This is a genomic window from Bradyrhizobium sp. 45 (assembly GCF_023073155.1).
In the GTDB taxonomy this organism is placed as follows: domain Bacteria; phylum Pseudomonadota; class Alphaproteobacteria; order Rhizobiales; family Xanthobacteraceae; genus Bradyrhizobium; species Bradyrhizobium canariense_D.
Map to the genome: position 1 here is coordinate 1 of NZ_JADPIX010000094.1, position 57,671 is coordinate 57,671.

The 57,671-nt window shown below is 64.3% G+C and carries 47 protein-coding genes, 1 tRNA gene and 1 pseudogene (1 of these 49 running past the window's edge); 28 read left to right on the forward strand and 21 right to left on the reverse strand.

What is annotated here, in order from left to right:
- The first annotated feature begins 205 nt into the window (after positions 1–205).
- The 9 genes from IVB42_RS14095 to IVB42_RS14135 all read left to right on the forward strand — a co-directional run bounded on the left by IVB42_RS14095 (position 206) and on the right by IVB42_RS14135 (position 10,338).
- Entirely contained in the window at positions 206–1,201 is a 996-nt protein-coding gene (locus IVB42_RS14095; protein WP_085350245.1) for a tripartite tricarboxylate transporter substrate-binding protein, read from the forward strand.
- A gap of 313 nt (positions 1,202–1,514) precedes the next feature.
- Positions 1,515–3,167, forward strand: coding sequence for an NAD-dependent malic enzyme (locus IVB42_RS14100; RefSeq protein ID WP_083926483.1), 1,653 nt, complete (start codon positions 1,515–1,517; stop codon positions 3,165–3,167).
- 261 nt (positions 3,168–3,428) lie between these two features.
- Complete coding sequence (locus IVB42_RS14105; RefSeq protein WP_018457458.1) at positions 3,429–3,821, forward strand: BlaI/MecI/CopY family transcriptional regulator; 393 nt, start codon at positions 3,429–3,431, stop codon at positions 3,819–3,821.
- Positions 3,818–6,334, forward strand: coding sequence for a M56 family metallopeptidase (locus tag IVB42_RS14110; RefSeq protein WP_018457459.1), 2,517 nt, complete (start codon positions 3,818–3,820; stop codon positions 6,332–6,334). Before IVB42_RS14105 ends, IVB42_RS14110 begins: the two co-directional genes overlap by 4 nt.
- Positions 6,335–6,505: 171 nt before the next feature.
- The gene (locus IVB42_RS14115; RefSeq protein WP_018457460.1) at positions 6,506–7,957 is read left to right on the forward strand and encodes a DUF1800 family protein; all 1,452 of its coding nucleotides are present in this window, start codon (positions 6,506–6,508) and stop codon (positions 7,955–7,957) included.
- A gap of 2 nt (positions 7,958–7,959) precedes the next feature.
- Positions 7,960–9,210, forward strand: a complete 1,251-nt coding sequence (locus IVB42_RS14120) for a DUF1501 domain-containing protein (RefSeq protein WP_018457461.1) — start codon at positions 7,960–7,962, stop codon at positions 9,208–9,210.
- A 30-nt stretch (positions 9,211–9,240) separates the two neighbouring features.
- Entirely contained in the window at positions 9,241–9,462 is a 222-nt protein-coding gene (locus IVB42_RS14125; protein WP_026233375.1) for a hypothetical protein, read from the forward strand.
- A 93-nt stretch (positions 9,463–9,555) separates the two neighbouring features.
- Positions 9,556–10,071, forward strand: coding sequence for a septal ring lytic transglycosylase RlpA family protein (locus tag IVB42_RS14130; protein ID WP_018457463.1), 516 nt, complete (start codon positions 9,556–9,558; stop codon positions 10,069–10,071).
- Positions 10,072–10,182: 111 nt separating this feature from the next.
- A complete protein-coding gene (locus IVB42_RS14135; RefSeq protein ID WP_018457464.1) occupies positions 10,183–10,338 on the forward strand; it encodes a hypothetical protein in 156 nt (51 codons plus the stop codon).
- A gap of 19 nt (positions 10,339–10,357) precedes the next feature.
- Here IVB42_RS14135 and IVB42_RS14140 read toward each other — a convergent pair whose 3' ends face one another.
- From IVB42_RS14140 to IVB42_RS14150, 3 genes and pseudogenes are all read right to left on the reverse strand, one after another.
- Positions 10,358–10,663 (reverse strand): hypothetical protein, encoded by a 306-nt coding sequence (locus IVB42_RS14140; RefSeq protein ID WP_018457465.1) that lies wholly within the window; start codon positions 10,661–10,663, stop codon positions 10,358–10,360.
- Between the two features lie 88 nt (positions 10,664–10,751).
- The gene (locus IVB42_RS14145) at positions 10,752–11,024 is read right to left on the reverse strand and encodes a hypothetical protein (RefSeq protein WP_018457466.1); all 273 of its coding nucleotides are present in this window, start codon (positions 11,022–11,024) and stop codon (positions 10,752–10,754) included.
- Positions 11,025–11,152: 128 nt separating this feature from the next.
- Positions 11,153–13,843 (reverse strand): annotated as a pseudogene (locus IVB42_RS14150) (alpha/beta hydrolase fold domain-containing protein).
- A 191-nt stretch (positions 13,844–14,034) separates the two neighbouring features.
- On the opposite strand from IVB42_RS14150, the gene IVB42_RS14155 reads away from it, so the two are divergent.
- Together IVB42_RS14155 and IVB42_RS14160 are read left to right on the forward strand one after the other, a co-directional pair.
- Positions 14,035–14,280 carry a hypothetical protein gene (locus IVB42_RS14155; RefSeq protein ID WP_018457468.1) on the forward strand — a complete coding sequence of 82 codons (246 nt, stop codon included), beginning with the start codon at positions 14,035–14,037 and terminating at the stop codon, positions 14,278–14,280.
- An 81-nt stretch (positions 14,281–14,361) separates the two neighbouring features.
- A complete protein-coding gene (locus IVB42_RS14160; RefSeq protein WP_018457469.1) occupies positions 14,362–15,822 on the forward strand; it encodes a carboxylesterase family protein in 1,461 nt (486 codons plus the stop codon).
- A gap of 15 nt (positions 15,823–15,837) precedes the next feature.
- Here IVB42_RS14160 and IVB42_RS14165 read toward each other — a convergent pair whose 3' ends face one another.
- Positions 15,838–16,017 carry a hypothetical protein gene (locus IVB42_RS14165; protein ID WP_007601069.1) on the reverse strand — a complete coding sequence of 60 codons (180 nt, stop codon included), beginning with the start codon at positions 16,015–16,017 and terminating at the stop codon, positions 15,838–15,840.
- A 158-nt stretch (positions 16,018–16,175) separates the two neighbouring features.
- On the opposite strand from IVB42_RS14165, the gene IVB42_RS14170 reads away from it, so the two are divergent.
- Positions 16,176–16,973, forward strand: a complete 798-nt coding sequence (locus IVB42_RS14170) for a class III extradiol ring-cleavage dioxygenase (RefSeq protein ID WP_247294809.1) — start codon at positions 16,176–16,178, stop codon at positions 16,971–16,973.
- Between the two features lie 44 nt (positions 16,974–17,017).
- Here the strand turns inward: IVB42_RS14170 and IVB42_RS14175 are convergent, their stop codons facing one another.
- From IVB42_RS14175 to glgC, 3 genes are read right to left on the reverse strand one after another with little or no spacing between them, the layout of a single operon-like run.
- Positions 17,018–17,278 (reverse strand): SemiSWEET transporter, encoded by a 261-nt coding sequence (locus IVB42_RS14175; RefSeq protein ID WP_018457471.1) that lies wholly within the window; start codon positions 17,276–17,278, stop codon positions 17,018–17,020.
- A 37-nt stretch (positions 17,279–17,315) separates the two neighbouring features.
- On the reverse strand, positions 17,316–18,770 hold the full coding sequence (gene glgA, locus IVB42_RS14180) for a glycogen synthase GlgA (RefSeq protein WP_018457472.1): 1,455 nt from the start codon (positions 18,768–18,770) through the stop codon (positions 17,316–17,318).
- Positions 18,767–20,029 carry a glucose-1-phosphate adenylyltransferase gene (glgC, locus tag IVB42_RS14185; RefSeq protein WP_007613273.1) on the reverse strand — a complete coding sequence of 421 codons (1,263 nt, stop codon included), beginning with the start codon at positions 20,027–20,029 and terminating at the stop codon, positions 18,767–18,769. Before glgC ends, glgA begins: the two co-directional genes overlap by 4 nt.
- 335 nt (positions 20,030–20,364) lie before the next feature.
- Here glgC and IVB42_RS14190 point away from each other — a divergent pair, with 335 nt between their 5' ends.
- Positions 20,365–20,796 (forward strand): hypothetical protein, encoded by a 432-nt coding sequence (locus tag IVB42_RS14190; protein WP_018457473.1) that lies wholly within the window; start codon positions 20,365–20,367, stop codon positions 20,794–20,796.
- A 204-nt stretch (positions 20,797–21,000) separates the two neighbouring features.
- Here IVB42_RS14190 and IVB42_RS14195 read toward each other — a convergent pair whose 3' ends face one another.
- Complete coding sequence (locus tag IVB42_RS14195; protein WP_018457475.1) at positions 21,001–21,180, reverse strand: hypothetical protein; 180 nt, start codon at positions 21,178–21,180, stop codon at positions 21,001–21,003.
- A 202-nt stretch (positions 21,181–21,382) separates the two neighbouring features.
- On the opposite strand from IVB42_RS14195, the gene IVB42_RS14200 reads away from it, so the two are divergent.
- Positions 21,383–24,454: an AAA family ATPase gene (locus IVB42_RS14200; protein ID WP_247294805.1), complete on the forward strand. Its 3,072-nt coding sequence runs from the start codon at positions 21,383–21,385 to the stop codon at positions 24,452–24,454.
- A 5-nt stretch (positions 24,455–24,459) separates the two neighbouring features.
- Here IVB42_RS14200 and IVB42_RS14205 read toward each other — a convergent pair whose 3' ends face one another.
- Entirely contained in the window at positions 24,460–25,554 is a 1,095-nt protein-coding gene (locus IVB42_RS14205) for a catalase family protein (protein ID WP_026233377.1), read from the reverse strand.
- A 381-nt stretch (positions 25,555–25,935) separates the two neighbouring features.
- Positions 25,936–26,916, reverse strand: coding sequence for an ABC transporter substrate-binding protein (locus tag IVB42_RS14210; RefSeq protein ID WP_247393580.1), 981 nt, complete (start codon positions 26,914–26,916; stop codon positions 25,936–25,938).
- A gap of 475 nt (positions 26,917–27,391) precedes the next feature.
- On the opposite strand from IVB42_RS14210, the gene IVB42_RS14215 reads away from it, so the two are divergent.
- From IVB42_RS14215 to IVB42_RS14250, 8 genes are all read left to right on the forward strand, one after another.
- Entirely contained in the window at positions 27,392–28,495 is a 1,104-nt protein-coding gene (locus tag IVB42_RS14215; protein ID WP_085360713.1) for an ABC transporter substrate-binding protein, read from the forward strand.
- Complete coding sequence (locus IVB42_RS14220) at positions 28,473–29,495, forward strand: ABC transporter permease subunit (protein WP_247294801.1); 1,023 nt, start codon at positions 28,473–28,475, stop codon at positions 29,493–29,495. The genes IVB42_RS14215 and IVB42_RS14220 overlap by 23 nt, the downstream gene beginning before the upstream one ends.
- Positions 29,489–30,289, forward strand: coding sequence for an ABC transporter ATP-binding protein (locus IVB42_RS14225; protein WP_018457482.1), 801 nt, complete (start codon positions 29,489–29,491; stop codon positions 30,287–30,289). Before IVB42_RS14220 ends, IVB42_RS14225 begins: the two co-directional genes overlap by 7 nt.
- Complete coding sequence (locus IVB42_RS14230; protein WP_018457483.1) at positions 30,283–31,455, forward strand: acyl-CoA dehydrogenase family protein; 1,173 nt, start codon at positions 30,283–30,285, stop codon at positions 31,453–31,455. Before IVB42_RS14225 ends, IVB42_RS14230 begins: the two co-directional genes overlap by 7 nt.
- Before the next feature lie 29 nt (positions 31,456–31,484).
- Entirely contained in the window at positions 31,485–32,585 is a 1,101-nt protein-coding gene (locus IVB42_RS14235; RefSeq protein ID WP_018457484.1) for an LLM class flavin-dependent oxidoreductase, read from the forward strand.
- 405 nt (positions 32,586–32,990) lie between these two features.
- Complete coding sequence (locus IVB42_RS14240; protein WP_247294798.1) at positions 32,991–33,836, forward strand: CmcJ/NvfI family oxidoreductase; 846 nt, start codon at positions 32,991–32,993, stop codon at positions 33,834–33,836.
- A 103-nt stretch (positions 33,837–33,939) separates the two neighbouring features.
- Complete coding sequence (locus IVB42_RS14245) at positions 33,940–34,251, forward strand: septal ring lytic transglycosylase RlpA family protein (protein ID WP_026233379.1); 312 nt, start codon at positions 33,940–33,942, stop codon at positions 34,249–34,251.
- Positions 34,252–34,293: 42 nt separating this feature from the next.
- Positions 34,294–35,463, forward strand: coding sequence for a Gfo/Idh/MocA family oxidoreductase (locus IVB42_RS14250; protein WP_247294797.1), 1,170 nt, complete (start codon positions 34,294–34,296; stop codon positions 35,461–35,463).
- 270 nt (positions 35,464–35,733) lie between these two features.
- Here the strand turns inward: IVB42_RS14250 and IVB42_RS14255 are convergent, their stop codons facing one another.
- The 10 genes from IVB42_RS14255 to IVB42_RS14300 form a co-directional block, all read right to left on the reverse strand.
- Complete coding sequence (locus tag IVB42_RS14255) at positions 35,734–37,044, reverse strand: ABC transporter substrate-binding protein (protein WP_018457488.1); 1,311 nt, start codon at positions 37,042–37,044, stop codon at positions 35,734–35,736.
- Positions 37,045–37,197: 153 nt separating this feature from the next.
- Complete coding sequence (gene uvrA / locus IVB42_RS14260; protein ID WP_026233381.1) at positions 37,198–39,711, reverse strand: excinuclease ABC subunit UvrA; 2,514 nt, start codon at positions 39,709–39,711, stop codon at positions 37,198–37,200.
- 175 nt (positions 39,712–39,886) lie between these two features.
- Positions 39,887–41,128 (reverse strand): ABC transporter substrate-binding protein, encoded by a 1,242-nt coding sequence (locus IVB42_RS14265; RefSeq protein ID WP_026233382.1) that lies wholly within the window; start codon positions 41,126–41,128, stop codon positions 39,887–39,889.
- Positions 41,129–41,169: 41 nt separating this feature from the next.
- The gene (locus IVB42_RS14270; protein ID WP_026233383.1) at positions 41,170–42,651 is read right to left on the reverse strand and encodes an ATP-binding cassette domain-containing protein; all 1,482 of its coding nucleotides are present in this window, start codon (positions 42,649–42,651) and stop codon (positions 41,170–41,172) included.
- Positions 42,651–43,577, reverse strand: coding sequence for a branched-chain amino acid ABC transporter permease (locus IVB42_RS14275; RefSeq protein ID WP_018457492.1), 927 nt, complete (start codon positions 43,575–43,577; stop codon positions 42,651–42,653). The genes IVB42_RS14270 and IVB42_RS14275 overlap by 1 nt, the downstream gene beginning before the upstream one ends.
- A gap of 1 nt (position 43,578) precedes the next feature.
- The gene (locus IVB42_RS14280) at positions 43,579–44,454 is read right to left on the reverse strand and encodes a branched-chain amino acid ABC transporter permease (protein WP_018457493.1); all 876 of its coding nucleotides are present in this window, start codon (positions 44,452–44,454) and stop codon (positions 43,579–43,581) included.
- A gap of 104 nt (positions 44,455–44,558) precedes the next feature.
- The gene (locus IVB42_RS14285; protein WP_026233384.1) at positions 44,559–45,800 is read right to left on the reverse strand and encodes an ABC transporter substrate-binding protein; all 1,242 of its coding nucleotides are present in this window, start codon (positions 45,798–45,800) and stop codon (positions 44,559–44,561) included.
- A 250-nt stretch (positions 45,801–46,050) separates the two neighbouring features.
- Positions 46,051–47,154: an FAD-dependent oxidoreductase gene (locus tag IVB42_RS14290; protein WP_018457495.1), complete on the reverse strand. Its 1,104-nt coding sequence runs from the start codon at positions 47,152–47,154 to the stop codon at positions 46,051–46,053.
- Positions 47,155–47,164: 10 nt separating this feature from the next.
- The gene (locus IVB42_RS14295) at positions 47,165–48,349 is read right to left on the reverse strand and encodes a hypothetical protein (protein ID WP_247294795.1); all 1,185 of its coding nucleotides are present in this window, start codon (positions 48,347–48,349) and stop codon (positions 47,165–47,167) included.
- Positions 48,350–48,547: 198 nt separating this feature from the next.
- Positions 48,548–49,768 carry an SMP-30/gluconolactonase/LRE family protein gene (locus tag IVB42_RS14300; RefSeq protein WP_018457497.1) on the reverse strand — a complete coding sequence of 407 codons (1,221 nt, stop codon included), beginning with the start codon at positions 49,766–49,768 and terminating at the stop codon, positions 48,548–48,550.
- A 276-nt stretch (positions 49,769–50,044) separates the two neighbouring features.
- Here IVB42_RS14300 and IVB42_RS14305 point away from each other — a divergent pair, with 276 nt between their 5' ends.
- The 5 genes from IVB42_RS14305 to IVB42_RS14325 all read left to right on the forward strand — a co-directional run bounded on the left by IVB42_RS14305 (position 50,045) and on the right by IVB42_RS14325 (position 54,568).
- Positions 50,045–50,308, forward strand: a complete 264-nt coding sequence (locus IVB42_RS14305) for a hypothetical protein (RefSeq protein ID WP_018457498.1) — start codon at positions 50,045–50,047, stop codon at positions 50,306–50,308.
- 429 nt (positions 50,309–50,737) lie between these two features.
- On the forward strand, positions 50,738–52,300 hold the full coding sequence (locus IVB42_RS14310; protein ID WP_018457500.1) for a 2-isopropylmalate synthase: 1,563 nt from the start codon (positions 50,738–50,740) through the stop codon (positions 52,298–52,300).
- 170 nt (positions 52,301–52,470) lie between these two features.
- Positions 52,471–53,475 carry a TRAP transporter substrate-binding protein gene (locus IVB42_RS14315; protein ID WP_018457501.1) on the forward strand — a complete coding sequence of 335 codons (1,005 nt, stop codon included), beginning with the start codon at positions 52,471–52,473 and terminating at the stop codon, positions 53,473–53,475.
- Between the two features lie 193 nt (positions 53,476–53,668).
- Positions 53,669–54,292 carry a Spy/CpxP family protein refolding chaperone gene (locus tag IVB42_RS14320; protein WP_018457502.1) on the forward strand — a complete coding sequence of 208 codons (624 nt, stop codon included), beginning with the start codon at positions 53,669–53,671 and terminating at the stop codon, positions 54,290–54,292.
- A gap of 200 nt (positions 54,293–54,492) precedes the next feature.
- A tRNA-Lys gene (locus IVB42_RS14325) sits at positions 54,493–54,568 on the forward strand.
- 61 nt (positions 54,569–54,629) lie between these two features.
- Here IVB42_RS14325 and IVB42_RS14330 read toward each other — a convergent pair.
- Positions 54,630–55,652: a tyrosine-type recombinase/integrase gene (locus IVB42_RS14330; protein ID WP_247294793.1), complete on the reverse strand. Its 1,023-nt coding sequence runs from the start codon at positions 55,650–55,652 to the stop codon at positions 54,630–54,632.
- A gap of 706 nt (positions 55,653–56,358) precedes the next feature.
- Between IVB42_RS14330 and IVB42_RS14335 the strand changes: the two genes are divergently transcribed.
- On the forward strand, positions 56,359–57,671 hold the 5' portion of the coding sequence (locus IVB42_RS14335; protein ID WP_247294791.1) for an adenylate/guanylate cyclase domain-containing protein. 2,038 nt of this gene lie beyond the right edge of the window; 1,313 of the gene's 3,351 nt are visible here — the first part of the coding sequence; its start codon is at positions 56,359–56,361; the stop codon falls past the right edge of the window.

Genomic DNA, 57,671 nt, shown 5'->3' on the forward strand with positions numbered 1-57,671 from the left:
GTCAGCCCTCCAAGAGCCGACCACCCATGAATCATTGAAAAATTGATTCGGGAATCCTATAAATCGCGGCAAAATCAACAATCTGCCAAAGTAGTGCTAAGCTGTCCGACATCATTTTCAGCTTGCCTCGGCCCGCGCCGCAGCGTTCACTCCGGCTCCAGCCTGCTGACAACATGCGGGCGACAAAAAGCGTGGGGGGAGACTGATGCGGGGGCTGTGGGCCGGATTGCATAATCATGCGATCGTCATTGCTGGGCTGATCGCCTATGGGTTGATCGCGCCGCTAAGCGCCCAGCCGTTTCCGTCGCGGCCGATCACCCTCGTGGTGCCGTTCGCGGCGGGCGGTCCGACCGATACGCTGGCGCGCATCCTGTCCGAACGCATCGCCGCTGAATTGCACACGTCGATCGTGGTGGAGAACATCGCCGGCGCCTCCGGCAGCATCGCCGGCGCCCGCGTCGCGCGCGCAACGCCTGATGGCACCACGATCACGATCGGCCATTGGGGCACGCATGTGCTCAACGGCGCGATCTTCAAGCTGCCATACGACGTGATCGCCGATTTCGAGCCGGTCGCGACGATCGCGATGGGCACGCAGCTCATCGTCGGCCGGAAGACGCTCGAAGCCAACACTCTGAAAGAGATGATCGCGTGGCTGAAGGCCAACCCCGGCAAGGTGACTGCCGGCACGGCCGGCGCCGGCACGGGGGCCCACGTCGCCGGTGTCTTCTTCAAGGAGAGGACCGGCACCGACTTCCAGTTCGTGCCGTATCGCGGCGCGGGGCCCGCCATGATCGACCTCGTGGCCGGGCAGATCGACATCATGTTCGATCAGGCCTCGAACTCGCTGCCGCACTACAAGAACGGTGCGATCAAGGCGTTCGCGGTGACGTCGCCGACGCGGCTCGCCTCCGCGCCCGATATCCCGACGGTCGACGAGGCGGGGTTGCCCGGTCTCTACATCTCCTACTGGCACGGCATCTGGGCACCGAAGAACACGCCGAAGGAGATCGTCACAAAGCTCAACGCAGCCATTGTCACCGTGCTTGCCGATCCCACCGTCAAGCAGCGGTTTGGCGAATTGGGGCAGGAGATTCCTCCGCCCGATCAGCAGACGCCCGCAGCGCTCGGAGCCTTCCAGAAGGCCGAGACCGAGAAATGGTGGCCGATCGTGAAGGCCGCCGACATCAAGGCGGAATAATACCACTGCCTCATCCTGAGGAGCCCGCGGAGCGGGTGTCTCGAAGGATGCGCCGCAAGCGAGAGCAGGGCCTGCGTGGTTCGCCCGGCGATGCAAAGCATCGTCCGGAGACGCGCGTTCCGCGCTCCTCACCATGAGGAGAACGACAGCCTCGCGGCGTTAACCTTTTCGTGCGCACGACGACCGGTCTGTCACCAAAACCTCGCTGCGGTGCGGGATCACAATGCTTGCCGCAGTTTTCTGCGTCCTTGATCTCAGGTGAGTGCTGGCCGACAATGCTCGCCCTTCAATAAGAAACTCCCTGGGGGAATTCGTGAATAGACCTGCTCGGGTCAGCGCCCATTCGACATCGTCCGATTCCGTGCACGGCATGGCGCTGCTGCGCGATCCCCTGCTCAACAAGGGCACCGCCTTCTCCGCGCAGGAGCGCGACGATCTCGGCCTGCGCGGCCTGCTGCCGCCTTGCGTGCTGACGATGGAGACCCAGGTCGAGCGCGTGCTGGTCAATCTGCGCACGCTGCCGACCGATCTCGAGAAATATGTCGCGCTGAATGCCTTGCACGACCGCAACGAGGCGCTGTTCTTCCGCGTCGTCGTCGACAATATCGACGAGATTCAACCGATCATCTACACGCCGACGGTCGGGCTCGCCTGCCAGAAATACGGCCTGATTTTCCAGCGGCCACGCGGCATGTTCATCTCCTCGCGCGATCGCGGCCAGATCGCCGAGATCCTGAAGAACTGGCCCTATCCGGCCAAGCTGATCGTCGTCACCGATGGCGAGCGCATCCTCGGCCTCGGCGATCTCGGCGCCAACGGAATGGGCATTCCGGTCGGAAAGCTCTCGCTCTATTCGGCCTGCGCCGGCGTGCATCCCGAAACGTGCCTGCCGATCGTGCTCGACGTCGGCACCAACAACGAAGAGCTCCTGAAGGACCCGTATTATCTCGGCCTGCGCGAGCGGCGGCTCACGGGCGAGGCCTATGACAGCTTCGTCGACGAGTTCATGGTCGCCGCGCGAAAGACCTTTCCGGGTGTGCTGATCCAGTTCGAGGATTTCGCCAACCACTCGGCGTTCAAGCTGCTGCACAAATACCGCGATGAGGCCTGCGTCTTCAACGACGACATCCAGGGCACGGCTGCGGTGGCGCTCGCCGGCCTGTTTTCGGCGCTGCGCGTCAACGGCGGCAAGCTGAAGGACCAGCGCATCCTGTTCCTCGGCGCCGGCGAGGCCGCGACCGGCATCGCCGATCTCGTGACGTCCGCGATGATGGCGGAAGGTGCCTCTGAAGCCGAGGCGCTGCGGCGCAACTGGCTGGTGGATTCCCGCGGCCTCGTCGTTGGCGCCCGCCAAGGCCTGTCCGGTCACAAGCTCCGTTATGCCCATGCCGGTCAGGCGCCGATCGCCGATTTCCTCACCGCGATCAGGACGCTGAAGCCGACCGCCATCATCGGTGTTGCCGCGGTCGGTGGCGCCTTCACGCCCGACGTGCTCAAGGCGATGGCCGAGCTCAACGAGCAGCCGATCGTGTTCGCGCTCTCCAATCCGACTTCGAAGGCCGAATGTTCGGCGGAGGACGCCTACCGCTACACCGGAGGCCGCGCGCTGTTTGCCTGCGGCAGTCCGTATGACCCCGTCAAGCTCAACGGCCGAACCTTCGTGCCGCGCCAGGGCAACAACTCCTACATCTTCCCGGGCGTCGGCCTCGGCGTCATCGCCAGCCGCTCGCGGCTGGTCACGGACGAGATGTTCATGGCGGCCGCCCATACGCTCGCCGATTGCGTCGGCAAGGACGATCTCGCGCAAGGCAGCCTCTACCCGGCGCTGCCACGCATCCGCGAAGTCTCGGTGCGTATCGCCGCCGCCGTCGCCGATGTCGCCTTTCAGCGCGGGCTCGCGGACGGACCCGCGCCGAACGACGTGAAGGGACTGGTTCAGTCCCAGATGTACGAGCCGCAGTACTGAGGCCTCCGCCTCGTCATGGCCGGGCATAGCCGTCCGAAGGACGGCGTCGCTTCCGCTCGCCTATGTCCCGGCCATCCACGCCTCGCCGGATGGTACGAAGAACGTGGATGCCCCGGACAAGCCCGGGCCCGACGACCGCTTGAAGCAAGCCACGTTAGGTCAGCACAGCGATACCATTTCAGGTAGAAACCCGGTTGCGCGGCGCGGCCGTATATGCGACGCTCTGTAGCGTTACAAGAAATTCAATCAAGGTAAGCCGCCATGGACGATCGTTTGCCCGAACTGGGCGACCTCGAGCACGAGGTCATGCAACTGGTTTGGGCCCATGGTCCTGTGACGGCCGAAATTGTGCGCGAGAAGCTGTCGCGTCGGCTGAAGGAATCGACAGTCCGCACGGTGCTGCGCCGGCTGGAAGAAAAGGGCTATGCTCGGCACACGGTGGACGGACGCACCTATGTCTACCACGCAGCCGAAGAGCGCGCGCGGGTTGCGGCCAAGGCGGTGCAGCGCATCGTCGACTGGTTCTGCAACGGCTCGATGGAGGAGGTCCTCGTCGGCATGGTCGACAATGCGATGCTCGATCAGCAGCAGTTGCGCACACTGGCCGACCAGGTGGCCAAGGCGAAGAAGGCGAGGGGAGTGAAGAAAGAATGATCGCAACTCTGGCGGAGGCGGCGCTGCGCTCCCTTGTGCTGGGAGGCGTCGTCTGGTTCGGCCTCAACCTGTTTCGCGTGCGCAATCCGCACGTCCACATGACGGCGTGGGTCGTCGTGCTGCTGGCGTCGCTGGCGATGCCGTTCGTGATGCATTGGCCGACGGTCACGATCACCCGGCTGCCATCGCCGGTATCGGTGCCGGCTGATGTCATGCCAGTTGATATCTCGACGTTCGAGATGCCGCAGCCCATGCAGCCGATGACGCCCGGCGCGGCGATTCCGCCGTCGAAGAACGGCGTCTCAATCAATTGGTGGCTGATCGCTACCGTCATCCATGCCGGCGTCGCCAGCCTGTTGCTGCTGCGGCTGGCCATCGGCCTCTGTCTGACCTGGCGCCTCGCGCGCGCGGCAAGGCCGATCAACGGTCCGCGCATGGTCGACGCCGATGTGCGCGTCAGCCGCGACGTCGGCGGTCCCGTCACGTTTGGCTCGACCATTCTGGTGCCGCCGCAATTTTCCGGCTGGGACGCCAAGAAGCGCCTCGCGGTGCTCGCGCATGAGGGCGCGCATGTCGCCAACCGCGATTTCTATATACTCCTGCTCGCCTCCCTCAATCGCGCGGTGTTCTGGTTCAGCCCGTTCTCGTGGTGGCAGCTCGCGCGTCTGGCCGAACTTGCCGAGATCATCAGCGACGCCGAGGCCATCGAGGTGATCGACGACCGGCTGTCCTATGCGGAAATCCTGCTTGATTTTGCAAGCACGGTAAACCCGCGGCCGGTCGAGCTCGCGATGGCGCGGGCCTCGACCGTGCGCGCCCGCGTCGAGCGCATCATCGCGGCCGCCGCGATGCCCGTCGCGGTCGGCTGGCGCAAGCGGGCGTGGATCGCGGCTGCGATCGTCCCGGCCGTGATCGTGTCCGCCGGCATGATCGCCTATCGCACGCCGGAGCCTGCGCCGCTCGCCGCGGATAGTGGAGAGGTGCCGGCCCAGCATTACCGCCCCTTCGTCAATTTCTACGCCATGGGTCCGACCTCGGTGTTCGCGATCTTCCGCGACGGCGACGAGGTCTACGGCCAGCTCACCGGGCAGCGCAAATTGCGCCTGACGGTCGGCACTGACGGCATCGCATCCTACCCCGCCTCGTCCGGTGAGATCACGTTCCCGCTCGATGCGGAGCGCCGCTCCGCCGAGCTGATGCTGCGCATGAATGGACGCGACATCCGCGCACTTCTCGTTGCCGAGATGCCGACGGCGGCCACCGATTCCGGATCACTCGATCAATATGTGGGCTGGTACAGGATCGCACCGAACCGCGTGCTCACGGTGGACCGCGACGGGGATCGGCTCCAGGTGCAGGAAACCGTACAGGGCCGGGCTGCGCTCCTCGCTGAGGGGGCCGACGCCTTCTCGATCCGTGGCGACAATCTGCTGGTTTTCCTGCGCGACGAGCAGGCCAGGGTCTCGCGCGTGCTGGTCCAGAACGCGGTGTTCGGCGCCCGCCTCGCACCGCGGATCGATGCGGCCGCGGCGCAGGCGATCGAGGCCGACTTCGCGCGTCGCGTTGCGGAAGTCCCCGATCGTTTCCGCGAGCAGGTCCCGGTCGCCGGCGGCAAGGAGATGATCCTGCGCGGGATCGAGGATCTGCGCAGCGGCACGCCGAACTACGACCGGATGAGCGCACCGCTCGCCGCCAAGGTCCACCGCCAGGTCGACGAGTTGCACGCGACCTTCGTCGCCCTCGGTCCGGTGGAGTCGCTGTTCTTCCGCGGCGTCGGACCGGGCGGCTACGACATCTATGGTGCGAAATTCGAGAACGGCACGGCGGAATTCCGCCTGCTGCTCGAGCCAGACGGCAAGGCCGGCGACGTCATCTTCCGGGCCGACGGCAATGATGAGCTCGGCGGCATCGTCACGTGCGCCGAGGAGGCGAATGTGCGCGGCCGCGCCGGCACTTCGCCGATCCGGATCATGGTCTACAACGAGATGGGCGAGGACATCCGCGTCTTCAATCTCGATGCCGACGGCAATCGCAAGGCCCAGAGCGTGGTCCGGCCCAACATGAGCTGGGCGGCCACGACCACGGTGAACAATCCCTGGGTGATCGCCGACAAGTCCGGACGGTGCCTCGAGGTGCTGATGCCGGGTCGGCAGACGCGCTTCCACAATGTCGAGGCTTCCAACATGGGCGCGAAGCCGGGGCGCGCCGCCCGCCGCGCCGTTCCGATCGCCAATGGCGAGGATATGCTGCGCCGCTATATCGCTGATGTCGGCAAGGGCCAGCCGGACTACGAGCACATGACGTCGGAAGTCGCCGACATCACGCGGCAGCAGCTTCCGTTCGACCAGGCGATCCTGGCGAAGCTCGGCGCGCTGCGTGCGGTCTCGTTCCGCGGCGTCACCGCGCTCGACAGCGACATCTACATCGCCCAGTTCGCCAACGGCTCGGCGGAATGGCGGATCGGCGTCAGGAACGGCACGATCACCAAGATCGCGCTCGGGCCGAATTTCTAGGAGCGTTGCGGCCGTCCATCAGTCACGCCGGATGGGCGGCTCGCGATATCGGACGGGACAGCGCAATCTCTGCTTGCGGGCCAGCACCGCAAATGCTACGATATGTAGCATTACGGTTCGTAGCCTTGCGCGGCGTGCCGCTGGCAGGCTCGAGAAAATCAGGCGTTCGCGATGACCAATTCCGCAAAGGCCGAAGCTGTGCTGGCGCTTCATCGCTTCGGGATGGGGCCGCGACCGGGATCGATCGCCGCCGTCGGCACCGACCCGCGCGGCGCACTGATCGCCGATCTCGACCGGCCGCTCACGCTGACCGCCGCCGCCGTCCTTCCCACCAGCGCAAAGGCCTATCGCACCGTTGCCGACGCCAATGCGCGGCGCGCGGCTAGGGCCAAGCAGGCGCAGCAGCAGGCCAAGAGGCAGCAGACGGCGTCCGCGCCGACAATGTCGGAAGACCAGACGCAAGGGCAGGGTGCGGACAAGGACGCCGCCGAGATGGCGGCCAAGCAGGCGGCCGAGGCCGTGCCCGATCCCGGGCGTCCGATCTATTTGCAGGAAGCCAAGCTGCGCACGGAAGCCGCGCTTGCCGCCGAGATCGGCTTCGCCGAGCGGCTGGTGTGGTTCTGGTCCAACCATTTCTGCATCTCGGCCAACAAGATCCAGAGCATGTCCGGCGCCTATGAGCGCGAAGCCGTTCGCGCCAATATGCTCGGCCGCTTCGTCGATCTCCTGTTGGCCGTCGAGGGCCATCCGGCGATGCTGTTCTATCTCGACAATCTCGGCTCGATGGGTGCGAACTCGATCGCCGGCATCAACCGCAGCCGCGGCCTCAACGAGAACATCGCGCGCGAGATCATGGAGCTGCATACGCTCGGCGTGCGCGCCGGCTACACCCAGGACGACGTCATCAGCTTCGCCAATGTGTTGACGGGATGGACGCTGGTGCCGCCCGGCGACAATCCCGAGCACGGTGGCGAGTTCACCTTCAATCCGCGGCTGCACGAGCCCGGCGGGCAAACCGTGCTCGGCAAGCGCTACGAGCAGGAGGATGCCGAGCAGGGCCGCGCGGTGCTGCGCGATCTCGCCGCGCATCCGGCGACCGCAACCCATATCGCGACCAAGCTCGCGCGCCATTTCGTCGCCGACGAGCCGCCGCCTGTGCTGATCGAGCAGATGGCGAAGACTTTTCGCGACACCGAGGGCGATCTTAAGCAGGTCGCGATCGCGATGGTGTCCTCGGACGAGGCCTGGCGCGGGCCGCCGTCGAAGCTCAAGCGTCCCAGCGAGTGGGGCGTTGGCATGGTGCGCGCGACCGGCGCCACGACGGTCGATCCAGTCCGCTTCACCGGCGGGCTGGAGCTGCTCGGCGAGGCGCTGTGGCGTCCATCCGCGCCCAAGGGCTATCCGGACGACGAGGCGAGCTGGATCGACGGCGTCGGCCGGCGGCTCGACATCGCCAACAATTTTGCCGAGCGCCTCGCCGGTACGGCTGATCCGCAGGCGATCATCGAGGACGTCTTCGCATCGGAGATATCACCCGAGGTGAAGCAGGCCGTCGGCCGCGCCGAGAGCCGGCAGCAGGCGCTCGCGCTGTTGTTCATGTCGGCGGATTTCCAGAGGAGGTGACCATGGGCTTTGACCATCATCTGCCCACGCGGCGCGAGCTTCTGGTCGGCTCCGGCGCGCTGTTCACGTGGAGCCAGATGCCGCGGATCGCGCGTGCCGAAGGGCGCGATCCGCGCCTGCTGGTCATTGTGCTGCGCGGTGCGCTCGACGGCCTTGGCGCGGTTGCGCCGGTCGGCGATCCCGACTGGATCTCCTTGCGCGGCGATCGTGCGCTGGTGCTGGACGGCAAGCCGCCCGCGCTGCCGCTCGATGCCTTCTTCGCGCTCAATCCGGCGATGCCGAATCTGCATCGGCTCTACAAGAGCGGCAAGGCTGCGATCGTCCATGCCGCCGCGACGCCCTATCGCGAGCGTTCGCATTTCGACGGCCAGGACGTGCTGGAAAGCGGGCTCGTCAAGCCGGGCATGACCAGCTCGGGATGGCTCAACCGCGCGCTGCTCGCGCTGGAATCCAGCGGGCGTGTCGACCCGCGCGGCAGCCGCGCGCTCGGCATCGGCTCCGTGACGCCGCTGGTGGTGCGCGGTTCGGCGCCCGTCATGACATGGGTGCCGCAGAGATTGTTGCCGGCGAGCGAGGACACGCAGAACCGCCTGCTCGATCTCTACCAGCACACCGATCCGAAGCTTGCGACCGTGCTCCAGGCCCGCATGAGGCTCGCTTCGCTCGGCGGCGCACCAGGCGCGGGCGATCCGATGTCCGACGATCCGACCTTGCCGCCGCCCGGCATCGCGCGCGTGCGCGCCTATTTCGCCGAAGCCGCCGGCACGGCCGCGCGCTATCTCGCCAAGCCTGACGGCCCGCGTGTCGGCGCCATGGGCTTCGTCGGCTGGGATACGCACATCGCCGAGGGCGTGGCCTCGGGCCAGCTCTACAATCTGCTCGGTGCTCTCGACGGCGCCTTTGCCGCGATCGAGAGCAATATGGGCGAAGCGTGGCGCGAAACAGTCGTGGCCGTCGTCACCGAGTTCGGGCGAACCGCGCGCATCAACGGTACGCAGGGTACCGACCACGGCACGGGCACGGTCGCTTTCCTGATCGGCGGCGGGCTCAACGGTGGTCGCGTGATCGCGGACTGGCCCGGTCTGAAGCCGGCGCAACTCTTCGAGGATCGCGATCTCAAGCCGACCACGGATTTGCGCGCGGTGCTGAAAGGCCTGCTGAGGGATCATCTGCGCGTCGAGGAGAAGGTGCTCGCAGAAGCCGTCTTCCCGGGCAGCGCCGACGTCAAACCGATGGGAGGCCTCGTCGGCTGACGACGCGGCTCTCGCAACCGGATCGGGTTCATGATGTGCACGCTGACACAACGGGAGCTCGACTTTCTCGCCAGCTTGAAGACCGGCTGGCAGCGGCTCTATCGGCGCGAGCTCGCGCGGCTCTCGAGGAGCGGCGCCGAACCTGACGAGGTTCCGCCGGAGACGCGCCCGATCTGGCGCGTCGTATCGGGCTTATCCCACGAGCCTGTCTCGATTCAGGACAAGCCAGTGTGGTGGAATCGCCACAGCTAACCCGAAACGGCTGCGGCCTCAGGCGCGCTTTCGTTCCGACAAGGTTCTGCCCTCATTGCCCACCGAAACTCGGGGCCATTCGGAGGGCGCATCATGTCTTGCTTTGCACGTGCCGAAAATGCCCGGATTTCGCCGGCAAGCCTGTGCCGGATCCTGCTCGCCACCATCGGCGCGGCGTCGCTTGCGGCGTGTGCGCAATCGCCGGTCGGCCACCAGAAGGCCGATCTCGGCACCCACCGCCAGGCCGCTGTCGAACGACCGCACAGGGTGGCGGCGCTGCATCCGCGTCCGATCAGCCGGGCGCGCATCCCCGACGGTGATGCAAAGCAGAGCGTCTCCCACGGCGTCGCCAGTTTCTATTCGGACACGGAGACGGCGAGCGGCGAGAGGTTCGACAAGAACGAATTGACCGCGGCCCATCCCAGCCTGCCGTTCGGCACCAAGCTGCGCGTCACCGATGTCTCATCCGGCCGCTTCGTCACCGTCAGGATCAACGATCGCGGGCCGTATGTTCGCGGACGCGTGGTCGACGTCTCTCCCTCCGCGGCGGAGGCGCTCGGCATGGTCGACAAGGGTGTCACCAATGTCCGGCTCGACGTGGTGCAATAATTTGCGGCTGCATCGATCCGAAGCGCTGTGCTTAACCGGCTGTTAGCCGCCTCAAGCCACCATGGATACCCAATCATTCGGGACTAGATCTAAGCTCTTGGGAGGCGGCGTTTGACCACGATCCAGTATCTCGAAGATCAGGCCGCACGCGCCGAGCGGCTGGCCAAACGGATCACGGATACATTGACGATCGAAAAGCTCCTGACCTTCGCGCACGAACGCCGCCGCGAGATCGAGGTCATCGCCGGCAAGTACCGGCGCGCCTGATTCTCATCCCCATGCGCGCTCAGCTGTGGCTTTCGACGAAGTCGCTGAGATAGTCCGGCAGCGTCATGCCATCAATGTCACAGCGCGCCCGGATCTCGCCGGCGACATCGGTCGAGATGTCCTTCATCCAGTGCTCCAGCGTGTTGAACGAGATGACCTTGATGGGGTCGTTGAAGCAGCCAGCGACGAGCTCGCCGATCGTGGCGTCGAGATCGCTTCGCTCGACGCGAATTTCGGTCGCCTTGTCGAGGCGGTCGATCACCACGAACAGGGTCTGGTCTGCGCCATAGGGCACGACAGGGGCTGGCACGCCGGCTTCAAGCATGTGAGGCACTCACGCCTTCGCTTCCGATCACCATCAACGGGAAAAACCGGCAGAAGGTTCCCGCGCTCAGCCGGTGCTTCTGCGAGGATCAGAGAAATTCGCGCAGCCGCGCCAGCTCCGTGATGTGCTCGGGCGAGAGAATGTCCGTGACCAGCGGCGGTTGCGCGATGGTGCGGATCTCATAGAGATGCCTGGTCGCCGCCGGCTTCGCCATGAACGCCGAGATGCATTCGTCGAGCGTACCCTCGATCACCTGGTAGGACGCTCGGTCCGACCGTCGCTGGTTCGCAAGCGACGGCCATTTATGCAGCACCGCAAGGACACCAAAGTCGACCTTTGAATCCCCAACCACGTCCCCCATCGTCCCGCCTCACGCAAAAAGACCCCGGCACACGATCGTGCGTACCGGGGCCTACACCCATTACTGCATCTCAATGCCTCAGCACCAAACGCGATGACCGGGAAATAGTTCCCGGCAAATGTTTGCTTTCAGCTCGCGGCCGCCGCGATTTTATGGCCCGGGCTGGTGTGCCCGTGGCTGGTCTCATCGCCGCGACCAACTTCGGGCGGAAGCCCGGCAAAGCGCCGCAAGGCCTCGGCCATCTGCACCCGGCTCGGCGCGCCGGTGATGATCACGTCCACCATCGTGAAGGACGAATGGAAATGGCCACGCGCCTTGAGTTGCTCGACCGGGACGCCGGCGGCTGCCATCGCCTCGGCATAGGCGATGCCTTCGTCGCGCAGGGGATCGAATTCGCAGGTGACGACGAAGGCCGGCGGTAGCCTTTCGACCTTGCCGCGGAGCGGCGAGGCGCGTGGATCGGTGCGGTCGGTCGGCGAGCAGTAGAGGTCCCAGAACCAGTACATCAGCGAGCGCGTCAGGAAATAGCCGGTCGCATTGTCGTTGTAGGAGGGGCGGTCGAAGGTGCAGTCGGTGACCGGGCAGATCAGGAGTTGGCCCGCGATCTCAGGGCCGCCGCGATCGCGCGCAAGCTGGCAGGTGACGGCGGCGATGTTGCCGCCGGCGCTCCAGCCCGCGACCAGCACCGGGCCCGGCCTGCCGCCGAGCTCGGCGGCGTGCTCGGCGATCCAGCGCGTCGCCGCATAGCCGTCTTCGGCCGCGGCCGGGAAACGACGCTCGGGCGCATGACGATAGCCGACGCTGACCAGCATCATGCCGGTCCGCCGCACCATGTCGCGGCAGAACGGCTCGTCCGACTGCTCGTCGCCGAGCACCCAGCCGCCGCCGTGGAAATAGACCACCACCGGATGCGGCCCCGGCGTTGCCGGCCGGTATACCTAGTAAGGCAGCGGACCGTCGGCGCCTGTCAGGGTGCCGTCGACGATCTCGCCGATCGGCCGTCCCGCCGGGCGGCCCTTGTTGAACTCGTCGACGAAGGCGCGGGCGCCGAGGGCGCCCATCGACTCGATCGGCGGCAGGTTGAGTGACGCCAGCAGGTTCAGCACCAGCCGCACGTCCGGCTGCAGCCGCACCACCTCGCCGTCATTGCATTGCGCGGCGACGTCGGGGCCGGTCAGCTTGAAGCCGAGCATGCCGCGGCTGACCACCTCGTCGCAGATGCTGCGATAGGGACCGACGCCGCCGGTATAGGGCATCAGGCCCTGCACCTTGCCGGGCACGTTGGCGCCCGTGTACCAGGTGTTGGCGAGCCGGTGCAGCGTCACCATCGAGCAATCGGCCATGTGCCTGTTCCAGCCGGCTTGCGCCGTCTCGGTCGGCTCGATCGTGGTGAAGCCGCCGTCGCGCAATGCTTTGAGCCGGTCGACGACCCAGTCGACATGCTGCTCGATTGACACCGCCATGTTCGACAGCACCGACGGGCTGCCGGGACCGGTGATCATGAAGAAGTTCGGGAAGCCTGCGACGGTGAGGCCGAGATAGGTCTGCGGCCCCTGCGCCCAGACGTCGGTGAGCGACTTGCCGCCACGTCCGGTGATCGGATGCACGGCGCGGATCGCGCCGGTCATGGCGTCGAAGCCGGTCGCGAACACGATCACGTCCACGTCGACGCTGCGCTTGGCCGTCGTGATCCCACTTGCGGTGATCGCCTTGATCGGCTCCTGACGCAGATTGACCAGCGTGACGTTCGGCCGGTTGTAGGTCGCGTAATAGTTGGTATCGAGGCAGGGGCGTTTGGCGCCGAACGGATGATCGTCCGGCATCAGCGCCGCGGCGGTCTCGGGGTCTTTGACGGCGGCGCGGATCTTCTCGCGGATCAGGTCCTGGACGATCTTGTTGCCGTCGATGTCGACCGCCTGGTCGGCCCAGAGCTGGGTCAGGATGTGGACGAGGTCGCCGGCCGCCCAAGCGCGTTCGAACCGCTCACGACGCTCGGCATCGCTTAATTGCCAGCTAACGACCGTCTGCTGCGGATAGGGCACGCCGGCCATCGACTGGCGCGCCTGCTCGCGATAGGCCGCGCGATCGCCTTGCAGCAGGCTCATGCGATCGGACGGCGCGGGACCGTTGTGCGCCGGAAGCGCGAAATTCGGGGTGCGCTGGAACACGGTCAGGTGCGCAGCCTGCTCGGCGATCAGCGGGATCGACTGAATGGCCGACGATCCCGTGCCGATCACCGCGACGCGCTTGCCGCCGAGATGGACGCCGTCATGCGGCCAGCGTCCGGTGAAATAGACCTCGCCCTTGAAGTCCTTCACGCCGTCGATCTCCGGCGGCTTGGGCGCCGAGAGGCAGCCGGTGGCCATGATGTAATGGCGGCAGGAGACCGGCGGGCCATTATCGGTGGTGAGCTGCCAGCGCTCGATCGCCTCGTCCCATTTCGCTTCCGTGACCTTGGTCTTGAAGCGGATGTCACGCCTGAGATCGTAGCGGTCGGCGACGAAGCCGAGATAGCGCAGGATCTCGGGCTGGGTCGCATATTTCTCCGACCAGGTCCATGCGGTCTCGAGGTCGGGATCGAAGGTGTAGCTGTAATCAATGGTCTGGATGTCGCAGCGCGCCCCGGGATATCGGTTCCAGTACCAGGTGCCGCCGACGTCGCCGGCTTCTTCGAGGCCGACCGCCGTCAGGCCGGCCTTGCGTAGCCGATGCAGAAGATAGAGGCCGGCAAATCCGGCACCGACCACGGCAACATCGACCTGCTGGCTGGTTCCGCGCCCCGTGTCCGAGGCACGTGCAGCAACCATTGCATCAGGCATGGCATTTCCTCCCGTGTGTTTTGTTTTGCCCGCAGGCTATCGCTGCAGGTTCGGCTTGTCATCACGGCATGTGCAATCTTCGGTAGCCATTTGCGGCGTCATCATGGCCGCGTGAATGTTGCGGCGGCACACGCATCGCGATGCACAAGGGCCGTGATTTCCCGGGCTAATCAGGGTCGATCCACCTGTGTATGCTCTTGTTTTTGCCACGCGTGCAAACGGGCGTCATGACAGAGTTGAGTGAGCGGACCAAAGCGAACATGGACGTCGTCCTGGAGGAGACGTGCCGCCAACTGCCTCACGGCGGCGATCACGACAGCCGCAGGTTCATCGCCGAGCGGCTGATCGAGGCGGCGCGGTCCGGTCACTCCACGCTCGGCGAGCTCGGCATCATCGCACGGCACGCACTGGCGGAGCTTGCCGCCAAGCGGAGCTAGGCGCAGCCGCGGCGCTTGCTTCGCGGCGGGCCACGGACATAACCTGCCCAAAATCCTTCCGCGCGTCGAGATGCTCCGAAGATGCGGTCCGTGTTCGCGCTTTTTGCGACGTCACTCGTCCTCTGTTGCGCCGGCTCGGTCGTGGCCCAGCCGGTCGGCCAGTTTCCATTTGCGCTGACGCGCGAAGGACAGATGCTTGGCGCCGTCGAAGGCGAGGTGGCCTCGTTCAAGGGGCTGGCCTATGTGGCCGCGCCGCTCGGACCGCTGCGCTGGCGTCCGCCGCAGGCTGCACCCGAGAGTTCGGAGATGCGCACCGCCTATGCCTATGGCGCGCCGTGTCTTCAGCCCTCGCTGCCGGGATCGAGCGAGGATTGCCTCACGCTGAACGTGTTTCGTCCGTTCGGGGTCGACGGCCCGCTACCGGTGATGATGTTCATCCACGACGGCGCTTTCGTCAGCGGCACCGCGAATGATCCGCTGTTCGACGGTGCCAGGCTCGCGCAAGCCGGCCTCATCGTGGTGACCGTGAATTTTCGCCTCGGCGCGTTCGGCTGGCTCAGCGATCCCGCGCTGTCGGAAGGCGGCTCCGGCAATTTCGGCCTGATGGACCAGATCGCGGCGCTGCATTGGGTGCACGACAACATCGCGGCCTTCGGCGGTGATCCCACCAACGTCACCTTGTTCGGCAGTGGCGCAGGCGCAACGTCGATCGCGCTGCTGATGCTGTCGGAGCAATCGCGCGATCTCTTCCAGAAAGCCATTCTGCAATCGATCCCCGGCCGTGCGCGCCTGCGTTCGGCACAAGAGGCCGAAATTGTGGGGCGGCAATTCGTGGCGGTGCTGGGGCGACAGGCCGATTTACGTACAGCCGAACCGCAACGCCTGCTTGCCGTCGAAAAACATTTCCTGGAAAAATCGCCGCGCAGCTTCGCGCCGACGATCGATGGGAGTCTGGTGAGCGAGGAGGTCGCCGCGGGCTTCGCAGCTGGACATGAGAGCCGCATCCCCTTGATCATCGGCTCGAACGACGACGAGACCGGTTTCGACGGCGAGCTGGATATCCGGGAAGAGCTGGCATCGTCAGGCACCACCAGCGATGAGCTGCGCAGGCTCTATCCCGATCTCGCCAGACCTTCGGACCGCGCGGCAAGGTTCTACACCGACAGGGTCTTCTCCGAGCCAGTGAGACTGCTGGCGCGCCTGCATGCCGCCAGCGGTGCGCCGACCTTTCGCTATCGCTTCACCTATGTGCCGGAGGCACGGCGCGCAAACCCCGAGGGCGGTCACGGGCGGGAATTGCAGTTCATCTTCGGCGTCGAAGGCATGCCCGGTGCAGGCATCTTGTCAGGAGCCGATCGCGAGGTCGCAAATCGCATGCGCGCCTACTGGATCAATTTCGCCAGGAGCGGCGATCCCAACGGTGCGGACCTGCCGCATTGGGATTCGGCCGCAGGCAGCGATCGCCTGCTGCTGATCGCGAACGATGGCATCGCGAGCGGAGACGACCCCTGGTCGGAGCGTCTGGACCGGTTCGCGCATTAGAGGGATGAGTTGGACTTAAGCCGCGAGCTCGACGCGCGGCGCCGGGCTTAGCCGGTCTTCCTCCAGATAATCCATCGCGCCGTCTTTCTCGACGGCGTAGAACTGCTGGCCTTCCTTCGACTTGTAGGCGGCGCGAACGACGCCGCGGCGGCCCTTGTCACTGTTGACGACATCCCCCAACGCAAACTTCTTCATTTCACGTCCCTGGCTGCTGGCCGACTCCTTCGGCTACGCCCGGGATTCTGGGCAGCAAATCGTTAACGTCTTGCTAACCATACGGGTTTGCCTATGCTCGCGGCCGATCGCGCGGGCAACTCGCACGCGCATGTTGCCAACGAAACGAGCCTTCGCCCATGGTGCGATTTCCCACCTTCTTCCTGTCGCATGGCGGCGGTCCGTGGCCGTTCATGGAAGACAGGCGGGTGCAATACGCGAAAACCGCCGAGGCGTTCGGCCGGCTGCCACAGCTCTTGCCGGAGAGGCCCAAGGCCGTGCTCGTCATATCAGGACATTGGGAGGCTGACGCCTTCACCGTGTCGACTTCCGCGCATCCGCCGATGGTGTACGATTATCACGGTTTCCCCGAGCACACCTATCACCTCAAATACCCGGCGCCGGGGCGGCCCGAGCTCGCCGCGGAGGTAAAGGCGCTGCTCACGCGCGCGGGTGTTGATTGCCGGGAGGATCCCAACCAGGGGTTCGATCACGGCACCTTCGTGCCGCTCGGGCTGATGTATCCGAACGCCGACATGCCGATCGTGCTGCTGTCGCTGAGATCGAGTTACGATCCGGCCGAGCACATCAGGATGGGGCAGGCGATTGCCTCCCTACGCGACGAAGGCATTCTGATCGTCGGCAGCGGACTCACCTATCACAACATGCGCGGGTTCGGCCGTGCCGAATCGAAGCCGGTCTCGTATGATTTCGAGGCTTACCTGAACGAGGCGATCAGCCACAAGGACGCGGCGCGGCGCAACGCGATGCTGGTTGACTGGGAGAACGCGCCGAGTGCGCGCCTGGCCCATCCGCGCGAAGATCATCTGCTGCCGCTGATGGTGGCCGCCGGCGCCGCCGTCAGCGACACGGGCAAGCGCGTCTTCGTCGACGAGGTCGCGAATGTCGCGATGGCGTCGTATGTGTTTGGCGGGTGATCTTCTCCTCTTCCCGCAAGCGAGGAGAGGTGAAGAAGAGTGGCTCACCCGTATTTCAGCTTCATGAACAGGATGCCGCCGGCGAGCACCATGGTGATGGCGTTCGCGGCGACGAGGGGCGCATCGCCCGACAGCAGGCCATAGACGAGCCAGAGCGCCAGCCCAAGCACCATGACCAGGAACATGCCGAGCGAAATATCGCCGGTGGAGCGGGTCTTCCACACTTTGATGGCTTGCGGCGCGTAGGCCACGGTGGTGCAGGTCGCGGCGGCAAAGCCGATCAGCTTGATCAAGAACGGGTCCATGGCGGCTCTATAGCATTGATTCGAGGATGGTCGCGCCTCAGGCGCGCGCGGTCATGAGGCCGCGATAGAGCGCGGCATAGTCACCGGCGCGGTTGCGCCAGGACACGTCGGTCGCAAGGCCGCTCAGTTGCAGCCGGCGCCAGGTCAGCTTGTCGTGGAAGGCGATGTTGGCCTTGCGCAGCGTGCCGGCGAGGGCATCCGCGGTGACGGGTGCGAACTTGAAGCCGGTGGCATCGCGGCCTGATTTATCGGCCTCGCCGATATCGACGATGGTATCCTCGAGGCCGCCGACCCGCGAGACGATGGGCACGGCGCCGTAGCGCAACGCGCAGAGCTGGGTCAGGCCGCATGGCTCGAACCGCGAGGGCACGATGAGCGCGTCCGAGCCGGCCTGGATCAGATGCGCCATGATCTCGTCGTAGCCGATCACGACCCCGATCCGGCCAGGGTTCGCGCGCGCTACGGCCTGATAGCGATCCTGGAGATCGCGATCGCCGCTGCCGAGCAAAGCGAGCTGCATGCCTTCGCGCAAAATGGTCGGAATGGCTTCGAGCAGGAGATCGAGCCCCTTCTGCCACGACAGGCGGCTGATGACGCCGAGCAATGGCGCTTCGTCCGAGGAATCCAGATTGAACTGTTGCTGAAGCACCGCCTTGTTCGCGGCCCGGAACGTGAGGTCCTCCGCGCCGAAGCGGTAGGCGATGTGCGGATCTTCTTGCGGATTCCAAACGGATACATCGATGCCGTTGAGGATTCCGCTCAGCGCGTTCGCGCGGGCGCGAAGCAGGCCGCCGAACCCCATGCCGCCCTCGTCGGTCTGGATCTCCTGCGCATAGGTCGGCGAGACCGTGGTGATGCGATCGGCGAATTGCAGGCCGGCCTTCAAGAAACTGATGCCGCCGAAATATTCGAGGTCGTTGACGCCGTAGGCGCGCCACGGCAGGCCAATCGAACCAATCAGCTCGGGCACGAACTTGCCCTGATAGGCCATGTTGTGGATGGTCATCACGGTGGCCGGCCGCGGCCGATTGTCATAGTGCAGATAGGCCGGCGCGAGCCCGGCCTGCCAGTCATGGGCATGCACCACGTCGGGCACGAAGGCGGGAACGAGGCCGTGGCCGATATCGGCCGCGATGCGCGAGAGCGCGGCGAACCGCACGCCATTGTCCGGCCAGTCGACGCCTTCGGGCGTCACGTAGGGGTTGCCAGGCCGTGCGTAGAGATGCGGCACGTCGAGCACGAACAGATCGAGGCCGTCATGCGAGCCGGCGAGCAGACGTCCGGGTCCGCCGAAATAATCCGGCCAGCGCCGGATTTCGTCGGCTCCCCCCAGCACCCGCATCACGTCAGGATAGCCTGGCATCAAGGTGCGCATCTCGACGCCATGCGCCTTGAGCGCAATCGGCAGCGCGCCCGCGACATCGGCGAGACCGCCAGTCTTGACGATGGGATAGACTTCAGAGGCGACCGCGAGGACGCGAACAGGCGTCATGTATTGAGCCTGTCGAGCATCGGCTGGGTGATGAGCGAAATGCCCTGCTCGGTGGTGCGGAAGCGTCTTGCGTCCAGCTCGGGATCTTCGCCGACGACGAGCCCTTCCGGGATCTCGACGCCGCGATCGATCACGACGTTCTTCAGGCGCGCGCCGCGGCCGACATTGACATAGGGCATGATCACGGCGTTCTCGACATTGGCGTAGGAGTTGACGCGCACGCCGGTGAACAGCAGTGAGCGCCGCAGCGAGGCGCCGGAAATGATGCAGCCGCCCGAGACCAGCGAGCTCACGGCCTGGCCGCGCCGGCTCTCCTCGTCGTGGACGAATTTTGCCGGTGGTGTGATCTCGGAATAGGACCAGATCGGCCAGGCGCTGTCGAACAAATCGAGCTCGGGCACTACGTCGGTGAGGTCGATATTGGCGGCCCAATAGGCGTCGACCGTGCCGACGTCGCGCCAATAGGCGCGGGGGTCGCTGCCCGAGCGAACGCAGGAGGTCGAATACTGGTGCGCCATGGCGCGGCCGTTCTTGACGAGGTAGGGGATGATGTCCTTGCCGAAATCGTGGTTGGAATTCGGATCCTCGGCGTCGCGCTTGAGCTCTTCGAACAGGAATTTTGCGTCGAACACGTAGATGCCCATGCTGGCGAGCGAAACGTCCGGCTTGCCCGGCATCGGCGGCGGATCTTTCGGCTTTTCCAGGAACTCTTTGATCCAGCCGTTCTCGTCGATATGCATGATGCCGAAGCCGGAAGATTCCTGGCGCGGCATCTCCAGGCAGCCGACGGTGACGTCGGCGCCGCTGTCGACGTGCTGGCGCAGCATCACCTCGTAATCCATTTTATAGATATGGTCGCCGGCGAGAACGACGATGAAGCGGCAGGCGTGGGATTCGATGATGTCGATGTTCTGGTAGACTGCATCGGCCGTGCCGACATACCACATGTTTTCGGAGACGCGCTGGCTCGCCGGGAGGATGTCGAAGCTCTCGTTGCGCTCGGGGCGGAAGAAGTTCCAGCCCATCTGAAGGTGCCGGATCAGGCTGTGCGCCTTGTACTGGGTGGCGACGGCGATGCGGCGGATGCCCGAGTTCACCGCGTTCGACAGCGCGAAATCGATGATGCGGGATTTTCCGCCGAAATAGACCGCAGGCTTGGCGCGACGGTCGGTCAGCTCCAGCAGCCGGCTGCCGCGTCCGCCGGCCAGGACAAACGCCAGCGCCTGACGGGCAAGCGGCTCGGGTCTCGCGGCACTCATGTCATCCTCCCACAACTCTTGCGCTCGCGAGAAGCCTCCCGGCCGCGCTCATTTGGAACCGATAGTAACGGCACGAATAGTAAATCGGGAAGGTGGTTGTTGGTTGCGAATGCGCCGGAAGCTTAATGCTTTGCCGCCGTGATCGGGCCCCAGGCACCGTCCTGCCGGTGTCACTCGCGGCAAGGTTGTCGAGCCCGTCAGGTACCGGTTGATCAGAATGGAGGCATGCGTCTTGTGCGGTGCACGCAAAACTCGAGGCTTTGACCTCGCGCCAGGATGCCCGATGATGGCGCTGCGATCCATGTCCAAGCCAAACGTCAGAAAGGAGTGAGACGATGAGGGTCTGGAAAACGGCAGTCGCCGGTTCGCTCGCCGCCGCGGTCATGGCGGGGGGGATTCAGCAGGCGGCGGCGGCTCCGCTGCCCACCAATGTCGCAACCATGAAGGCCGCCGTCGGCGACGATGTCACGCAGGTGCACTGGCGCGGCCGAGGTTTTGGATGGGGTCTCGGCGGCCTTGCCGCTGGCGCGATCATCGCAGGTGCCATCGCCAGCAGCGCGCCCTATGGCTATGGCTACTATGGCGGCGGGCCCTATTATGGCGGCTACGGATACCCGGGCTACGGCTATGGTTATGCGCCGGCCTATTACGGCTATGGTCCGGCCTATGCTTATCCGCGCTACTATCGGCCTTACCGCCCGTATTTCGGCCCTCGTTACGGCTACTACCGGCCGTATTACCGGCACTATCACCGCGCGTATTGGTGATCGATCAAACGGGCGGACCCGCTCGCCGCAGGGCGACGACGCTGAAGAGGTTTGAGGGCCGCTGAATGCAAGCGGCCCGATCGGCTTGCGCGCGCTGAACCCGGTGATGCGGCACGACGAGCCGGCCATGCCCGCCCACGACAATCCCGATGCAGATCGCGACGATGATCGCGATCTCGATGCACCATTCGAGCGGTCCCGAGCTCATGGCAGCGCGATGGCGTTGGCGAGATCGAACTCGGACAGGCCCGGGCCGCCGCACGCAAGGTAGATGGCGACGAGGAAGATGCGGCTGAGGACGGTGAGGCCCAATATGACCCTGATGTCGTAATGGCGAATGGCAAAAGCGAGAGGCGAGATCGCCAGATGTTTTAGAATGCTCATGGCCAACTCCTTGCCAAAATTCAGGCATCGACTGCCTGCCGACTGAAATGACAGCGTGATGAAAAGGCCGTCCGACGCCTTGCCGGCGTCTCTGAAATGGACAGGCCAATGCTAGTGCCGGCGCAGGGCGCAGGTCTTTATCGCGTCCTTACATTTGGCTGAGCTTTCCCTTAAGATGGGCGAGCATCCGGGGGTCTGAGCCGTGCGTAGAGACGCGCTTGCCTTTGGTGAATTCCGCCTCGACCGTGCCAACGCGCTGTTGTGGCGAGGCGGGGAGCGGATCGCGCTGGCGCCGAAGCCGTTCGAGGTTCTTTGCTATCTCGTCGGTCGGCCCGGTGAGCTCGTCACCAAGGAAGAGTTGCTCGACGCGGTCTGGTCCGATCTGCACGTCAGCGAGTCGAGCCTCGCCGTTGCCGTGAACGCGCTACGCTCGGTGCTCGGCGACGACAGGCAGTCCCCCAATTACATCGAGACGGTCACGCGGCGCGGCTATCGTTTCATTGCGCCGGTCGCGACCGCCGACTTGCCTGCGATCGAGCGGGCGCCCGAAGAAGAGACCGCTTCCGTCACGGAGCAGGTCGTCGATCGACGCCGGCACTGGAGAGTCGGGCGCACCGGGGCACTCGACACGCTGGAGAAGGCATTGCAACTCGCTCGCACCGGACAGCGTCAGGTCGTCTTCATCACCGGCGAGGCCGGGATCGGCAAGACCACCCTCTTGCAAATGACGCTCGACAGGATGAACCAGCAGGGACTGGGCGTGCTGCATTGTAGCTGCAACGAGTTGTTCGGCACCCATGAGGCCTTTCTTCCGCTGATCGGAGCGCTGAACGAGTGCTGCCGTCGCACCGATGGAGCATCGCTGCTGACGTCCATCCGCGAGCACGCGCCGACCTGGCTCGCGCAGATGCCCGGTTTCCTCGGCGAAGCAGAGCGGGCCACATTCCAGCATGAGGTCTTTGGCGCAACGCGGGAGCGCATGCTGCGCGAATTTTCCGATCTCATGGAACATCTCGCTGTCACGCGACCATGGGTGATCATCCTGGAAGATCTGCATTGGAGCGACTTTGCCACCGTGGATGTGCTCTCCCGGCTGGCGCGGCGGGATCGGAGGGCTTCTATCCTCGTGCTCGCCACCTACCGGCCGATGGAAGTCGCCGTCGGCGGACATCCTATCCGTGCCGTTCATCAGGACTTGCGGATTCACGGACACGCCACCGAGCTCGCGCTCGATCGACTGACCGGCACCGACGTCGAACGCTATCTGTCCCTGCGCTTCAACTCGGCCGATTTTGCCAGAGAGCTGGTCGAGCGCATCTTCGCGCGAACCGGCGGGCATCCTCTGTTCGTGTCGTCTCTGCTCGATCATCTCGTGGCGCAGGGTGCACTGGTCGAGCACGAATTGGGCTGGCGGCTGGTCAGCGAAGACGCGGCCTCGCATGACAGCATGCCGCGCGATCTGGAAGGAATGATCAAGCAGCAGATCGATCACCTCACCGAAGACGAGCGCTGCCTGCTCGAGGTCGCCAGTGCGGCGGGAGCGGAGTTTTCCGCGCTCCATATCGCCGGTGCGCTGGACCGTCCCGTGCTGGATGTCGAGCAGATGTGCGAGGACCTGGCACGGACCGATCGCATTATCGTCGGGGCCGGCATGACCGAGTGGCCGAACGGAAGCGTCTCCGGTCGCTATGCGTTCCAGCACGCGCTTTACCAGGAGATCCTCTACCAGCGGCTCGCACCAGCGCGCTGCGCGAAAACCCATGCGCTGCTTGGGGCGGGGCTCGAGCAGGGCTATGGGCCGCAGGCTGCGGAGATCGCCGCCGTTGTCGCGCGCCATTTCGAACTGGGCCGTGATTTCCCGAAAGCGATGCATTATCTGGGCGCGGCGGCCGAGGGCTCGGCGCGAAGGTTCAGCACGCGCGAGGCCGCCAATTACCTGTCCCGCGCCTTGGAGCTGGTGCCGCATCTGCCGCCGGAATTTCGGGTGACGACACGTCTGAAGTTGCTGCTTCAGCGCGCCTGGGCCTGGCGGGCCAGTGGAGATTTCCTGAATTCCCTGCAGGATCTCAGCGCTATCGTGGCGCACGCGGCGGAGAACGGGCACGTGCGCGAAGAGGTGAACGCGCTGGTCGATCTCAGCAGATTCTGTCTTTACGTCGATCGGCGCCAGAGCCTGCCTGTTGCGGAACAGGCCCTTATCAAAAGCAGGGCGATCGACGACGCCGCATTCAGCGCTCTGGTCCAGGGCAACGTTGCCAATCTGAAGCTGATGCTCCGCGGCTGGGATCGTGAGAATGCGGACCTTGCCGAGCGTGCGTCAGCACTGATCACCGGAGAGCAGGATCTGAGCATGCGGCTGCGACGCTGCTCGATGGAAATGGTGCTGGAGTTTCTGCGCGCGAATTATCCGGCCTGCTGCGATGCGACGACCAGGGGAAAGGAGCTCGCCCGCCTGGTCGGTGACGTCTATCTGTTCGTGCTTTATGAATCGGTCGAGGCGTTTGCCCAGATTTATCTCGGCGAATGGGGCCAGGCGCAACGAAACCTCGTCTCCGCGTTGGCTATCTCGGAGCGGAATGCAAATCCGCAGGCCGTCGCGCTGTGTCATCTCGCGATCGGATGGCTGTACTCCGAGGCGGAGGAATATGGCAGCGCGTCACGGCGTGCGGAGGATGCGCTCGGCCCGATGATCGAGGCCAATCCGTTCACCTTCTTCGTTGGCAGGAATCTGCTGGCGCGAGCTTATGTCAGGATGGGCGACCTGGCTCGGGCGCGGCAGCATCTCGATGCGATGGAGCGGCGAATGGAGGTCGACCGGGTGCCGATGGAGTCGCTGGTCATCCCCCATTATCTGCTGACTTGCTGCGACTATTGGATCGCGATCGGCGATCTGGACCGTGCCCAGGGCTCGGCCAGCCAGTTTCACGAGGTGACGAGCGCGGCACCTGACCGGCCGTTTCTCGCGCTGTGCTACGAGGCCATGGCGAGAATTGCGATGCTGAAGCACGATGCGCAACTCGCCGGCGGGCATCTGTCGGCGGCCATGTCGATCCTCCGCCATGCCAGGTTGCCGCATGCCACCTGGCGGGTTTACCGCACGACCGCGGGGCTCTATGAGAGCCTCGGACAAGCGCAAAGGGCTGCCAAGTGGCGGGACCGCTCCTGCCAGGTGATCGCATCGCTGGCAGAGACGCTTGATCCCAATGATCCGCTGCGCTCGGCATCCTTTTTCGACGCAGGCCGGGACACCGGGCCCGATATTGCGGGACGCTGATCGGCTCAATCCGGCAGGTCCGCGATCTCTCGCGGTTCGCCGGGCCGTTGCTTGACCTTGAATTGATTTTGCTGCTGCCGCAGCGTGCGGGAGGCACGGTAGGCATCCCTGCGCAATCGCATGATCGAGCCGAGCGGCTGATGCGCGGCGAGACATCGCCATGGATCGAACGAAAGCACCTCGTCGGAATAGACGCGACGCGCGGGGCTGTCGGCGGTCTGGCGCGGAAGCGTGATCTTGCCGAGTGCTTGCGGCGGCGCGACGTCTTCAGGCCAGTCGATCGAGGCATCTTCGATCGGTGTTCGCTCGAGGTCGGTGCAGAGCTGGGCGAATAATTCGTACTCGGCCGCATTATCCTTGAAGAAGGCAACGACGCTGTTCAGCACGGCATCATCGGCATCGTGGCAGGGTCGGCCGGTGAGTTGGCGAACCGACGCCGACATCGGCATCAGGCGAAGCCTTGCGATATAATCGCCAAACCGCAATGCACCCTCGGTGTGAAAGGTCTCTCCGAGGATGTTGCTGCCGGCATCACCGAGCGCTTTCAAGACGATCGGGATCGGAATGCCCGTTCTGTCCGATGCGGCGACCAGGGCGCGCGCCAAAAAGCCTATGGGTCCGTACGCCAGATCAGGCAGGAACAGGGTGTGCTCGACCTTGTGCTGTGCGCGCATATAGGCCATCGCATCCGCGAAATAGCTGGGGTGATTGACGAGCAGGAGATCCTGGTTCGTCGAATCGTCGTCGCCGAGCGCCTTAGCCCCCGTCACACCCAAAACCTTGATGGCAAACCCTCGCGGCGAACGTACACGATCGCTCCTGTTGAATGCGGTGGAGAGGCGGACGATGATCGGGAAGTGGCCAGCCTGCTTGAACAGGCCTTGGCGCAGATGATCCGGCAAATTGTCGTAGACGATCAGCTCGCCCCGGAGATAGCCGGCGCCCTTGGCGTGCTGCTGCCGGGTCCCATGCTTGTTTTTGCGAAAAGTGCGATCACTCGTTCGCGAAATCGAAGCAACGATCTCCTCGACCGCCGCCGCTTCCTCCGGCAGGATGTGTTCGACGGACGGATCGTAACGAAGATACTGATCGGCTGACATGGCGCTGATCTCCAGCCCGAAGGTCGCCTTCCCATTGCAAGCGTCGACGGCCGCAGGGCGGATCACTGTAAGCCCGTCCAGTCGGGATCGGCAACCCGAGAGCGAGTTGTGATTGCCTGGACAAGCCGCGGGATGAGGCATCCTGTTACCGACGCGATCACACGGTCGATGCTAGGCCAGCGGCGTCTCGTAAGTCCTTATGGGTTCCTTATGTTGTCCTGATTTTTTCCTTAAGGCCGGGCCGGCGAGCGGGGGTCCTGGCTGGCGTCTAAAGCGACAGCCACACGATCAGGCTCATGCAGGCCAAATGCGCGAGTAAGATCGCGGCGAGATGCAGCGGGCCAGCGTTGAGACGGAGCCCGCGCATCCCGCCGCCTCCGCCTAGTTCGATCCCGCGGCCGCAGCGGTGAAGCTGCGGTCGACGGCTTTGCTGACGTCGAGCTTCTTCGGCAGGATGCCGTAGCGCGTCGAGCGGTCGGAGGCTTCCTGCACCTCCTTCACGACGTTCTCGTCGATCGGAATCGGGCTGGTGCGCTGCGCGGTGTAGGCCGAGAGCAGCACATCCTCCGGCAGCTTGGTCAACTCGGCCGTGCTCTTGGCGTACTCGCCGAGATGATCCAGCGACCACAGCCGCGCCTTGTTCAGCCGCTGCACGAGGTCCTGCACCGCTGCGCGCTTGGTGGCGATGGCGTTGTCGGAAGCGACGATGAAGGTGATGGTCGGCGTCAGGCCCTCGCCATTGGCGATGAGGCGGGCCTTGTCCTTGAGCGTCGCGAACGAGACGTAGGGCTCCCACACCGCCCAGGCGTCGATCGAGCCCGCAACCAGCGCGATCTTGGCGTCGACCGGGCCGAGCGGCGCGAAGGTCGCGTCCTCCAGCCTGATCTGCGCCTTCTCCAGCGTGGCGTCGATCAGAAACTGGCCCCAGCCGCTGCGCGTGCCGGCGAGGCGTTTTCCCTTGAGGTCGGCGGCCGATTTGATCGGGGAATCCTGGCGCACGAGGATGGCTTGTGTCTTGGCATCCGACCTTGTGCCGCCGATCGCCTTGATCGGCGCGCCGGCCGCGTAGACGGAAAGGAACGAAAGGTCGCCGGTATAGCCGACGTCGAGCGCGCCGGCGTTGAGCGCCTCCAGGATTGGAGCTGCCGCGGGGAATTCCGACCACTCGATCTTGTAAGGCAGATCCTTCGCGTAGCCCGAGATCTCGAGCAGCGAACGATTGCCGCCCTTCTGGTCGCCGACCCGCAGCACGACGGCATCGGCTGCGAACGACGCCGCGGCCGTCGACAGGGTGATGGCGGCGGCAAGCAGCGATGCAGCGAGCCGGCGCGCGATGGAATGATCGAGGGAGTTGATGCTCATGTGGCCTGTCTTGTTGCTTTGCCCACGACGCGTGAGCGAACGATGCATCGAGACGATCAAGTCTATGGCCGCATGATGCGCGGTCAATGAAATGGCTAACCGTATTGCGCGCGCGATCGGCAAGGACGTTTCAGCGAGGCGCCGATTTCGAGAACGTGCGGTATGCGCCACTGATGCTGCGCAAAAATGAAGCAGGAGAGGGAGTAGCCCCGTGCTCCGTCAATCGATCCATCGGCGGAAATCCTTTCGTCGTCCTCGCACGCACCGGTGGAGAGAATGACTTCGCTTCGTGCCACATTCGAAATTCCATTTCATTGACGATACGGCGAACGCGCCGCATGATTTGCGCATCGCATCAAGGCACCGAGCAGGCGCCGGCGAAAAGATTTTCTCTCGACGCAGGTCCGCACGGAACAGGCGCAACGCAAGCTGTTGTGCCGATGGCGGAGCCGTGCCAGCGCAGGAGTGGAGACGGATGAACGACGACGACAAGCGCGACGGATCGAGGCTCGACCGGCGCCATTTGCTCCAGGCGGGATTAGCTGCGGCATTCGCTGCGCCGCTCGGTGCCTTCGGTGCGGCACAGGCCTTTGCGCCGCGGACAATCGCGCCCGGCGTCGATCTCTCGGAGTTTCCGCTGTGCCGGACTGCGTCGGATGTGCCCGCGCTCACCGGCGCGCCGCGCAAGCTCAAGCTATCCTGGAACGCGGGCGCGGTCTGTCTCGCCCCGGTGCCGGTCGCCATCGAGCACGGCTTGTTCCAGAAGCATAATCTCGACATCGAGCTCATCAATTATTCCGGTTCGACCGACCAGCTGCTCGAGGCCATCGCAACCGGCAAGAGCGATGCCGGTCTCGGCATGGCGCTGCGCTGGCTAAAGCCGCTGGAGCAGGGCTTTGACGTCAAGATTGCCGCCGGCACCCACGGTGGCTGCATGCGGGTCCTGACCCGCGCCGATTCCAGCGTGAGCAAGCTTGCCGATCTCAAGGGCAAGATCGTCGCGGTCGGTGATCTCGGCGGCCCAGACAAGAATTTCTTCTCCATTCAGCTCGCCAAGCTCGGTATCGATCCGAACAAGGATGTCGACTGGCGCGCCTATCCCGGCAACCTTCTCAACGTCGCCGTCGAGAAGGGCGAGGTGCAGGCATTCCTGTCGTCCGACCCGCTGGGTTATCTCTGGCTCAAGGACAGCCAGTACAAGGAGGTCGCCTCCAATCTCGATGGCGAGTATCGCGACAAGAGCTGCTGCATCCTCGGCCTGCGCGGCAGCCTGGTGCGCGAGGAGCCGCTGGTCGCGCGCGCCCTGACGCAGGCGCTGCTTGATGCCGCGATGTTCACCGCGCAAAATCCGTCTGTGACGGCGAAATCGTTCCAGCCTTACGCGCCGAAGACGGCGTCGCTCACGGATATCGAGGGCATGGTGCGCTACCACACTCATCACCATCACCCCGTCGGCGAAGTGCTAAAGCGCGAGCTCAAGGCCTATGCCGACGATCTCAAGAGCGTGCAGGTGTTCAAGCAGAGCACCGATACGGCCAGATTCGCGGAGCGCATCTATGTCGACGTATTCGCTGTCTGACGGCCTTGCCTCCGGCGCGCCGCGCCTCTCGCGCGCACCCTGGCTGACGAGCTGGGTCCGGGACTCCGGTGCCGGCATTCTCGCCAGCGTGGCGTGGATTGCCTTCGGCCTGTCCTGCCTGTGGTGGGAGGACGTCGGCGACTGGTCGCGGACCCATTCGCTCGGCATTGCCGCGTTTGTCATCGCAGCGATCGCGTTGTTCGGGACGGTCGGCGCCGATTACCTCGGTTCGACGGGCCGGGCCTTGCGCCAGCGCGCGCCGTGGCTCGTCGTGCTCGGCGTTGTCCTGACCCTGTGGGAAGTCGCGACGGCAAAATTCGCCTGGCTACCGTTGCCGTTCTTTCCGCCGCCGCAATCGATCATCGAGGTCTACACCGACGATCTGCCAAAACTGCTCGACAGCGTGTTCGCCTCGGTCAAGCTCCAGCTCGGCGGCTATCTGATCGGCGCGACGGTCGGCTTCCTGACCGGCGTCTCGATCGGCTGGTCGCGCGCGGTCGGCTATTGGGTGCATCCGGTGCTGCGCTTCATCGGCCCGTTGCCGGCGACCGCCTGGCTGCCGATCGCCTTCTTCACCTTTCCGTCGAGCTGGAGCGCATCGAGCTTTCTGATCGCGCTGGCAACCGGCTTCCCGGTCACCGTGCTGACTTGGTCGGGTGTCGCGAGCGTGAGCAACGCATATTACGACGTCGCGCGGACGCTCGGGGCGAAGCCTTCCTTCCTGGTGCTGAAGGTCGCGATCCCCGCGGCCTTGCCGCACGTTTTCGTGGGCCTGTTCATGGGGCTCGGCTCGTCCTTTGCCGTGCTCGTCGTCGCCGAGATGATCGGCGTCAAGGCAGGGCTCGGCTGGTACCTGCAATGGGCGCAGGGCTGGGCCGCCTATGCCAACATGTATGCGGCGCTGATCGTGATGTCGTTGCTCTGCTCCGGCGCGATCACGCTGCTGTTTGCGATCCGCGATCGCCTGCTGGTTTGGCAAAAGGGGACAGTGAAATGGTAGCCGCAACCGCACTGGCTGACTTCGACGCTCACCCGGCGGCCGGTGCCGCGCTCGACATCGAGCAGGTCAGCCACGCCTTCGACATCGACGGCGCCGAGCTGCCGGTGCTCAGCGACGTCAGCATCTCCGTCGAGCCGGGCGAGTTCGTTGCGCTGCTCGGCCCCTCCGGCTGCGGCAAGTCCACGCTGCTGCGCCTCGTCGCAGGCCTCGACAAGCCCCGGTCCGGAACGCTGCGCGAGGACGAGGCGCGCATCACGCGACCGCACCCGTCGCGCGTCGTCGTGTTCCAGGATCCCACCTTGTTTCCTTGGCGCACGGTCTGGGACAACGTCGCGCTCGGGTTGGAGGCGCAGGGCATCTTGAAGAGCCAGCGTCATCGCGTCGATGCCGCGCTCGATCTCGTCGGGCTATCGTCCTTCCGCAATGCCTATCCGCACCAGCTCTCGGGCGGCATGGCGCAGCGCGTCGCGCTGGCCCGCGCACTGGTCAATGATCCCAAAATCCTCATCCTCGACGAACCGCTCGGTAAGCTCGACTCGCTGACCCGCATCACCATGCAGGCCGAGCTGGTCTCACTGTGGCAGCGCAAGGGTTTTACCACGCTGCTGGTGACGCATGACGCCGAGGAGGCGCTGGTGCTCGCCAACCGCGTCATCGTGTTCAGCGACCGCCCGGCGCGTGTGAAGGCAGACATCCGTGTCGACCGGTCCTATCCGCGCCATCGCGGCGATCCGTATCTGGTGGATTTGCGCCGCCAGATCCTTGGCCTGCTCGGATTGGACGCCACATGGTGACTTCGATCGCCAAGGGCCGCGCGGCGCATCACGAGCCCGACTACATCGCACGTGCCGAGGCGCTGGCCGAGGCTTTCGCCGCCCGCGCGGCCGAGCACGATCGCACCGGCAGCTTCCCGTTCGAGAACTTTCGCGAGCTTTCCGAAGCAGGCCTGCTGTCGCTGACGGTGCCTGCCGCCCATGGCGGGGCCGGAGCTGGCGCACGATACGCCGCCCGCGTCCTCGGCATCATCGGCAAGGCCGATCCGTCGACAGCGCTGGTGCTGTCGATGCACTACATCAACCATCTGGTGATGGCACGGAGCCCGACCTGGCCGGCGCGGCTGTCGCGCAAGCTCGCGCGCGAGAGCGTCGAAGGCCTTGCGCTCGTCAATGCGCTCCGCGTCGAGCCCGAACTGGGCTCGCCTGCGCGCGGCGGCCTGCCCGCGACCATTGCACGTCGGACCGAGACCGGCTGGCGGCTCTCGGGGCACAAGATCTATTCGACGGGATCGCCGATCCTGAAATGGTATCTGGTCTGGGCGCGGACGGACGAAGCCGAGCCGCGCGTTGGACAGTTCCTGGTGCCGGCGGGCCTGCCAGGCACGCGCATCGTCGAGACATGGGATCATCACGGCCTGCGGGCCAGCGGCAGCCACGACGTCATCTTCGAGGACGTCGTGATACCCCTCGATGCCGAGATCGATGTGCGCGAGCCGGCGGACTGGCGCGCACCTGATGTGGCGCAGGCGACGGTCCACACGATCTTTGTCGCCGCGATCTATGACGGCGTTGCGCGGGCTGCACGCGACTGGCTGGTCGGGTTCCTGAAGCAGCGGGTCCCTGCCAGCCTGGGCGCGCCGCTTGCGACCTTGCCGCGGGCGCAGGAGATCCTTGGCGCGATCGAGGCGCGGCTCATCGTCAATGCACGGCTGATCGCATCCTTTGCCGGTGATTTCGATGACGGTGTCGCGCTTTCCGCGGCCGAGTCCAACGTCATCAAGCTGGCCGTCACCAATAACGCCGTCGCCGCGGTCGAGAATGCCTTGTCGCTGACCGGCAATCACGGCCTGTCCCGCGCCAATCCGCTGGAGCGGCACTATCGCGACGTCCTGTGCGGTCGCGTGCACACGCCGCAGGACGATTCCACGCGCACCGGCCTCGGCCGTGCCGCATTGGGCCTCTAGCCTGCCGCCAAACATTCAGGGAGAACATCATGTCGGTCGAGTTCATCGGCTTTATCGCCAACAGCAATGCTTCCGAGACCATCGTACGCCAGGGCCCGGTGCTCGATGCCGCCTATATCGAGACGGTGGCGAAGGCGCATGAGCTCGCGGGTTTCGATCGTGCGCTGCTGGCGTTCCATTCAACCACGCCCGATGCGCTCCAGGTCGCACAGCATGTGCTGACCATCACCAAATCGTTGAAAGTGATGATCGCGCAGCGACCGGGCTTTACCGCGCCGACGCTGCTCGCGCGGCAGCTTGCGACGCTTGACCAACTCTATGGAGGCCGCGTCTCGCTCCACGTCATCACCGGCGGCAATGCAGCCGAGCTTAGGCAGGACGGCAATACGCTCGACGACAAGGACGAGCGTTACGCCCGCACCAGCGAGTTTCTCGACGTGGTGAAGCTGGAATGGACCAGCGAGAAGCCGTTCAACTACAGCGGAAAGTACTACAACGTCGAGAACGGTTTTTCGCAGGTGAAGCCGCTGCAGAAGGCCGGCATCTACACCTTCGTCGGTGGTGGCTCTGACGCTGCGATCGACGTCGCGGGCAAGCATGCCGACACCTTTGCGCTGTGGGGTGAATCCTATGCGCAGGTGCGCGACGTCACCTCGCGGGTTCACAATGCGGCCGTCAGGCAGGGCCGTCGGACGCCGCGCTTCAGCCTCTCGGTGCGGCCGATCATCGCTCCGACCGAGAAGCAGGCCTGGGAAAAGGCGGACGAGATTCTTGCGCGCGCCACCGCGCTCCAGGACAAGACCGGCTATCGCAAGCCCGCCGACGGCCATGCCACCGCTGGCGCGCGGCGTCTGCTCTCGCTCGCCGACCAGGGCAGCCGCATCGACAAGCGGCTGTGGACCGAGATCGCAAAGCTCACCGGCGCCAACAGCAACACCACCGCGCTGGTCGGCACGCCCGAGCAGGTCGCCGAGGTCTTCGGCGACTATTGCGACCTCGGCGTCAGCCATTTCCTGATCCGCGGCTTCGATCCGCTTCCCGATGCCATCGAGTATGGCCGTGAGCTGATCCCGCTGACGCGCGAGCTGATCGCCAAGCGCCAGCCTGTTCGCGGCGAGGCGGCGGAATGATCCGTCTCATGCTGGCCGACGCGATAATGTTCGGCTGGTCGCGGACGAGCAGAGCGAAATCGACCTCTACCTTCACTGGGGTCTGATCAAGCAGAAGCTCGAGGCGGCCGAGATCGCTACTGCGCAGAGCCGGGACCCATGCCGCACAGATGCTCCCGGTGAGATAGGCCCCGGCTCAGCAGCGTACCACTGCGTGATGCGCTGCGTCCGGGGCACGAGATCTCAAAAGGCTCTCAAGCATCCGTGAAGCGGGCAGGGCGCATTCCAACCCGGCCGGATTTCGCGATGCGTTTGTTCTGCGTTTCATGCCAGCGACAGCACTCGCATTGCTATTTGCACCAACTCCCTTGCAGTACGCCCGGTGTCTTCAAAAATCATCCAGACGACCACATCGGGAGACCGGCCATGGGCCTGCAAGAAACAAAAATCGAATCGCTTCCCTTCGTCACCGCTGAACTCAATTACCTCGCGCCGGTTTCGGGCAAGCCGCGCACTTACGCCTTCGATCCACCGCCTGGCGAGCCCAAAAGCACGTCATTGCCGGAGCCGCATCAGGTACCGATCTTCGATGCCCGGCTGATCGCACAAAACATCTCGCTCGACCGCGAAGGCTTTGCGCTGGTGCGGCATCCACATCAGGTGAAGGACTTCTCTAATGAGGAGGAAATCAAGGCGGTCTACTATCCCGCCGTCGAGGCCTTCCTGCGCGCAACGCTGAAAGCCGACCGCGTCGTCATCTTCGACCATACCGTGCGCAGGCGCGTTGAGGGTGCCGCGGACATCCGCGACGGTGGCCCGCGTCAGCCGGCAACGCGCGTCCACGTGGATCAGACCGCCGTCTCAGGCGCCAACCGCGTGCGCGAGCATCTGCCCGACGAGGCCGAAGAGTTGCTGAAGGGCCGCGTCCAGGTGATCAATCTGTGGCGGCCGATCCGCGGTCCTTTGCGAGATTCGCCGCTGGCGATGGCCGACGGCACGACGGTTGCGCCCGACGATCTCGTCGCCTCGGATCTGATCTATCCCAACCGTCGCGGCGAAATCTATTCGGTGAAATACAATCCGAACCATCGCTGGTTCTATTTCCCCGAGATGACGGCGGACGAAGCACTGCTGCTCAAGTGCTACGATTCCGCAACCGATGGCCGCACCCGCTTCGGGCCGCACGCCGCGTTCGTCGATCCGACCACGCCGGCCGATGCCGCGCCGCGCGAGAGCATCGAGGTTCGGACGCTCGTATTCCACAAACAGTAACAGAACTGTGATGGCACTGCCGGGCGCGGCCCGGCAGTGGCTCAGGAACCCACGGGAACCGACAAACGTTTGCGCCCGGGGCAGGCCAACCCGGAGGGGTGCCGTGCGAGCGCAGACCACGTTATTTTCTTGCCTTGCTACGTTTTCGCTTTCTGCAGTTTCCTTTGCCCAGGCCGAAAGCGGGCTTGCCTCCTATTACAGCTACGGAAAAGCCGGGAAAGGTGAGCTGACCTGCGCGCACCGGACGCGTCCGTTCGGAAGCGTGCTGAGGGTGTCCTACGGCAGCCGCTCGATTCAGTGCCGCGTCAACGATCGCGGCCCCTTCATCCGCGGCCGCATCGTCGATCTCTCGGTGCCGGCTGCCAAGGCGCTGGGCATGATGAGCGCCGGCGTGGTGCGGGTCTCGGTGGAATAGACCTGCCAGCACGCTATAGTGCCGCCCAAAGCGGGGGGCGCTATGGCCAGGATCAGGGTGGGACTCGTCGGCTGCGGCTTCGTGTCGGAGCTGCATATGTATGCGTTCCGGCGCGTCTACGGGGTGGATGTCGAGGTCGCGGCGGTCGCTGCGCGCGGCGACCATGTCGTCGAATTCGCCGGCCGCCACCAGATCCAACGGGTCTATCGCAGCTTCGCCGAGCTGATCGCAGACCGCGAGCTCGATGTCATCGACATCTGCACGCCGCCCAATCTTCATGCGGGGATGATCGTCGCCGCCATGCAGGCCGGCAAGCATGTGATCTGCGAAAAGCCGTTCGCCGGCTATTTCGGCCGCGACGGCGACCGGCAGCCGATCGGCAGGCATGTGCCGAAGGCGCTGATGTATGAGCGCGTGCTGGAAGAGATGGACGCCACGCGTGCCGCGATCGAGCGCACCGGAAAGCTCTTCATGTATGCCGAGGACTGGATCTACGCGCCGGCCGTGACCAAGACCGCGGAGATTCTGAGAGCGACCAAGGACAAAATCCTGTTCATGAAGGGCGAGGAGAGCCATTCCGGATCGCATGCGGCCCATGCCGCGCAATGGGCGATGACCGGGGGCGGCTCGCTGATCCGGATGGGCTGCCATCCGCTCTCGGCGGTGCTGTATCTCAAGCAGGTCGAGGCCAAGGCGCGCGGTGAAACCATCCGCGTCGCCAGCGTCAGCGGCGATGTCGGCAATGTCACGGCCATCCTCAAGCCGGAGGAGCGCACCTACATCAAGGCCAATCCTGTCGACGTCGAGGATTGGGGCACGCTGACCGCGACGTTTTCGGACGGCACCAAGGCCACCGTGTTCTCCGGCGACATGATCATGGGCGGCGTGCGCAATCTGATCGAGACCTACACGTCAGGCGGCTCGCTGTTCGCCAACATCACGCCGAATGATCATCTGATGAGCTACCAGACCTCCGAGGAGAAACTCGCCTCCGTCTACATCACCGAGAAGGTCGACCGCAAAACCGGCTGGCAATATGTCTGCCTCGAAGAGGAGTGGACGCGCGGCTATCTCCAGGAGATCCAGGACTTCATGGAATGCGCCGCGACGGGACGGCAGCCGCTGTCGGACCTCGCGCTGGCGTACGAGACAATCAAGGTGAACTACGCGGGATACTGGGCGGCGGAGGAGGGACGAAGGGTGATGATGTAGGGCGTGATGAACTCACTGAGCTAGCCGCAGGCACGGTGCCAATCCTTCTCCCCTTGCGGGAGAAGGTGGCATAGGCGGCCTTCGGCCGCCGTTCTCAAGAACGCCGAAGCGTAGCTTCGGCTATAGCGCCGGATGAGGGGTTCTCTCCGCGGTTTAAAATGAGAGAGGTTTGCTCGCGGAGGCAACCCTCACCCGTCTCGCCGTTTCGCGGCGAGCCACCCTCTCCCGCAAGCAAGGGGAAAGGGTGCACCGTCGGCGCGGCGCGTAGCCTCACGTCCCGTAGGTCGAGCCCTTCGGCAGCGGAAACACCGGGTCCCGCGTCCGGATGTTCGTCGGCCACACCACCGAGATGTGTTCGCCGGCATTCTGCATCACCACCGGGGTCGAGCGCTCGTTCTGGCCGGACATCGGCGTGCCCGGCGGGAAGAATTTCACGCCATAGCCCTGGATGGTGCCGCCGGCTGGAATGTCGACGTCGAGCGCGGCCTTGCGAATGGCCTCGGGCTCGAAGCTGCCGTACTTCTCCTTGGCGACCGGCAGCACGTTGTTGAGCAAGATCCAGGTCTGGTTGAAACCCATCGAGCAATGCGGCGGCACGTCGGTGGCGCTGGTCTTGGCCTGGTAGCGCGAGACCATGGTCTTGGTCAGGTCGCCGATTCCAGGCGCGAGCTTGGAGGCATCGAGCAGTTGCGCCGGCACCGGATCGATGTTGCAGAAATTGTCGATGTCGGGGCCGAAGGTCGCGCGCAGCTTGTCGAGCTGGCTGTAGCCGGCGCCCGCGCCGAACAGCATCTTGAAGCGCAATCCGCTCTCGCGGGCCTGGCGCAGGAACAGGGTGATGTCGGGGTTGTAGCCGGCGTGCGAGATCACATCGACCTTGGCGCGCTTGAGCTTGGTCACGAGCACCGAGAGATCGGGCGCGGAAGCCGAATAGCCTTCGCGCATCACCACCTGGATGCCCGCCTGCTTGGCATAGGCCTCGTCGGCCGCCGCGACGCCGACGCCGTAAGGGCCGTCCTCGTGGATCAGCGCGACCTTGACGTCCTTCGGGTCCATGCCGAGCTTGCCTTGCGCGTGCTCGGCGACGAAGCCCGCGAAGGCCTGGCCGTACTGATCGGAATGGATCTGCGCGCGAAACACATATTGCAGGTTCTTGTCCTTGAACACGGCGGTCGAGACCGCGGTGGTGATCCAGAGGATCTTCTTCTGCTGCTCGACCTTCGCCGCCATCGGCACCGCATGCGCGCTGGAATAGACGCCGTTGATGATGTCGATCTTTTCCTGGCTGATCAGCCGCTCGGCCTCGTTGATGGCGACGTCGGCCTTGCTCTGAGAGTCCGCCGCGACCGGCACGATCTTGGTCTTGCCGCCGATGCCGCCCTTTTCGTTGACGAGGTCGATGGCGATCTGCGCGCCGACCGAGGAGGCGACCGAGCCGCCGGCGGCAAACGGACCGGTGAGGTCGTAGATCAAGCCGATGCGCAAATTCTCGGCTTGCGCCTGGGCCCGTGTCCAATCGAGGCTGAGTGCGGCGGCGGCAGCCGCCGAGCTCTTCAGCAGCTGCCTGCGTGAAGTGGGCATCCTATCCTCCCTCAAAGATCGTCTTATGATTTGGTCTTGTTATTCTTTTTCGAAGTATGGGGAGCGGGGCGGCGGAAAGTCAACATGGCGAAAGTCGGGGTCCGGTCTCCGCGACGCAGAACGCAATTGCGAAATGGGTGATGAGCGCGCCCGTTACTGTTTCAAGCGACGGGCAAGATAGCCAGCGGTCTTCCCGCCGGCCGCGGCGACCTCTCGCGGCGTCCCCGACGACACGATACGGCCGCCTTCCTCGCCGGCGCCGGGACCGAGGTCGATGATCCAGTCGCTATGAGAGACGACATCCATGTCGTGCTCGACCACGACCACGCTGTTGCCGGCGTCCACGATGCGCTCGAGTTGGGCGATCAGCCGCTCGACATCCCTGGGATGAAGACCGGTGGTCGGCTCGTCCAGGACATAGAGCGTGTGACCGCGTTGCGGCCGCATGAGCTCGGTCGCAAGCTTGATGCGCTGGGCTTCCCCGCCCGACAATTCGGTGGCGGACTGACCGAGACGAATATAGCCGAGCCCGACCTCGCGGACGACCGATAGGGACCGGTTGAGGGTTGGATCTTCGTGGAAGAATTCGAAGGCTTCGTCGACGCGCATCGCCAGCACATCCGCGATGGATTTTCCGCGGATCTTCACCTCCAGCGTCTTGTCATTGTAGCGCGCGCCCTTGCAGGTCGGGCAGGGCGCATAGACGCTGGGAAGAAACAGAAGCTCGACGCAGACAAATCCTTCGCCTTCGCAGGTGCTGCATCGGCCCTTCGCGACATTGAAGGAAAAGCGCCCGGCATCGTAGCGGCGGGACTTTGCCTGCGGCGTCACGGCGAACAGCTTCCGGACGTGGTCGAACAGGCCGGTATAGGTTGCAAGGTTGGATCGCGGCGTGCGGCCGATCGGCCTCTGATCCACCACGACGAGACGATCGACCTGGTCGAGGCCGGCGACGATCTCGCCGCCCAATGTCTCGACCGTGGGTGCCAGGCTATCGTCGTCCGCGTCCGCAGCCCGTGCATGGCCGAGATGCTCCGCCATGGCATCGACGAGGAATTGGCTGATCAGGCTCGATTTGCCGGAGCCCGACACGCCGGTCACGCTGGCGAGAACGCCGAGCGGGATATCGACGTCGAGGCCGCGGAGATTATTCCGGGTCACACCCCGGACTTTCAGATGCGCCTTCGGCTGGCGGCGGACCATCGGCAGCGGCTTTCGTGGATGCGCGAGATAATGGGCGGTTCGCGATTGCGCGACCTGCCCGAGTCCTGAGGGCGGTCCGCTATAGAGGATGTTCCCGCCGCCTTCGCCGGCATCAGGCCCGACATCCACCAGCCAGTCGGCATGCTTGATCACCTCGATCTCGTGCTCGACCACGAAGATCGAATTGCCCGCGTGTTTCAGCCGGTCCAGCGCCCGCAGCAGCGCCTCGGTGTCGGCGGGATGCAGACCTGCCGACGGTTCGTCGAGCACATAGACGACGCCGAACAGGTTGGAGCGAACCTGGGTCGCAAGCCGCAGCCGCTGCAACTCGCCGGGCGACAGCGTTGGCGTGCTGCGCTCGCAGGCGAGATAGCCGAGGCCGAGGTCGAGCAGGACGGCCAGCCGCGCCGACAGATCCTCGCAGATGCGCCTGGCGACGATGGTTTTCTCCGATGCTCCGACGGTCGAAGTCTCCGCGAAAGGGTTCATCACCTCCTGCAGCTTCTCGAGCGGCAGATGAGACATCTCGGCGATATCAAGTCCGGCGAATTTGACCTTGAGTGCCTCGGGCTTCAATCGCGTGCCATGGCAGGTCGGGCAGTCCTGGGTGATCATGAATTGCGCGACGCGGCGCTTCATCATCGCACTCTCGGACTTGGCAAAGGTCTGCATCACGTAGCGCTTGGCGCCGGTGAACGTGCCCTGATAGCTCGGCTCCTCCTTGCGGCGCAGGGCCCGTTTGACCTCGGCCAAGTCGTAACCGGCATAGACCGGAACGGTCGGCTGCTCCTCCGTGAACAGGATCCAGTCGCGGTCCTTCCTGGGCAGCTCACGCCAGGGCTTGTCCACGTCGTAGCCCAGCGTGGTCAGGATGTCCCGGAGGTTCTGCCCCTGCCAGGCACTCGGCCACGCCGCGACGGCGCGCTCGCGAATGGTGAGGGTGTCGTCGGGCACCATGGACTTCTCGGTGACGTCGAGCATCCTGCCGATACCGTGACAGGTCGGGCAGGCTCCTTCCGGCGTGTTCGGCGAGAACGATTCCGCATAGAGCATCCTTTGTCCGCGCGGGTATTCGCCGGCACGGGAATAGAGCATCCTGAGCAGGTTCGAGATGGTCGTCACGCTGCCCACGGACGACCTCGTCGTCGGCGCGCCGCGCTGCTGCTGGAGCGCTACGGCGGGCGGCAGGCCTTCGATGTCGTCCACCTCAGGGATCTGCATCTGGTGGAAGAGGCGCCGCGCGTAAGGCGACACCGATTCCAGATATCGCCGTTGCGCCTCGGCGTAGACCGTTCCGAAGGCGAGCGAGGATTTTCCGGAGCCCGACACGCCGGTGAACACGACGAGGGCGTTGCGCGGAATACTGACGTCGACGTTCCTGAGATTGTGCTCACGCGCGCCCCGCACGCGAACGAAGCCGTCATCCTGCATCAGGTCATCGGGGTGTCTTGATCGGTCGTCCATCTCGCTGCTCCGGCCCACGCATGGGAGATAACGGCAGGATCGCAGGATGGGTCCACAGATGCCAGCGCATCGGTTGCGTTCTGCACAAAGCGAAGGCCCGCCGCGATTGAAGCGACGGGCCATGCAAGGGCGATGGGGCGCTCGGGACGGGGCCCTGGTGCCCCAGCGTGGCGTGTTACTGCGACAGCTTCACGAAGCTCGGAAACTTCAGCTTGCCCTCCGCGATCTTCTCGGGCCAGACCACGACCTGCTTGGAGTCCTGCCACTGGAAGACCAGACCGGATACGGTCGTGGGACCGGACTTGATGCCGTGGGTGAACTCGTCGTCCTTGCCGTAGAACTGGATGCGGCCGATCGTGCCCTCGTAGTCGGTCTTTTCGAGCTCAGCGACCATCTTGTCCGGATCGGTCGAGCCGGCGCGCTTGATCGCCTCCGTGATGAAGTAGACTTCGTCATAGGCGGTGTAGCCGGTGTAGGCCGGCGGCGAGCCGAACTTGGCCTTGAAGGCGGCCGCGAACGGCTTCGTCTTGGAGGTCACGGCGACGTCGGGCGTTGCGACCGCCAGCGACGGCACGCCGTCGGCGGCGCCATTGGTGTCCTTCCAGAAGGTCGGGCTCAGCGCCTGCGCGCTGATGCCGAACATCGGGACCGGCACCTGCTGGTTCTTCCACTGCACCGTCGGCTGCACGCCGACATGCGAGATGCCGGTGACGATCACGTCCGGCTTCTTGGCCTCGATATTGTTGAAGATCGGCGTGAAGTCGGTGGTATCGGGCGAGAACCGCACGTGCTCGACGACCTTGAGGCCTGCTTTCGGAAGACAGGCTTCGTAGCCGACGTCGAGCGGCTTGGTCCAGGCGGCGTCCTCGCTCATGATCGCGGCCGTCTTGAACTTGAGCTTCTCGACCAGCAGATCCTTGGCGGCGTCGCAGACGAGCTGCGCTTGTGCGGCCGAGGTCAGATAGCCGTGGAAGGTGTATTTGTTCTTTTCGTAGTCGTTATGGATCGCCTTGGTGATCTCGTTCGAGGCCGCGCCGGGGGTGATCAGCGGCATCTTCAGCCGCGCTGCCCAGGGCTCGAGCGCCAGCACGACCTCGCTGATATAGCTCGCGATCACGGCGGAGACTTTGTCCTCGCTCACCGCGCGCTGGAACGCGCGCACCGAGTCCGCCGAGGAGCTCTTGTTGTCGTAGGTCACGATCTCGATCTTGCGGCCGAGAATGCCACCCTTGGCGTTGATCTCGTCGGCGGCGATCTGCGCGCCGCCGGGCGTCGCGGCACCAGCGATCGACTGCACCTCGGCGATGACGCCGATCTTGATAGGATCGTTCGACTGCGCATAGGCGGGAGCAGCAAGGCACAGCGCCAGCGCGGAGGCGAGGAGGAAGCTGCCGCTCAAACTCTTCGATGGTCGCATGGTCGTTTCCTTTTGCTTGTTTTGTTGTTGGTATGGGCGAACTAGAGAAAATCGGCGCCAGCCTCCGCGGCGAAGCGGCCCGGATCGCCCTCCCAGACGATCCTCGCATGCTCGAGCACATAGACGCGGTCGGCATGCGGAAGCGCGAAGGTCACGTTCTGCTCGCCGAGCAGCACCGTAATCGACGTCGTCTGCCGCAGCCTCGTTAGGGCCTTGGACAGGAGTTCGAGGATGACGGGGGCGAGACCCAGCGTCGGTTCATCCAGGATCAGGATCTGCGGCTGCATCATCAGCGCGCGGCCGATCGCGAGCATCTGCTGCTCGCCGCCGGAGAGCGTTTGCGCCATCTGGCCCTGACGCTCTTTCAGGATCGGGAATAGCTCGAACAGCCAGGCGAGCTGTGCCGCGCGCTTGTCGTCGGCCAGATGTTGCCCGCCGAGATCGAGGTTTTCGCGCACGCTCATCTCGCCGAACAGCTCGCGCGATTCCGGGCACTGCACGAGGCCGCTGCGGGCGATCTTCGCCGGCGTCGTGCCGCGCAGCTTCTCGCCGTTGCGCACGATCTCGCCGCTATAAGGCAGGAAGCCCGAGATGGTGTTGAACAATGTGGTCTTGCCGGCGCCGTTGAGACCGACGATCGAGACGAACTCGCCCTCATGGACGTGGATCGAGACGTTCTCCAGCGCCTGCGCCTTGCCGTAGAACACGCTGACATTCTCGACCTGGAGCAGCGGCACCTTGTCCTTGAAGCTGGTCTCGGGCCGCGCATGGGTCTCGATGGCGCCGCCGAGATAGACCCGCCGCACCGTCTCGTTCTTCATGACGTCCTCGGCCTTGCCGGTGACGATCTCCTCGCCGAGATACATCGCGAGCACGCGGTCGACCAACGCCGCGACGCTCTTGACGTTGTGGTCGACCAGCATCACCGCGCGGCCCTCGTCGCGGAAACTGCGGATCAGGTCGGAAAACATTTCGACCTCGGCCCGCGTCAGCCCGGCAAAGGGCTCGTCCACCAGCACGACCTTGGGATCGCGCGCGATAGCCTTGGCCAGCTCGAGCCGGCGCAGGTCGGCGAAGGGCAGCGTCGGCGGGCGGCGGTTCATCACGTTGCCGAGCCCGACGCGATCGGCGATCCATTTGGCGCGCTCGAGCAGCGCCTTGTCCGGAAACAGCATGAACAGGCTGTCCGGCAGCAGCGCGACCATGATGTTCTCCAGCACAGTCTGCCGGTTCAGCGGTCGCGAATGCTGGAACACCATGCCAAAGCCCTTGCGCGCGATCTTGTGCGCCGGCAAGCCCGCGACGTTCTCGCCCTCGAATACGACTTCGCCTGATGTCGGGCGCTCGATGCCCATGACGCTCTTCATCGCGGTCGATTTGCCCGAGCCGTTCGGGCCGATCAGGCCAAAGATCTCGCCGCTATTGACCTCGAAGCCCAGGTTCTTCACCGCCGTCAATCCGCCGAAGCGCTTGGTCAGGCCGCGGACTTCGAGCACGGCCCGGTTTGAAGATCGCATATCCATCACGAGCGCGCCTCACGCGAGAGGGCCGCTCCGAGGAAGCCGCCGGGGAAAAACAGCACGACGAGCAGCGCGACGGCCGAGACGATGAAGGTCGCAAGCTCGCCGGTGGGCCTGAGGAACTCGCCGGCGACGATCAGGAAGATCGCGCCGAGTGCCGCGCCAAGCACGGTGCGCCGGCCGCCGAGCACGGCTGAGACGATCACGTTGACGCCGACCGCGACGTCGACGACGGTGCCGACCGAGGCGGTGCCGAAGTAGAACACCAGCAGCGCGCCTGATAACCCCGAGAAGAACGCACTGACGATGAAGGCGGCGAGCTTGTGCTTGACGATGTTGAAGCCGAGCGCGCCGGCCTGGACCGGGTCCTGGCCGCTGGCTTGCAGCACCAGGCCAACAGGCGATTGCGACAGGCCATAGAGAATGGCCGCCGAGATCGTCATGAAGCCGAGCGCGATCCAGTAATTGACGCCGGCGTTGATGGAGATGACGTCGGGAATGGTCAGCCCGATCTCGCCACCGGTGAGGTCGGCAAACACCACGATGAAATTCTGCAGCATCAGCACCGCGACCAGCGTGGTCAGGCCGAAATACGGTCCGCGCACCCGAAGCGCCGGCAACGCCAGCACGAGGCCGGCGATGACGGAGGCGAGCGCGCCGAGCACGATGCAAGCGTAAACCGACCAGCCGAACTGGGCATTCAGGATGCCGGCGGTGTAGGCGCCGACGCCGATCAGGAAGGTCGGCCCGAAATTGACCTCGCCGGCGAAGCCGAACAGCAGGTCCCACGCCATTGCGAACACGCCGAAATAGAAGGCGACGGTGAGAAGCCCGAGCACGTAGCCGGAGACGTAGAGCGGCAGCGTCGCCGCGATGACGACGAGCGCGAATGAGATGAAGAACAGGCGTGTCGTAAAGAAGCTGGCCATCTCAGCGCCTCCCCAGAAGGCCCTGGGGCCGGATGTACATCACGAACACGAGCAGCAGCAGCGCCGGAATGGTGCGGTAGGCCGGCGAGACCAGATAGGCCGTGAGCGTTTCGAGATAGCCGACCACGAAGGCTGCGATCAGCGAGCCGGAGACGCTGCCGAGGCCGCCGAGCACGACGATCGAGAACGCGCTCGCGGTCAGCGGTCCGACGCTGTAGGAGCTGACGCCGAGAAACATTCCGAGCAGCACGCCGGCGATGCCGGCGAGGATGCCGTAGATCGCCCACACCACGACGTAGATGTTGGTGAGCTCGAGGCCGAGCAGGGTGACGCCGCGTGGGTTCATCGAGGCCGCCAGCACCGCCTTACCGGTGCGGGTGCGGTTCACCAGGAGCCACAACAGAGCGATGACGAAGCAGCACACGATCGCGGTAAAGATCTCGTTCCTGGGCGTGCGGACGCCGAGAATCTCGACCACGCCCTCGACGATCGGCAGCACGGTCTTGGCGTTGTTGGTGAACAAATAAGCGATCACCTCCTGGATCATGATCCCCCATAGCAGCGTGCCGGTGAGGACGAAGATCTCCTTCTCTTCATTCGGGATGCGCCGGGAATCCTGGATCGGCTTCACCACCGCGAAATAGGTCGCAAAGGATGTAAGGAGGGCGACACCGACGCCGATCAGTGCGCCGGCATAGGTGCCGACATTCAGGATGCTGGCGGCAGCCCAGGCCGCCACCGCTGCCGCCACCATGATGGCCCCGTGGGAGAGGTTGAGGACGCCGGAGACGCCGAAGATCAGCGTGAAGCCGGTGGCACCGAGAGCATAGAGAGCGCTGATGGCAAAGCCATCGATCAGAATCTGGAAAGCACGCATCTAGGGTTGGCAATCCGATTTATGAGAGACGATGTTGCTGGAGCAACGTGCTGCGGGGGCCGCATGTGGAAGCTCCCGGGAGCTGGTCCCGGGAGCGTGTCCTGCTAGTTCGAGAGCTTGATGAAGCTCGGGAACTTGACGTCGACCTTGGCGACTTCCTTGGGCCAGACCGCGCTCTGCTTGCCGTCCTGCCATTGCAGCATCAGCCCGGTGATCAGGCCCTTGCCGTATTTGATCGAGTGCGTGAACGGATCGTCCTTGCCGTAGAACTGGACACGGCCGATCGTGCCTTCCCAGTCGGTCGTCTCCAGAGCGGCGACCAGCTTGTCGGCGTCGGTCGAGCCCGCGCGCTTCACCGCATCGGCGATGTAGTAGACCTCGTCATAGGCGGTGTAGCCGGCATAGGAGGGATAGTTGCCGAACTTCTTCTTGAAGGCTTCGGCGAACGGCACTGATTTCGGCGTCACCGCGACGCCTGGGCCGGAGACGCCCTGGTAGAGTACGCCCTCGGCCGCCTGATTGGTGTCCTTGCCGAAGGTCTCGTTGGTGGCCTGCGAGGAGATGCCGAACATCGGGATCGGCACCTGCTGGTTCTTCCACTGCACCGTCGGCTGCACGCCGACATGGGAGATCCCGGTGATGATCACGTCGGGCTTGGAGCCTTCGATCTTGTTGAAGATCGGCGTGAAGTCGGTGGTATCGGGCGAGAAGCGGATGTGGTCGAGCACCTTCAGCCCGATCTTGGGCAGGCATTCCTCGTAGCCGATGTCGAGCGGCTTGGTCCAGGCGGCGTCCTCGCTCATGATGACCGCGGTCTTCATGTGCATCTTGTCGACGAGCAGGTCCTTGGCGCCGTCGCAGACGGAAAGCGCCAGCGCGGCGGAGGTCAGATAGCCGTGGAAGGTGTACTTGTTCTTCTCGTAGTCGGCATGGACGCTCTTGCTGATCTCGTTGGAGGCGGCACCGGGCGTGACGAACGGCGTCTTCAGCCGCGAGGCCCAGGGCTCCAGTGCCAGCACGACTTCGCTGATGTAGCTGGCGATGACCGCATTGACCTTGTCCTCGTTCACCGCGCGCTGGAAGGCGCGCACTGAATCTGCCGAGGAGGAATGATTGTCGTAAGAGACGATCTCGATCTTGCGGCCGTCGACGCCGCCATTGGCGTTTATCTCGTCGGCGGCGAGCTGTGCCGCCTGGGGGATGGAGGCGCCGGCAATCGCCTGCGCTTCCGCGATCACGCCGATCCTGATCGGGTCGGCCGCAAGCGCCGCGCCTGACGTCATCAACACAGCGGCCGCGGCGGTACCGAGTGCTATTCGCAACGCAACAGAGAGCGGTTTCTTCATCTTGTTCTCTCCCTTAACAGGCCTCTTATGAGCCATTATGCCGCGACTATACCGGCGGAGACATTCTCGGCAAGTGAAACCGCGTTCAGGATTGTGAGGCACGAACTAAAGTCTAGCGCTGGGCAATAGCGGGCAGGAAAGCTGTCGGACCCGTTTCACGCGGAGGCATGCAGATTTCGTCGGTAGGCATGCGCAGCTATCGCGGGCGCACAGCAACCGGAACGCTGAATTGCGATGCCGTCGCGTCGGCTCAGCGCGCTTGCAGCAGCGATGGATCGAGCGGCGCGAGCCGGGCCGGATCGAATGGCGAGATGTCGACGTTGCGCGTCGCACCCTCCGCGATCAGTTGCGCCATGACCTCGCCCGTGGCGGGCGCATTCAGGATGCCCCATACATTGTGCCCCGTCGCAACATACAGACCTTCACTTCGCGGCACCTTGCCGATCAGCGGCAGGCCGTCCTGTGTCACCGGCCGGAAGCAGGCTTGTTGCGCAATGATCCTCTCGGAGCGGAACAGCGGCGACAGCCGCTCGGACATGGTTTGCAGGCGCGCGATCGCGTCCTTGTCCGGCGTCACGGCCGCCGGATCGAGCGGAAGCGGCGCGATGTCGGAGAGAGCGGTGATATGCGTGCTGCCGTCGGCGCGAGGAAAGACCTCGATCGACACGGCACTGCCATTCTCTTCATACTCCAGGAACAGCGCATCGGCCGGCGCATCCGTGCCGGTGTCGTACACGATGCTCGGGCTGCGCTGGCCGTAGACGGCGGGCAGGCTCATCCATTGCGCCGCGAGCAGCGACCATGGTCCCATCGCGATCACGACGGCGTCCGCCTCGACGATGCCGCCGTCGACCTCGACGCCCGTCGCGGTGGTGCCGTTCGCATCGCGCATGATGCCGGTCACCTGGCCGGGACGAAACTCGGCGCCTTCCGCGAGCGCCGCGTTCATCACGGCTGCGGTGAATTTTTTGGGGTGAACGATCGCGGCGGTCTCCATCGTGCCGATGCGCTGGGCGATGATGACGCCGTTGCTGAGCCAGCCGAGCGCGGACGGTGCATCCCGGCGCGGGTGGCCATCGGCGGCAACGAAGCCGCTATAAGCGGTCATCGGGCGATAGCCCCAATCGCCTGCGATCTGTTCCGGCAGCTGCGCATGGATCGCAAAGCTCCGTCGCGCCAGCGCATCGAGCGGCGAGCCCTCGCACCAGTCGCGCGCGAGGAAGCCGCCCGCCTTGCCTGACGCCGCGGCCGCGACGCCCGCCCGCTCCACGACGACGATTTCGATGCCACGGCGGCGGAGAAACCAGGCGATGCAGGCGCCGATCACGCCGCCGCCGCAGATCACAACGCGCATGAATGCTCCCTTACACAATGAAATCCTTCGCATGGAGATCCGCGGTATGGATTCCCGCCAGCGTAATCGTATCGGTCGCCGTCAGGTGGATCACCGCGTTTCCTGTGCTGTCATCGCTGATCAGGCTTTTCAGCGCCGCCCAGTCTGCGAAGCCGTAATCGTGCAAATTGATCAAATCATGCTCTCGCGCCGTGCTGCCGACAGCCTTGTTGCCCTGGTCGAAATCGTTGATCACGTCCAGGCCCGAATTTTTGTCGAAGACGAATCTGTCGTCGTTCGGTCCGCCCCAGAGCTGGTCATTTCCGCCACCGCCATTCAACATGTCCTTGCCGCCGGTGATCGAGCCGGCTGTGAACGGAGCGTAGGTCTGTGCGTCGCCATACAGGAAATCGTCGCGGCTGCTGCCGAGGAGGATATCATCTCCGCCATGCGCATTGCCTGACATGTTCGAGGCGTCTCCGACGAGCACGATGGACGTGGAGTCCGGGTTGCCGTCGACGGTCGCGATCAGGATATCGTTGCCGCCACGGGTATCGTCGCTCATGTAGCCGGCGTCTCCGACCAGAGACGCGCCGCCGGATCGGGCTGGGGCACCGACGGTGTAGATGAGCATGTCGTTGCCGCCGTGCGCATCGCCGCTCATGGAGACGAGGGCATCGCCGGAGATTGAAGCGCCGCCGTAACTGCCGCCCTGGGTCACGCTGAGGATATCATTGCCGCCACGCGCGTGATCGCTCATGGAACTGCCGGAATCTCCGCCGAACGTGCCGGACGATCTGTTTCCCATCGATGCAATGACGACGTCATTGCCGCCCCCCGTGTCGGCTGACATGGCGGTTTCGGCATCGCCAAAAATGCCGAGAGACGCGTAGATCGATGTCGATGCATCGACATGAAGTACATCGTTGCCGCCATGGGCGTCGCCGGACATCGCCTGCGCATCGCCGTCCAGGAACACGTAGTCCCCGAAGCCTGTGACGGTCGCGGCGAGATGGTCGCCTCCTCCGTGAGAATGTCCTTGGAGGGTCTGGTCGTCGCCAACGAATATCAGGACCGCGTTGCCACCGTCGACGGTCGCGATCATCTTGTCGCTGCCGCCGCGGCCTCCGTTCGGAAGGCCCGGGTCTCCGAACTCCGTCACGAATTGCTGGTTCCCCACGCTGACGATGATGGTGTCGTTCGGCATACGGCGCATCGCGCAACTCCCGGTTCAAGTCGGGCGCGAGAACGAAGAGCATCATGCCTTTGCACCGCGCTGCGGCCTTGCCGCGCGATTCAATCTTCGTTGGATTAATGGCGGAGATTTGCCCGCGGCGTAATTTGATTGCGATCAGGGAACCGCGGGCGCCGGCGATCCACGCCGACGCCCGTGCTTGCGATCTTGCGCGCGGGCTCAGCCCGGTCCGGCGCCTTGCGTGGCCGTGTACACCGCATAGAGCGATTGGCTCGCCGCCATGAACAGGCGATTGCGCTTGGGGCCGCCGAAGCAGACGTTGCCGCACACTTCGGGCAACCGGATGCGGCCGAGCAGCTTGCCCTCCGGCGACCACGTCGTCACGCCGCTGTAGCCGACGGCGCGGCCGGCATTGCTGGAGGCCCAGACATTGCCGTTGACGTCGCAGCGCACGCCGTCCGGTCCGCACTTCACACCGTCAATCACGCACTCGCTGAACCGCTTGTGGTTGGTGAGCTTGTTGTCGGCGCCGACGTCGAACACGAATATTTCGCCCTTGCCGCCGGGGCCGGTGTCGCCGGGTCCCTTGCCAGTCGAGACGACGTAGAGCTTCTTGAAGTCCGGCGAGAAGCACAGCCCGTTGGGATCGGGCACCTGCTCCTCGGTGACGACGAGATCGACACGGCCGCTAGGGTCGATGCGATAGCAATTGGTCGGAAGCTCGCGCTTGCCCGGTGCGAAGCCGGCCGGCTGTCCAATCCGAGGATTGAGCTTGCCGCCGGAATTGCTCGGACCGCCCACGGCATCGGGCTCACCTTCGTAGAGCTGGCCGCCATAGGGCGGATCGGTGAACCAGTAGCTGCCGTCAGGATGCGCGACGACGTCGTTCGGCGAGTTCAGCTTCTTGCCGTTGTAATTGTCGCAAAGCACGGTCGCGGTGCCGTCATGTTCATAACGCGTCACCCGCCGGGTCAAATGTTCGCAGGAAAGTTGACGGCCCTGGAAATCGAACGAGTTGCCGTTGGAATTGTTGGACGGCGAGCGGAACACGCTGACGCGACCGTCGTCTTCGCTCCAGCGCATCTGCCTGTTGTTGGGAATGTCGCTCCATAGCAGATAGCGGCCCTGTGCACTCCACGCCGGGCCTTCAGCCCACAGCAAACCCGTATAGAGACGCTTGATCGCAGTGTTGGGCTGCGCGAGATCGTTGAAGGACGGATCGACTGTGACGACATCGGGGTCCCAGAAATAGGTGGTCGGCGCGCCGTTGGGACCGAAATCGCGTGGCGGGGTGGTAATCGTCGTCGGCGGTGCGGCTGGTCCGGTCTGGGCCAGCGCGGAGCCGGCGCCGGCAAAAGTGGCGGCGCCGAGCGCAAACCCCTGAACGAGCGTTCGTCGTGAAAGCGCAGCATCCTGGTCACGCTGCTTTTGGCGTGTCATCGCGTCCTCCCGGTCATGTTCGGCTAGCCGGTTGATCCGGCCGAGCAGGGCAAGGTTAGTCCGGTCCGATGACGGTTGCGAGGGGGAGGTACGCATCCTCAGCGAGATCGGGGCGGCAAAGCGCTGCAACGTCGAACATGGAAACGACAAATTCATCAGGCGTGACGGGGTTTACCGGAGCTGTCTTCGGGACATTGCCAAGCAGGGGAATGTCAAGCCTTGACCTCCTGCGCGATGCTGGCAGAACGTCATTCGGGGCGTAAGTCGGAGTTTACTGTGGTCGCTGTCGTCGTACTGGTTTTGCTGCTCGGGATTGCATTTGCGGCCGGCTATTTCACCCGCGACTACGTCTCCCGAAAAAGACGAGCCGAGGCGCGCCGCTGGCGTGAGTACAGCGAGCCGGATTGGCTCAGTGCCAACGCACCAGCCAACACCAACGATATCGCGATCGCTGGCACGGCTACGCCGGTTGCCACCAGCGAGCTCGGTCAGATGCTGAACCGCTGGGAGAGCAGGGCTCGCGCTCGCCGCTCGGCATAGCTTGACCGCCTTGCCGGCGTTCGGTCGGCCAAACAATTGGCACCGGTCACGCATCCGGCGCTGCGATCATGTCAGCCCTTCTGTCCATCTTTTGGCGTTGCGGTTGCTGCCATTTCTCGTCTAGAAACGACGCATCGAGCCTCCCGGCAACCAACCGTCAACGGTTTTGACCGAGGATTTGAGGGCTCAAAGGGTCCGGTAATGCTGATTCGCGGCCAAATCGATGGGATTTCGGGGGAGGTGGCTCTTGCCGCCGCCGCGATCCCGGCCGCGCTGCTGCCTACCCTCCTGATTGGCGGGCTTCTTCTTACTTGCCCCTGAGGGCCGGCTGGGCGCCATGCGCCTGGGCGCTCAGGGGTTGGTCGAGATCACCGGACACCTCAAGCGCCCAGAAGACTGACGGCGCAAAAAGCTCAAAAGGAAATTCAAATGGCCCCCGTGAACAAGTCCGATAAGGACCGCGTCATCATTTTCGACACCACCCTGCGCGACGGCGAGCAGTGCCCCGGCGCCACCATGACCTTCGAGGAGAAGCTCGAGGTCGCCGAGATGCTGGACGATATGGGCGTCGACGTCATCGAGGCCGGCTTCCCCATTACCTCGGAAGGCGACTTCCAGGCGGTCAGCGAGATCGCCCGCCGCTCCAAGAACGCCGTCATCGCCGGTCTGTCGCGTGCCCATCCGGCCGACATCGACCGCTGCGCAGAAGCGGTGAAATTCGCCAAGCGTGGCCGCGTCCACACCGTGATCGCGACGTCGCCGCTGCATATGCGGGTGAAGCTGAACAAGACCCCGGAGCAGGTGCTCGAGACCTCGGTGGCCATGGTCGCGCGCGCCCGCAACCAGATCGACGACGTCGAATGGTCGGCCGAAGACGGCACCCGCAGCGAGATGGACTATCTGTGCCGCATCGTCGAAGCCGTCATCAAGGCTGGCGCCACCACGGTGAACATTCCTGATACCGTCGGTTACACCACGCCCGACGAATACACCCACTTCATGAAGACGCTGATCGAGCGCGTGCCGAACTCGGACAAGGCGGTGTTCTCCGTGCACTGCCATAACGACCTCGGCATGGCGGTGGCGAACTCGCTGGCAGGCGTCATTGGCGGCGCGCGCCAGGTCGAGTGCACCATCAACGGCATCGGCGAGCGTGCCGGCAACGCCGCGCTGGAAGAGATCGTGATGGCGATCAACGTGCGCAACGACAAATTCCCTTTCTGGAATAAGATCGACACGACGCAGCTGACCCGCGCCTCGAAGGTGGTGTCGGCGGCGACCTCGTTCCCGGTGCAGTACAACAAGGCCATCGTCGGCCGCAACGCGTTCGCGCATGAGAGCGGCATCCATCAGGATGGCGTGCTGAAGGACGCTTCCACTTACGAGATCATGCGGCCCGAGATGGTCGGCCTCAAGCAGTCCTCGCTGGTGCTGGGCAAGCATTCCGGCCGCCACGCCTTCGTGCACAAGCTGGAGGAGATGGGCTACAAGCTCGGTCCGAACCAGCTGGAAGATGCGTTCACGCGGATGAAGGCGCTGGCCGACCGCAAGAAGGACATCTACGACGAGGACATCGAGGCGCTGGTCGACGAGGAGATGGCGGCTTCGCACGACCGCATCAAGCTGACCTCGCTGACCGTGATCGCCGGTACCCATGGCCCGCAGCGCGCGACGATGAAGCTCGATGTCGACGGCCAGATCAAGATCGAGGAGGCCGAAGGCAACGGGCCGGTCGATGCCGTGTTCAACTGCATCAAGCGCCTGGTGCCGCACGAAGCCAAGCTCGAGCTGTACCAGGTCCACGCCGTGACCCAAGGCACCGACGCGCAGGCCGAAGTCTCGGTGCGGCTGTCGCACGAGGGACGCGCGATGACCGCGCGCGCGGCGGATCCGGATACGCTGGTGGCCTCAGCAAAGGCCTATCTCGGCGCGCTCAACAAGATCGTCATGAAACGCCAGCGCGACACCGTAACGACCGCGGCGGCGAGCTGAGGTGGCTACTACCGCCTCTTCCGGAAGCGGGAGAGGCGGTGCTTGCGGCGTTCACCATGAATGGCTGCCCTGCTAACGACCAATAGCAGCTGGTGATGTCGACCTGTATTGATGCTGACGGCATAGGCCACCCGCGCGCCCGGTGGCCCAAATAACAACAGGGAGAGATTATGCGCACCTTCGCGATCGCTGCGTCCATCGCGGTCCTGGCACTTGGCTTGACCGGGCCGGCATCGGCCCAGTCGCCCATCATCATCAAGTTCAGCCACGTGGTGGCCACCGACACGCCGAAGGGCAAGGCGTCGGAGAAATTCAAGGAGCTCGCCGATAAGTACACCGGCGGCAAGGTCAAGGTCGAGATCTACCCGAACTCGACGCTTTACAAGGACAAGGAAGAACTCGAGGCGCTCCAGCTCGGCAGCGTGCAGATGCTGGCGCCGTCCAATTCCAAGTTCGGCCCGCTCGGCATCCGCGAGTTCGAGGTATTCGATCTCCCCTACATCCTGCCTGATCTGAAGACGCTGCGGAAGGTGACGGAAGGTCCGCTCGGTGCCAGGCTGCTCAAGCTGCTCGAACCGAAGGGCATCACCGGCCTCGCCTATTGGGACAACGGCTTCAAGCAGATGAGCGCCAACAAGAAGCTGGTGACGCCGGCCGACTATCAGGGCGTCAAGTTCCGCATCCAGTCCTCGCGCGTGCTCCAGGCCCAGTTCAAGGCGCTCGGCTCGCTGCCGCAGGTGATGGCGTTCGGCGAAGTCTACCAGGCGCTGCAGACCGGCGTCGTCGACGGGCAGGAGAACACCTGGTCGAACATCTATACCCAGAAGATGCACGAGGTGCAGAAGTACATCACCGAGAGCAACCACGGCTACATCGGCTACGTCGTGATCGTGAACAAGAAGTTCTGGGACGATTTGCCGGCCGACATCCGCGACCAGCTGACGAAGGCGATGAAGGAAGCGACCGACTTCAACAATACGCAGTCGCAGAAGGAGAACGAGGACGCGCTCGCCGAGATCAGGAAGAGCGGCAAGAGCGAGATCATCAAGCTCACGCCGGAGCAGGACGAGGCGATGCGCAAGGCCATGGAGCCGGTCTACAAGGACGCCGCAGGCCGCGTCGGCCAGCCGCTGATCGACGAGTTCCAGAAGGAAGCGAAGAGCACGACGAACTGATTTGAACGGAGGTTGAAAGGGGCTTCCGTGCCTGGCGCGGAAGCCCCTTGGGTTGCGAATGATTCCGATTGCGACTGAACTAAAATTCAGGAGCGTTACATCTTGGAAAGGACTCGCTCCCTGTCCAAGTTGTAAGTTGCGCGTAAGCCGCGCTGCGCTCATCCTCACGACATCCTTCCAGAGGAGAGTTCGCATGAGGAAATTCACCATCGCCGCCATCGCCGTGCTCAGCATCGCCGGCTCGGGCGCGGTCTATGCCCAGTATCATCGCCCGTGGATGCACGAGCACATGCGCCACATCCGCATGAACCCGGAAGACCGCGCCGCCATGGTCGACGCGCGGATCGCTGCCGTCCATGCCGGGCTGAAGCTCAACGCCGACCAGGAAAAGCTGTGGCCGCCGGTCGAGGCCGCCGTGCGCGACTTCGCCAAGCTGCGCATCGACCGCGCCAATGCGCGGATGAATGCCGGAGCCGGCGATGCCGGCAAGGACGCTAACAAGGACGCCGTCAGGCCGGAGGATCCGGTCGCCCGCCTGCGTCAGCGCGCCGAGGACATGGGGGCAACGTCGGCGGCCCTGAAGAAGATCGCCGATGCCGCCGATCCGCTCTACAAGACCCTCGACGAGGGCCAGAAGCGGCGCCTCGCCGTGCTGACCCGTCACCGCGGCCCGTTCGGCGGCGGCGAAGACGGCCCGCGCCGCCACTTCATGGAGCGTGGCATGGACCGCATGATGGAGCGCGGCATGGACCACTTCCACCGCGACCGTTTCGACCGCGACGATGGCCCGGACCGGGACCGCGAGGGCCGGCTCTGAGCCTACAAGGGTTGCCGCGATCAACCCTGGCGAAGCCGCTGGAATCCAGCGGCTTTTCGCTTTTTTGGGGGATGTGGGCACGCCCTTGGCGTACCCTTGGCGTACCCTTGGCATACCCTTGGAAAACTTACGTGCCATCGCTTGCCAGACCCGGATCGCTTTGCTAAACGACCGGCCTCGCAAGGCTTTAACCGCCTTTCGGGCGCATAGCTCAGTTGGTAGAGCAGCTGACTCTTAATCAGCGGGTCCCAGGTTCGAGCCCTGGTGCGCCCACCATATAATTCAAACACTTTGCGGGCTGAGCAAACGGCAAAACCAGCGCCGTTTACACCACCGTTTACAGTTTTGTTCTCGCTTCGAGCTTCACCACCGCAGCTTCAGCGAGCTGAATGTCGCGACCGAGGTAGTGCGCATCGAGAATGGCCTCGACGTCTTTCAACGAATGACCTGTGACGGCTGCGATCTGTGGCACGCTGGCGCCTGCGATTGCGAGGCGCACCACTGCCGTGCCGCGCAGGTCGTGAAAGGTCAGTTCACCCATACCGGCGCGCTCACATGCCCTTCCCCAGGACGTGCGAAAGCCGTCCGACGTCCATGGCCGACCGAGCGTGTTGGTCAGGATCAGGGGGCCTCGGCGCTCGGTGATATCGAGAAGGGTTCGCAAAGGCGCGCCGGCTGGCATCGCGACGCGCCGCCCGCCTTTAGACTGGCGCAGGCGAATGTAGGGGTTCTCGTAGGCGGACCAGGGCAGTCGCAGCAAGTCGCCTTGGCGCTGGCCACTCCACAACGCCAGGACTAAGGCGGGCTGGATCTCGCTAAAGGCGATCGCAAGAACCGCTGCGATGTCCTGCTCGGTCCAAATCTTGTCTCTGCGGTCTGCTACGTAGAGGCGGCCCCCGCGCTCGCATGGGTTGGTCGCGATGATGCCGCGGTCTTTTGCGAACGACATGATCCGCGCCAACGTGGTCCAGGCGTAGTCCGCCTTACGTGGTGTCTCGGCGAACAGGTCGCGCCAGGCCTTGAACTCACCACGCACTCGACGATCGGCCAGAGCTGCCACCGGCAGGTCGCCGAATTCATCTTCGATCAGCTTAATGTAGGCGAGGTACGCACGACGGGTCGATGCCGCTAGTCCGGTGAACTCTGGTGCGGCCTTGTACTGCGCAACGATCGTCATGAAGGTGCCGGCGCGGGGCTGCCGAAGGCTCGCATGCGCATCGTGATACTCTCGAACGAAGTCTGGCGCACCGGGCTGCGCATGGATGGCGGGGCCCCCACGCCATGCGTAGCAATGTACTTTCGTCTCGCCATTTGCGAGCCGTCTCTTGACCTTATGAATTCCTTTCAGAACGACGCGCACGGTTCATCCTCCATTCGTCCAAGGCCGCACCCTCTGTCTCGCAGTTTTTGGCGTCGCCTACGCCGCTCAGGGTCTGTCGCTCGGCACGGATATGCTGGGCCCATTTCCTCTGCGAGGAACTGGAGCCTTACTTTGGCTACGACAACACCACTAGGGCGACCGATAGGAAGGTTTTCTTCTTCACCCTAGTCGACATCAACTGTGCGAGGTCGCTGAACGAACGCAAGGTCGATCTGAAGCCGATAGCGTGCAAGCTGCAGCGGGGGCTAGCCGACTGCATCGGCCGCCAGGATCGTCGTCAGCCGTCGATTTGGCCGCTCTATCGCCAAATCTCCCTCCTGGCTCGGTCGGACCCAGTCTACGCATTTAGCTCCAGGTGCCAAGGGATTCGGTGATGAGGGGGAGCTGTTCGGTATGTGGGCTTCTGGTCCCTTAACGAGGCATGCATTGATTGCCCGCTTATGGCCCGTTAGCGAAGTACCGGCACATCTCGACTAGGTCCGCTTAATGAGGCATGGCGGACCAGATTTGCTTAGGTTGAGTTCTTCGCACTTTGACCCCTAACAGACATCGCGCCCAGCGGCGTTCACTTTTCGCCTGGGCCACTGTGTTACATTGGGCAAGACGTCCGGCGCTTCGGTCGACAGATGTGCCTTCGCAAGCCTCTCCAATGTGCTATTCTCATCGTATAAGCCATAGGTATACCATGGCAGGTATTGCAGAGTGGCTAGCATCGATCGGTTTGGGCGAGTACGCCGAGCGATTCCGCGAAAACGCCATCGACCTCTCGGTCGTTCGCGATCTCACGGAGCAGGATTTAAAGGATTTGGGCGTCCTGCTTGGGCATCGCCGCAAGATGCTGCGCGCGATCGTAGAACTTCAGAGAGAGGTCCTGCGAACGCCTCAAGCGGGCGCTAAGCCGGCCTCGACGGATCACGCCGGCCGGCGTCAGCTTACAATCATGTTTTGCGATTTGGTCGGCTCGTCGGCACTTGCGGCCCGCCTTGATCTGGAGGACCTGCGGGCCGTAATGGGCACCTATCACCGCTGCATCGCGGAGGTTGTTGCCAGGAATGAAGGGGTTATCGCGCGGTACATGGGAGATGGCGTGCTCGCCTATTTCGGTTATCCCCAGGCCCACGAGGATGATGCCGAACAAGCGACACGCGCCGGGCTGGCGCTGGTCGATGCCGTAGCTAGCCTCCGGACAGAACCCGCCACCGAGCTGCAGGTTCGCGTTGGCATCGCTACCGGTATGGTGGTCGTGGGCGATTTGACCGGCGAAGGTTCAGCTCAAGAGCAGACGGTCATTGGCGAGACGCCAAACTTGGCTGCGCGCCTGCAGACCTTCGCCAATCCCGGTACCGTGCTGATTTCCGAAAGTACGCACCGGCTCACTGATGGGCATTTCGAGTTCCGCAATCTCGGCCCTGTCGCGCTTAAAGGATGGGCCGAGCCAATGCCAGCCTGGCAGGTACTGGGAACAACCGAAGTGGAAAGCCGCTTCGAGGCACAGCACAAATCTCGATTGGCGCCGCCAATCGGGCGTGACGAGGAAATCGAGATGCTCTTGCGTCGCTGGCAGCACGCCAGGCGTAGCGAAGGTTGCGCGGTGATGCTCACCGGAGAGCCCGGTATCGGCAAGTCGCACATTGCGCTGGCGCTTGAGGAGCGGCTCCAAGGCGAACCGCATATAACGGTGCGCCAGTTCTGCTCGGCGCACCACACCAACAGTGCGCTGTATCCTTTCACCCGCCAGCTCGAACGCGCTGCCCGGTTCGAGCGGGGCGACCCGCCCGCAGAGAAGTTCGCTAAGCTCGAGGCTCTGCTCGTGCGGGCTGATGCCGACCGCGTGTTGCTACCTCTGGCCAACCTTCTGTCCCTTCCACCGAGTAACCGCTACCGTATGCCAGAGCTGAGCCCGCAGAAGCGCAAGGAGCTAACGTTAGCGGCGTTTTTGTCCCAGCTAACTGGCTTGGCCGCAAGACAGCCGGTGTTCGTCATTGTAGAGGATGTCCA

What these genes read in the sequence shown, in the direction of transcription:
- IVB42_RS14240 (WP_247294798.1), top strand. Translation starts at nt 32,991, where the DNA reads ATGGGCCTGCAAGAAACAAAAATCGAATCGCTTCCCTTCGTCACCGCT.
- IVB42_RS14165 (WP_007601069.1), bottom strand. Translation starts at nt 16,017, where the DNA reads ATGAAGAAGTTTGCGTTGGGGGATGTCGTCAACAGTGACAAGGGCCGC.
- IVB42_RS14125 (WP_026233375.1), top strand. Translation starts at nt 9,241, where the DNA reads ATGATGTGCACGCTGACACAACGGGAGCTCGACTTTCTCGCCAGCTTG.
- IVB42_RS14315 (WP_018457501.1), top strand. Translation starts at nt 52,471, where the DNA reads ATGCGCACCTTCGCGATCGCTGCGTCCATCGCGGTCCTGGCACTTGGC.
- IVB42_RS14275 (WP_018457492.1), bottom strand. Translation starts at nt 43,577, where the DNA reads ATGGCCAGCTTCTTTACGACACGCCTGTTCTTCATCTCATTCGCGCTC.
- IVB42_RS14320 (WP_018457502.1), top strand. Translation starts at nt 53,669, where the DNA reads ATGAGGAAATTCACCATCGCCGCCATCGCCGTGCTCAGCATCGCCGGC.
- uvrA (WP_026233381.1), bottom strand. Translation starts at nt 39,711, where the DNA reads ATGGACGACCGATCAAGACACCCCGATGACCTGATGCAGGATGACGGC.
- IVB42_RS14170 (WP_247294809.1), top strand. Translation starts at nt 16,176, where the DNA reads ATGGTGCGATTTCCCACCTTCTTCCTGTCGCATGGCGGCGGTCCGTGG.
- IVB42_RS14230 (WP_018457483.1), top strand. Translation starts at nt 30,283, where the DNA reads ATGGTGACTTCGATCGCCAAGGGCCGCGCGGCGCATCACGAGCCCGAC.
- IVB42_RS14285 (WP_026233384.1), bottom strand. Translation starts at nt 45,800, where the DNA reads ATGAAGAAACCGCTCTCTGTTGCGTTGCGAATAGCACTCGGTACCGCC.
- IVB42_RS14110 (WP_018457459.1), top strand. Translation starts at nt 3,818, where the DNA reads ATGATCGCAACTCTGGCGGAGGCGGCGCTGCGCTCCCTTGTGCTGGGA.
- IVB42_RS14205 (WP_026233377.1), bottom strand. Translation starts at nt 25,554, where the DNA reads ATGTCAGCCGATCAGTATCTTCGTTACGATCCGTCCGTCGAACACATC.
- IVB42_RS14225 (WP_018457482.1), top strand. Translation starts at nt 29,489, where the DNA reads ATGGTAGCCGCAACCGCACTGGCTGACTTCGACGCTCACCCGGCGGCC.
- IVB42_RS14220 (WP_247294801.1), top strand. Translation starts at nt 28,473, where the DNA reads ATGTCGACGTATTCGCTGTCTGACGGCCTTGCCTCCGGCGCGCCGCGC.
- IVB42_RS14280 (WP_018457493.1), bottom strand. Translation starts at nt 44,454, where the DNA reads ATGCGTGCTTTCCAGATTCTGATCGATGGCTTTGCCATCAGCGCTCTC.
- IVB42_RS14300 (WP_018457497.1), bottom strand. Translation starts at nt 49,768, where the DNA reads ATGACACGCCAAAAGCAGCGTGACCAGGATGCTGCGCTTTCACGACGA.
- IVB42_RS14265 (WP_026233382.1), bottom strand. Translation starts at nt 41,128, where the DNA reads ATGCGACCATCGAAGAGTTTGAGCGGCAGCTTCCTCCTCGCCTCCGCG.
- IVB42_RS14310 (WP_018457500.1), top strand. Translation starts at nt 50,738, where the DNA reads ATGGCCCCCGTGAACAAGTCCGATAAGGACCGCGTCATCATTTTCGAC.
- IVB42_RS14105 (WP_018457458.1), top strand. Translation starts at nt 3,429, where the DNA reads ATGGACGATCGTTTGCCCGAACTGGGCGACCTCGAGCACGAGGTCATG.
- IVB42_RS14145 (WP_018457466.1), bottom strand. Translation starts at nt 11,024, where the DNA reads ATGGGGGACGTGGTTGGGGATTCAAAGGTCGACTTTGGTGTCCTTGCG.
- IVB42_RS14120 (WP_018457461.1), top strand. Translation starts at nt 7,960, where the DNA reads ATGGGCTTTGACCATCATCTGCCCACGCGGCGCGAGCTTCTGGTCGGC.
- IVB42_RS14115 (WP_018457460.1), top strand. Translation starts at nt 6,506, where the DNA reads ATGACCAATTCCGCAAAGGCCGAAGCTGTGCTGGCGCTTCATCGCTTC.
- IVB42_RS14250 (WP_247294797.1), top strand. Translation starts at nt 34,294, where the DNA reads ATGGCCAGGATCAGGGTGGGACTCGTCGGCTGCGGCTTCGTGTCGGAG.
- IVB42_RS14190 (WP_018457473.1), top strand. Translation starts at nt 20,365, where the DNA reads ATGAGGGTCTGGAAAACGGCAGTCGCCGGTTCGCTCGCCGCCGCGGTC.
- IVB42_RS14155 (WP_018457468.1), top strand. Translation starts at nt 14,035, where the DNA reads ATGCTCTTGTTTTTGCCACGCGTGCAAACGGGCGTCATGACAGAGTTG.
- IVB42_RS14255 (WP_018457488.1), bottom strand. Translation starts at nt 37,044, where the DNA reads ATGCCCACTTCACGCAGGCAGCTGCTGAAGAGCTCGGCGGCTGCCGCC.
- IVB42_RS14235 (WP_018457484.1), top strand. Translation starts at nt 31,485, where the DNA reads ATGTCGGTCGAGTTCATCGGCTTTATCGCCAACAGCAATGCTTCCGAG.
- glgA (WP_018457472.1), bottom strand. Translation starts at nt 18,770, where the DNA reads ATGACGCCTGTTCGCGTCCTCGCGGTCGCCTCTGAAGTCTATCCCATC.
- IVB42_RS14095 (WP_085350245.1), top strand. Translation starts at nt 206, where the DNA reads ATGCGGGGGCTGTGGGCCGGATTGCATAATCATGCGATCGTCATTGCT.
- glgC (WP_007613273.1), bottom strand. Translation starts at nt 20,029, where the DNA reads ATGAGTGCCGCGAGACCCGAGCCGCTTGCCCGTCAGGCGCTGGCGTTT.
- IVB42_RS14295 (WP_247294795.1), bottom strand. Translation starts at nt 48,349, where the DNA reads ATGCGCCGTATGCCGAACGACACCATCATCGTCAGCGTGGGGAACCAG.
- IVB42_RS14160 (WP_018457469.1), top strand. Translation starts at nt 14,362, where the DNA reads ATGCGGTCCGTGTTCGCGCTTTTTGCGACGTCACTCGTCCTCTGTTGC.
- IVB42_RS14210 (WP_247393580.1), bottom strand. Translation starts at nt 26,916, where the DNA reads ATGAGCATCAACTCCCTCGATCATTCCATCGCGCGCCGGCTCGCTGCA.
- IVB42_RS14195 (WP_018457475.1), bottom strand. Translation starts at nt 21,180, where the DNA reads ATGAGCATTCTAAAACATCTGGCGATCTCGCCTCTCGCTTTTGCCATT.
- IVB42_RS14140 (WP_018457465.1), bottom strand. Translation starts at nt 10,663, where the DNA reads ATGCTTGAAGCCGGCGTGCCAGCCCCTGTCGTGCCCTATGGCGCAGAC.
- IVB42_RS14130 (WP_018457463.1), top strand. Translation starts at nt 9,556, where the DNA reads ATGTCTTGCTTTGCACGTGCCGAAAATGCCCGGATTTCGCCGGCAAGC.
- IVB42_RS14290 (WP_018457495.1), bottom strand. Translation starts at nt 47,154, where the DNA reads ATGCGCGTTGTGATCTGCGGCGGCGGCGTGATCGGCGCCTGCATCGCC.
- IVB42_RS14270 (WP_026233383.1), bottom strand. Translation starts at nt 42,651, where the DNA reads ATGGATATGCGATCTTCAAACCGGGCCGTGCTCGAAGTCCGCGGCCTG.
- IVB42_RS14175 (WP_018457471.1), bottom strand. Translation starts at nt 17,278, where the DNA reads ATGGACCCGTTCTTGATCAAGCTGATCGGCTTTGCCGCCGCGACCTGC.
- IVB42_RS14215 (WP_085360713.1), top strand. Translation starts at nt 27,392, where the DNA reads ATGAACGACGACGACAAGCGCGACGGATCGAGGCTCGACCGGCGCCAT.